This is a genomic window from Hyphomonas sp. GM-8P (assembly GCF_003263315.1).
GTDB lineage: Bacteria > Pseudomonadota > Alphaproteobacteria > Caulobacterales > Hyphomonadaceae > Hyphomonas.
Map to the genome: position 1 here is coordinate 1 of NZ_AWFE01000083.1, position 56,447 is coordinate 56,447.

At 62.8% G+C, this 56,447-nt stretch carries 52 protein-coding genes (1 of these 52 running past the window's edge); 16 read left to right on the forward strand and 36 right to left on the reverse strand.

Translation table 11 applies throughout. From position 1 onward, the window contains the following. Nucleotides 1-110 precede the first annotated feature (110 nt). From HY26_RS12680 to HY26_RS12690, 3 genes are read left to right on the forward strand one after another with little or no spacing between them, the layout of a single operon-like run. On the forward strand, nt 111-428 hold the full coding sequence (locus HY26_RS12680; protein ID WP_034766625.1) for a hypothetical protein: 318 nt from the start codon (nt 111-113) through the stop codon (nt 426-428). 32 nt (nt 429-460) lie between these two features. After that, the gene (locus HY26_RS12685; RefSeq protein WP_034766626.1) at nt 461-946 is read left to right on the forward strand and encodes an MmcB family DNA repair protein; all 486 of its coding nucleotides are present in this window, start codon (nt 461-463) and stop codon (nt 944-946) included. Continuing rightward, nucleotides 943-1,404: a hypothetical protein gene (locus HY26_RS12690; protein ID WP_034766627.1), complete on the forward strand. Its 462-nt coding sequence runs from the start codon at nt 943-945 to the stop codon at nt 1,402-1,404. Before HY26_RS12685 ends, HY26_RS12690 begins: the two co-directional genes overlap by 4 nt. Here HY26_RS12690 and HY26_RS19265 read toward each other — a convergent pair. After that, nucleotides 1,401-2,165 carry an ABA4-like family protein gene (locus HY26_RS19265; protein ID WP_233350871.1) on the reverse strand — a complete coding sequence of 255 codons (765 nt, stop codon included), beginning with the start codon at nt 2,163-2,165 and terminating at the stop codon, nt 1,401-1,403. The genes HY26_RS12690 and HY26_RS19265 overlap by 4 nt on opposite strands. 391 nt (nt 2,166-2,556) lie before the next feature. Between HY26_RS19265 and HY26_RS12700 the strand changes: the two genes are divergently transcribed. Further along, nucleotides 2,557-2,991, forward strand: a complete 435-nt coding sequence (locus tag HY26_RS12700) for a hypothetical protein (RefSeq protein ID WP_065382715.1) — start codon at nt 2,557-2,559, stop codon at nt 2,989-2,991. Nucleotides 2,992-2,993: 2 nt separating this feature from the next. Here HY26_RS12700 and HY26_RS12705 read toward each other — a convergent pair whose 3' ends face one another. Beyond that, entirely contained in the window at nt 2,994-4,061 is a 1,068-nt protein-coding gene (locus HY26_RS12705) for a citrate synthase/methylcitrate synthase (RefSeq protein ID WP_065382714.1), read from the reverse strand. Between the two features lie 80 nt (nt 4,062-4,141). Between HY26_RS12705 and HY26_RS12710 the strand changes: the two genes are divergently transcribed. Continuing rightward, nucleotides 4,142-5,275 (forward strand): citrate synthase, encoded by a 1,134-nt coding sequence (locus HY26_RS12710; protein WP_034766633.1) that lies wholly within the window; start codon nt 4,142-4,144, stop codon nt 5,273-5,275. A 6-nt stretch (nt 5,276-5,281) separates the two neighbouring features. On the opposite strand, the gene tkt is transcribed toward HY26_RS12710, so the two are convergent. Further along, nucleotides 5,282-7,270 (reverse strand): transketolase, encoded by a 1,989-nt coding sequence (tkt, locus tag HY26_RS12715; RefSeq protein WP_081813129.1) that lies wholly within the window; start codon nt 7,268-7,270, stop codon nt 5,282-5,284. A gap of 86 nt (nt 7,271-7,356) precedes the next feature. Here tkt and HY26_RS12720 point away from each other — a divergent pair, with 86 nt between their 5' ends. From HY26_RS12720 to HY26_RS12735, 4 genes are all read left to right on the forward strand, one after another. Further along, complete coding sequence (locus HY26_RS12720; RefSeq protein WP_034766635.1) at nt 7,357-7,626, forward strand: DUF4164 family protein; 270 nt, start codon at nt 7,357-7,359, stop codon at nt 7,624-7,626. A 3-nt stretch (nt 7,627-7,629) separates the two neighbouring features. Continuing rightward, entirely contained in the window at nt 7,630-7,938 is a 309-nt protein-coding gene (locus HY26_RS12725) for a cell division protein ZapA (RefSeq protein ID WP_034766636.1), read from the forward strand. A 94-nt stretch (nt 7,939-8,032) separates the two neighbouring features. Continuing rightward, a complete protein-coding gene (locus HY26_RS12730; protein WP_034766637.1) occupies nt 8,033-8,239 on the forward strand; it encodes a twin transmembrane helix small protein in 207 nt (68 codons plus the stop codon). Nucleotides 8,240-8,257: 18 nt separating this feature from the next. Continuing rightward, nucleotides 8,258-8,830 carry a cob(I)yrinic acid a,c-diamide adenosyltransferase gene (locus tag HY26_RS12735; RefSeq protein ID WP_034766638.1) on the forward strand — a complete coding sequence of 191 codons (573 nt, stop codon included), beginning with the start codon at nt 8,258-8,260 and terminating at the stop codon, nt 8,828-8,830. 3 nt (nt 8,831-8,833) lie between these two features. Here the strand turns inward: HY26_RS12735 and HY26_RS12740 are convergent, their stop codons facing one another. The 7 genes from HY26_RS12740 to argH are packed head-to-tail and all read right to left on the reverse strand — an operon-like array spanning nt 8,834 to nt 18,328. Continuing rightward, nucleotides 8,834-9,793, reverse strand: coding sequence for an MBL fold metallo-hydrolase (locus HY26_RS12740; protein ID WP_051600007.1), 960 nt, complete (start codon nt 9,791-9,793; stop codon nt 8,834-8,836). Between the two features lie 57 nt (nt 9,794-9,850). Next, entirely contained in the window at nt 9,851-12,397 is a 2,547-nt protein-coding gene (mprF, locus tag HY26_RS12745) for a bifunctional lysylphosphatidylglycerol flippase/synthetase MprF (protein WP_051600009.1), read from the reverse strand. An 11-nt stretch (nt 12,398-12,408) separates the two neighbouring features. Then, the gene (locus HY26_RS12750; protein WP_034766639.1) at nt 12,409-15,171 is read right to left on the reverse strand and encodes a DUF4175 domain-containing protein; all 2,763 of its coding nucleotides are present in this window, start codon (nt 15,169-15,171) and stop codon (nt 12,409-12,411) included. Beyond that, on the reverse strand, nt 15,150-16,424 hold the full coding sequence (lysA, locus tag HY26_RS12755; RefSeq protein ID WP_034766640.1) for a diaminopimelate decarboxylase: 1,275 nt from the start codon (nt 16,422-16,424) through the stop codon (nt 15,150-15,152). Before lysA ends, HY26_RS12750 begins: the two co-directional genes overlap by 22 nt. Nucleotides 16,425-16,433: 9 nt before the next feature. Beyond that, complete coding sequence (locus HY26_RS12760; protein ID WP_034766641.1) at nt 16,434-16,685, reverse strand: hypothetical protein; 252 nt, start codon at nt 16,683-16,685, stop codon at nt 16,434-16,436. A 4-nt stretch (nt 16,686-16,689) separates the two neighbouring features. Continuing rightward, on the reverse strand, nt 16,690-16,923 hold the full coding sequence (locus HY26_RS12765) for a hypothetical protein (RefSeq protein ID WP_034766642.1): 234 nt from the start codon (nt 16,921-16,923) through the stop codon (nt 16,690-16,692). Between the two features lie 7 nt (nt 16,924-16,930). After that, the gene (argH, locus tag HY26_RS12770) at nt 16,931-18,328 is read right to left on the reverse strand and encodes an argininosuccinate lyase (RefSeq protein ID WP_034766643.1); all 1,398 of its coding nucleotides are present in this window, start codon (nt 18,326-18,328) and stop codon (nt 16,931-16,933) included. A 38-nt stretch (nt 18,329-18,366) separates the two neighbouring features. Here argH and HY26_RS12775 point away from each other — a divergent pair, with 38 nt between their 5' ends. Beyond that, a complete protein-coding gene (locus HY26_RS12775) occupies nt 18,367-18,951 on the forward strand; it encodes a TlpA disulfide reductase family protein (protein WP_051600011.1) in 585 nt (194 codons plus the stop codon). On the opposite strand, the gene HY26_RS12780 is transcribed toward HY26_RS12775, so the two are convergent. From HY26_RS12780 to rpmE, 3 genes are all read right to left on the reverse strand, one after another. Next, nucleotides 18,937-19,743 carry a hypothetical protein gene (locus HY26_RS12780; RefSeq protein ID WP_051600013.1) on the reverse strand — a complete coding sequence of 269 codons (807 nt, stop codon included), beginning with the start codon at nt 19,741-19,743 and terminating at the stop codon, nt 18,937-18,939. The genes HY26_RS12775 and HY26_RS12780 overlap by 15 nt on opposite strands. A 95-nt stretch (nt 19,744-19,838) precedes the next feature. Continuing rightward, nucleotides 19,839-20,339 (reverse strand): thermonuclease family protein, encoded by a 501-nt coding sequence (locus tag HY26_RS12785; protein WP_034766644.1) that lies wholly within the window; start codon nt 20,337-20,339, stop codon nt 19,839-19,841. Between the two features lie 143 nt (nt 20,340-20,482). Then, complete coding sequence (rpmE, locus tag HY26_RS12790; protein WP_034766646.1) at nt 20,483-20,701, reverse strand: 50S ribosomal protein L31; 219 nt, start codon at nt 20,699-20,701, stop codon at nt 20,483-20,485. A gap of 177 nt (nt 20,702-20,878) precedes the next feature. Here rpmE and HY26_RS12795 point away from each other — a divergent pair, with 177 nt between their 5' ends. After that, nucleotides 20,879-22,726 carry an ABC transporter ATP-binding protein gene (locus HY26_RS12795; RefSeq protein WP_034766647.1) on the forward strand — a complete coding sequence of 616 codons (1,848 nt, stop codon included), beginning with the start codon at nt 20,879-20,881 and terminating at the stop codon, nt 22,724-22,726. 4 nt (nt 22,727-22,730) lie between these two features. Here HY26_RS12795 and HY26_RS12800 read toward each other — a convergent pair whose 3' ends face one another. The 11 genes from HY26_RS12800 to gap all read right to left on the reverse strand — a co-directional run bounded on the left by HY26_RS12800 (nt 22,731) and on the right by gap (nt 33,535). Then, the gene (locus tag HY26_RS12800) at nt 22,731-23,483 is read right to left on the reverse strand and encodes an SDR family oxidoreductase (RefSeq protein WP_034766648.1); all 753 of its coding nucleotides are present in this window, start codon (nt 23,481-23,483) and stop codon (nt 22,731-22,733) included. A gap of 84 nt (nt 23,484-23,567) precedes the next feature. Continuing rightward, nucleotides 23,568-23,726 (reverse strand): hypothetical protein, encoded by a 159-nt coding sequence (locus tag HY26_RS19150; protein ID WP_175354482.1) that lies wholly within the window; start codon nt 23,724-23,726, stop codon nt 23,568-23,570. A gap of 74 nt (nt 23,727-23,800) precedes the next feature. Further along, nucleotides 23,801-25,300, reverse strand: a complete 1,500-nt coding sequence (locus tag HY26_RS12805) for an NAD(P)/FAD-dependent oxidoreductase (RefSeq protein ID WP_034766649.1) — start codon at nt 25,298-25,300, stop codon at nt 23,801-23,803. Between the two features lie 89 nt (nt 25,301-25,389). Further along, nucleotides 25,390-26,211, reverse strand: coding sequence for an inositol monophosphatase family protein (locus tag HY26_RS12810; RefSeq protein ID WP_034766650.1), 822 nt, complete (start codon nt 26,209-26,211; stop codon nt 25,390-25,392). An 82-nt stretch (nt 26,212-26,293) separates the two neighbouring features. Next, nucleotides 26,294-26,965, reverse strand: a complete 672-nt coding sequence (gene thiE, locus HY26_RS12815) for a thiamine phosphate synthase (protein WP_034766652.1) — start codon at nt 26,963-26,965, stop codon at nt 26,294-26,296. A gap of 55 nt (nt 26,966-27,020) precedes the next feature. Then, on the reverse strand, nt 27,021-27,242 hold the full coding sequence (locus tag HY26_RS12820; protein ID WP_034766653.1) for a DUF2798 domain-containing protein: 222 nt from the start codon (nt 27,240-27,242) through the stop codon (nt 27,021-27,023). Between the two features lie 8 nt (nt 27,243-27,250). After that, a complete protein-coding gene (locus tag HY26_RS12825) occupies nt 27,251-29,350 on the reverse strand; it encodes a M3 family metallopeptidase (RefSeq protein ID WP_051600015.1) in 2,100 nt (699 codons plus the stop codon). Between the two features lie 105 nt (nt 29,351-29,455). Continuing rightward, complete coding sequence (locus HY26_RS12830; RefSeq protein WP_034766654.1) at nt 29,456-30,349, reverse strand: fructose bisphosphate aldolase; 894 nt, start codon at nt 30,347-30,349, stop codon at nt 29,456-29,458. 318 nt (nt 30,350-30,667) lie between these two features. Next, nucleotides 30,668-31,867, reverse strand: coding sequence for a phosphoglycerate kinase (pgk, locus tag HY26_RS12835; RefSeq protein ID WP_034766655.1), 1,200 nt, complete (start codon nt 31,865-31,867; stop codon nt 30,668-30,670). Nucleotides 31,868-31,872: 5 nt separating this feature from the next. Then, a complete protein-coding gene (locus tag HY26_RS12840; protein ID WP_051600017.1) occupies nt 31,873-32,505 on the reverse strand; it encodes a cyclopropane-fatty-acyl-phospholipid synthase family protein in 633 nt (210 codons plus the stop codon). A 22-nt stretch (nt 32,506-32,527) separates the two neighbouring features. Next, a complete protein-coding gene (gene gap / locus HY26_RS12845; RefSeq protein WP_034766656.1) occupies nt 32,528-33,535 on the reverse strand; it encodes a type I glyceraldehyde-3-phosphate dehydrogenase in 1,008 nt (335 codons plus the stop codon). A 250-nt stretch (nt 33,536-33,785) separates the two neighbouring features. Between gap and HY26_RS12850 the strand changes: the two genes are divergently transcribed. Next, nucleotides 33,786-34,721, forward strand: coding sequence for a DMT family transporter (locus HY26_RS12850; RefSeq protein WP_034766658.1), 936 nt, complete (start codon nt 33,786-33,788; stop codon nt 34,719-34,721). 10 nt (nt 34,722-34,731) lie between these two features. Here the strand turns inward: HY26_RS12850 and HY26_RS12855 are convergent, their stop codons facing one another. After that, nucleotides 34,732-35,904: a CaiB/BaiF CoA-transferase family protein gene (locus HY26_RS12855; protein WP_034766659.1), complete on the reverse strand. Its 1,173-nt coding sequence runs from the start codon at nt 35,902-35,904 to the stop codon at nt 34,732-34,734. Between the two features lie 116 nt (nt 35,905-36,020). On the opposite strand from HY26_RS12855, the gene HY26_RS12860 reads away from it, so the two are divergent. Next, entirely contained in the window at nt 36,021-37,100 is a 1,080-nt protein-coding gene (locus HY26_RS12860) for a fatty acid desaturase (protein ID WP_158531495.1), read from the forward strand. 1 nt (nt 37,101) lies between these two features. Here HY26_RS12860 and HY26_RS12865 read toward each other — a convergent pair whose 3' ends face one another. Beyond that, the gene (locus HY26_RS12865) at nt 37,102-38,505 is read right to left on the reverse strand and encodes a protein adenylyltransferase SelO family protein (protein ID WP_034767014.1); all 1,404 of its coding nucleotides are present in this window, start codon (nt 38,503-38,505) and stop codon (nt 37,102-37,104) included. Between the two features lie 122 nt (nt 38,506-38,627). Continuing rightward, nucleotides 38,628-40,955, reverse strand: a complete 2,328-nt coding sequence (locus tag HY26_RS12870; RefSeq protein WP_034766660.1) for a TonB-dependent receptor — start codon at nt 40,953-40,955, stop codon at nt 38,628-38,630. A gap of 381 nt (nt 40,956-41,336) precedes the next feature. On the opposite strand from HY26_RS12870, the gene HY26_RS12875 reads away from it, so the two are divergent. Then, entirely contained in the window at nt 41,337-44,231 is a 2,895-nt protein-coding gene (locus tag HY26_RS12875; RefSeq protein ID WP_034766661.1) for a TonB-dependent receptor domain-containing protein, read from the forward strand. A gap of 73 nt (nt 44,232-44,304) precedes the next feature. Here HY26_RS12875 and HY26_RS12880 read toward each other — a convergent pair whose 3' ends face one another. Further along, nucleotides 44,305-45,261 (reverse strand): alpha/beta hydrolase, encoded by a 957-nt coding sequence (locus tag HY26_RS12880; protein WP_034767016.1) that lies wholly within the window; start codon nt 45,259-45,261, stop codon nt 44,305-44,307. A gap of 64 nt (nt 45,262-45,325) precedes the next feature. Between HY26_RS12880 and HY26_RS12885 the strand changes: the two genes are divergently transcribed. Then, complete coding sequence (locus HY26_RS12885) at nt 45,326-45,973, forward strand: 2-hydroxychromene-2-carboxylate isomerase (RefSeq protein WP_034766662.1); 648 nt, start codon at nt 45,326-45,328, stop codon at nt 45,971-45,973. Nucleotides 45,974-45,977: 4 nt separating this feature from the next. Here the strand turns inward: HY26_RS12885 and HY26_RS12890 are convergent, their stop codons facing one another. The 4 genes from HY26_RS12890 to cysQ all read right to left on the reverse strand — a co-directional run bounded on the left by HY26_RS12890 (nt 45,978) and on the right by cysQ (nt 51,159). After that, complete coding sequence (locus HY26_RS12890; RefSeq protein WP_034766663.1) at nt 45,978-46,868, reverse strand: hypothetical protein; 891 nt, start codon at nt 46,866-46,868, stop codon at nt 45,978-45,980. Nucleotides 46,869-46,950: 82 nt separating this feature from the next. Continuing rightward, nucleotides 46,951-48,810 (reverse strand): AMP-binding protein, encoded by a 1,860-nt coding sequence (locus HY26_RS12895; RefSeq protein WP_034766664.1) that lies wholly within the window; start codon nt 48,808-48,810, stop codon nt 46,951-46,953. A gap of 147 nt (nt 48,811-48,957) precedes the next feature. Continuing rightward, on the reverse strand, nt 48,958-50,298 hold the full coding sequence (gene glmM / locus HY26_RS12900) for a phosphoglucosamine mutase (RefSeq protein ID WP_034766666.1): 1,341 nt from the start codon (nt 50,296-50,298) through the stop codon (nt 48,958-48,960). Nucleotides 50,299-50,370: 72 nt separating this feature from the next. Further along, the gene (gene cysQ / locus HY26_RS12905) at nt 50,371-51,159 is read right to left on the reverse strand and encodes a 3'(2'),5'-bisphosphate nucleotidase CysQ (protein WP_034766667.1); all 789 of its coding nucleotides are present in this window, start codon (nt 51,157-51,159) and stop codon (nt 50,371-50,373) included. A 134-nt stretch (nt 51,160-51,293) separates the two neighbouring features. Between cysQ and HY26_RS12910 the strand changes: the two genes are divergently transcribed. Next, nucleotides 51,294-52,916: a caspase domain-containing protein gene (locus HY26_RS12910; protein ID WP_081813111.1), complete on the forward strand. Its 1,623-nt coding sequence runs from the start codon at nt 51,294-51,296 to the stop codon at nt 52,914-52,916. Nucleotides 52,917-52,919: 3 nt separating this feature from the next. Here HY26_RS12910 and HY26_RS12915 read toward each other — a convergent pair whose 3' ends face one another. The 4 genes from HY26_RS12915 to HY26_RS12930 all read right to left on the reverse strand — a co-directional run. Next, nucleotides 52,920-53,804 (reverse strand): FKBP-type peptidyl-prolyl cis-trans isomerase, encoded by an 885-nt coding sequence (locus HY26_RS12915; RefSeq protein ID WP_051600021.1) that lies wholly within the window; start codon nt 53,802-53,804, stop codon nt 52,920-52,922. A gap of 95 nt (nt 53,805-53,899) precedes the next feature. Next, entirely contained in the window at nt 53,900-55,126 is a 1,227-nt protein-coding gene (locus tag HY26_RS12920) for a threonine ammonia-lyase (RefSeq protein WP_034766670.1), read from the reverse strand. A gap of 132 nt (nt 55,127-55,258) precedes the next feature. Next, nucleotides 55,259-55,660, reverse strand: a complete 402-nt coding sequence (locus HY26_RS12925) for a VOC family protein (RefSeq protein ID WP_034766671.1) — start codon at nt 55,658-55,660, stop codon at nt 55,259-55,261. A 65-nt stretch (nt 55,661-55,725) separates the two neighbouring features. Further along, nucleotides 55,726-56,447: the 3' portion of an SO2930 family diheme c-type cytochrome gene (locus HY26_RS12930; RefSeq protein WP_034766673.1), read on the reverse strand. It continues 325 nt past the right edge of the window; the window shows 722 of its 1,047 coding nt (coding positions 326-1,047); the start codon falls outside the window, past its right edge; the stop codon is at nt 55,726-55,728.

Sequence of the window (56,447 nt, forward strand, 5' to 3'; positions counted from 1 at the left end):
ATTCGAACTCACGACCTACAGATTAGGAATCTGTTGCTCTATCCTGCTGAGCTACGGGACCGTCGGGAGGGACCTATAAGCCAATTGGCCGAAGGGTTGAACCCGGTTTGATGGCTGGCGGCAGTCGCCCGGCATGCCAGGATATTCCGGACAGGCACCGGTTTCTCCTCCTCTTCGTCTGGCTCTTCCACCTGGACCTGCTTGCCGCCTGCGCCAAGCCGCATCCGCTGGATGCTCTACTGCCGGGTGAGCATGGCCGCGAGGCGCGAGTCATCGATGGCGACGCGCTGGTGCTCGCGCGGGGCTATATGAAGGACGGCCGGATGGAAGTGACCCACCGGCTGAACTTTCAGGTGCTGCCGCCTTCGCCGCCCCCCCTCTCCGGCCTGAACGCCACCCGCTTGACCCTGCCGCCGGGGCGGGACTAGTGTGGCCAGAACAATACCGGAACACGACTCGCATGCCCGACGGCGCCGACACGACCGAAGACCTTGCCCGCGCGGCCGCGATTGCCCGCGGATCGCTGCGTCTGCTGGCGGATCTGAGCCTCTGCGGCATCCAGGAAATGACCCTCGCCAACAATCGTCGGGCGGACATTGCCGCCATTGGCCCGGGCGGCGAGATCTGGATCGTGGAGATCAAATCCGGCGTGCCGGATTTCCAGTCCGATGCTAAATGGCCGGAATACATGCCCTTCTGCGACCGGTTCTGGTTCGCCGTCGATCATGACTTTCCCCAGGCGCTGATCCCCGAAGAGGCGGGCCTGATCGTAGCCGATGCCTTCGGGGCGGCGGTCATTCGGGAGGCCCCGACGGACAAGCTCTCCCCTGCCCGGCGCAAGGCTGTGACCCTTCGCCTTGCCCGCCTTGCGGCGATGCGGCTTTCTGCAGCGGCGGATGCAGGCTGGACGGCGAGCGAAGCAGCGCTTACTTCCAGCGGCCTATGAGCCACGCTTATCCCCTTGGAAAAACCCTCGACGCCGCCTTGTCCAAGGTGGCCCCGGCCGCGCGCACGCTGGCCGAAGCTGAAGCGCTGGCGAAAACGCTGGACGGCGAGCTGATCGTCGCTGAACTCGCGACCGACTGGCTAACGGTTTCCAACGAAGCCGCCGAGGCGATGTTCGCGCCCTCCGATGCGCTCGCCCATGGTCATTTGCAGCGCTATGAGGACGACAAGGGCAACCCGGTCGTTGCCGTCACCTGGTGGAAACTGGCCGCGCCCGGCCAGGCGAAGGAGGCGCCGGCCAAGCCCTCCAAAAAAGAAGAGACCAAGGCCGCCGAACCGGCAGACCATACCGACGATCTCTATTTCCGCCGCGGCCGCACCAAGCCGTCGCGCCGGCGCTATGTCGATCCGCGGCAGCTGGACCTGTTCCGGCAGGCCAACAAGGACAACAAAGCCTAGTCTTCGGCAAGGCTCCAGACGCCCTTGCCGCTGACCCGCCGCAGGATGAGATAGAGCAACAGGCCGACCGGCCCGAACATCAGCGTGAAGAACAGGCTGGGCACGACCATCCAGTGCGGCACGCCCCGGCGCCGTGCATCGCGCGCTTCCCAAGCCCCGACGAACAAGTCGAAGACCAGATAATGCGACCAGCCGACAAGAATGCCGAGCGGATGGGAAAACAGCTGAGAGACGCCCGCCGCCGTGTTGAAGCTGCCACCTTCGGCGCCCATGCCGAGAAACATGTTCATTGTCAGGGTCACAATATAGAAAATGCCGAGCACCAACGGATAGAGCCCCGAATGCACGACAAGGCGCGTGACGGCGGCGCCCGGTGCCAGTGCGAGCAAAAGCCAGGCCGGCAAGACCGCGAGATTGATGATCGTGTAGACCGTTTCATAGGTCATGGTGTCCTCCCTTTTTTTGAACACTGCGCCGGGATGGCTCATGCGGCAAGGTTTCTCCCAGCACATTTGCCCGGCATGGCGGAGGCCCTCCGGTGCGAGGAACTGAATTCGGAAGAGGGCTCGGCCAGGGCGGACCACGCACGCGCAGCCCATGATCATGCCGGACTGCGCGCCCACGCAGGCGGGCACATCACTGCGAAGGGCAGGATGCTCCCACGCCGCAAGGCGCGGGGCTTTATATGTGTAGGGAGTATCGGGCGGCGGGGCATCGGCCACATAGGTGAGCTCGATATTGCCAAAACAGTCGGTCGCCATCAGCGCATCCCGCCAAGTGCGCATGTGCCAGCGGACCACACGCAGCAGGTTCCAGACCAGCTATGACCAGAACACCGGCCAGACATGATTGAAGAAGCATTGGCAATCAGGATGCATGGGCGGGAGGATGGCCCCCGCGTGAGCCTGTGGGATAGAGCGCCTTCTCCACGAGTTATCCCGGCAAACGCGCAGGGCTTATCAGGGGTCCGGTCCTGCAACGGCCACACCGCATCTGGCTCCCGGATATTTGCGCCTCAAGGTCCGGGATGACACCGGAGCGGTGTGGGAGAGCGGGCCTTCATTCCAACGTCCCGGCCAGCCGCCCGTCCAATTGTCAGCCCCCACCCGGCTGTATAGATTGAGCGCAGAGAATCTGTTCGAGGGGGAAAACATGACCATGCAAAAATTCATCCTGGCCGCAGCCACCGCTGCCCTTCTGGCCGCTTGTGCCAGCGAGCCGGCGCCCCCGCCGGCAACCACACCTGAACCTACTTATCTTCCTTACGAACAGTTCAAGCAACTGGTGAACAGCGCCTACAAGGCGGATGAATACAGCACGCGTGAGGCGGCATTCGCCGAACTTCTTGCGCGGGACGATCTGAGGCAGGACGACCGCGCCGAGACCTATCTGATGCGCGGCCTGATCCGCGGTATCTATGTCAATGATGGCCCTTTTGCGAGCCCCTATTGCGCCGTTGAGGACTACGTCAGATTTGAAGCCCTGGCGTCCCCCGATCACCCCCGCATGAAGCAGATGCTGGATGACCGGGCTTACCAGACGTCCCGATACCAGTACTTCGACGAACCGGCCTCCTGTGGAGACTGATCCTACGCCATTTCGGGTACCGGCCCGGTATAGACGGAGCGAGGGCGCACGAGGCGGCCTTCGGCGATCTGTTCGCGGGCGTGGGCCGTCCAGCCAAGGATGCGGCCGCAGGCGAAAGTGGCCGTGAACGCTTCGCGCGGAATCTGGAGCGCCTCAAGCAGGAGCGCGGTCGAGAACTCCACATTCGTCTCCAGCGTCCGGTTCGGATATTTCTTCGCCAACCGTCCGAGGACTGCCTTTTCGATATGGTCGGCAAAGGCGATCCGGCCCGATGTGCCCGGCAGGCGCGCAACGGCGGCCTTCAGGGCACCGGCGCGGGGATCGCGCACACGGTAGACCCGGTGCCCGAAGCCCATGAGCCGGTCACCCCGGGCAAGCGCGGCGTCGATCCAGCTTTCCGCATTCTCCGGAATGCCGATCTCGTCCAGCATGTCGAGCACCGGCCCCGGCGCGCCCCCATGCAGCGGGCCTTTCAGGGCAGAGATGCCGCCCATCGCGGCAGAGCCCAGCCCGGCCCGCGTGGAGGCCACGACGCGCGCCGCAAAAGTGGAGGCGTTGAGGCCATGGTCGCAAACGGTGACCAGATAGGCATCGAGCGCGCGGGCCTCGGATTCATCCGGCAGCTTGCCGGTGATCATCTTCAGGAAGTCAGCCGATTGGGACAGGTCCGCATCCGGCGCAATCGGCGCCTGCCCGCGTTCGCGGCGCACGGCAGCGGCGGTGAAAACCGGCCCGGCAGCGGCGAGGCGGATGGCGGAATCCAGGCTTTCGTCGTCTTCCAGCAATGACCAGCCGGTGCGCAGGAAGCGGATGATGTCGAGCCCGTCCGGGATCTTCGCAACAAGGTCGAAGGCTTCCACGCGGGCCGCCCCAAGCCGGGCGCCCAGTTCCGGCACACCCGGCAGGTCCTCGAAGAAGTCTTGCCACAGGAGGTGGGCGGCATCTTCATACGCCATCGAGGCGGCAAGCAGCTGCACCGGCCAGCCGCGAATGACGAGGCGGCCATTCTGACCGTCCACATCCGACAGGATGGTTTCAGCGGCGACAACATTTTCCAATCCGGAATCCATCAGAGATCTCCTTCTACAAATTTGACGTTCATGTCGCGCCGGGGCTAGCGTTCGTCAATCTTGATCAATATAATCAATATATGAGCTGGATTGGACGCGAAGACGCACTCGAAGCCCTGGGGGTGAAACCCCAGACGCTGTACGCCTATGTGAGCCGGGGGCTGATTGCCTCCAGGCCGTACGAGAACGACCCGCGCGCAAGCGTCTACTCCGCCGCAGATATTGCAGGCCTGGTGAAGCGCCGGCGTAGCGGACGGGGCCGGCAAGCCATCGCCAGCGCCGCCATTTCCTGGGGCGACCCGGTGATGGAAACCGCGATCACCACAGTGCGGGACGGCAAGCTGATTTATCGCGGTAAAGATGCCGTGAGGCTCGCCGCGGACGCCACGCTGGAAGAGGTCGCAGCCCTTCTTTGGCAGGCAAGTGCCCCCTCCCCCAGCCGTTCGGGCACCGGGAATATGGCACCGGGCGAGACCGGCAAGGCGCGCCTGCTTGCCTATCTGGCCGACCGGGCCGCGCAGGATCCGCCAAGCTTCGGGCGCGGCAGTGCGGCGCTGTCAGAGGATGGCGCACAATTGCTGGCAGGCGTCTGCACGGCCGTGACGGGCACAGGCGGACGCGGCTTCTATCATCAGCGGCTTGGCCGGCACTGGGGCCTCACACCCGGCGGGACGGATTTGTTGCGGCGTGCGCTGGTCCTGGTGGCAGATCATGAACTGAACCCGTCGACCTTCGCGGCGCGGGTGGCCGCCTCGACCGGGGCGCCGCTGGCCGCGTGTGCGCTGGCGGGCTGCGCAACGCTGACCGGGCCGCTGCATGGCGAAGCATCCGCCCGGGCGCTCGCCTATCTGAAGCTTGCGATGGAGGACAGGCCGCAGACAGCGCTTTCCGGCATTGCGGCTCGGGGGGAGCGTATCCCGGCGGTGGGGCATACGCTTTACCCCGCAGGCGACCCGCGCGCCGCCGCATTGATCCGCTGGATGAAACCGGCCCCTGCCCTGAAGCGCGCCATCAAGGCCGCTGAAGCCGCGAGCGGCTATGCGGCAAATGTCGACATGGCATTGGCAGCGCTATCGGTACAGCTGGACCTGCCGGAAGATGCGCCCTTCCTGATCTTCGCCAGCGGGCGCATGGCGGGCTGGATCGCGCATGCAATCGAACAACAGGCAAGCGGCCGGCTCATCCGTCCGAGGGCGAATTATACCGGCCGCTAAAACTGTTTAGGCGATCCGTTTCTTCACTTCGGCCACAACCGCCTGCGGTGTGATGCCGAACTTCTTGTAGAGATCGGTGTAAGGCGCGGAGGCGCCGAAGCCGGTCATGCCGACAAAGCCGCCATCCTCGCCGATCCAGCGGTCCCAGCCGAAGCGGACGCCGGCTTCGACGGCCACGCGTGGCGCGGTGCCGAGGACGGACTTCCTGTAATTGCCGTGCTGCTGCTCGAAGAGCTCAAAGCACGGACAGGACACGACGCGCGTCGCGATACCTTCTTCGGCCAGCTGAGCCTGGGCCGCAAGCGCGATCTCGACTTCAGAGCCCGTCGCCAGGATCGTTGCCTGTGCCTTGCCCTTGCAGTCGGACAGGACGTAAGCGCCCTTGGCGGAGAGGTTTTCGTCCGTATGCGTGGTACGGGCCGGGGCAACGCCCTGACGCGTCAGCGCCATGGTGGACGGGCCGGTCTCATTGGCGATGGCCAGTTCCCAGCACTCGGCCGTTTCCACGCCGTCGGCCGGACGAAAGACCAGCATGTTCGGCATCGCGCGGAGGGAGGCGACATGCTCCACCGGCTGGTGGGTCGGGCCGTCTTCACCGAGGCCGATGGAATCGTGCGTCATGACATGCACAACGCGCGTACCCATCAGGGCGCCGAGGCGGATCGCGCCGCGCGAATAGTCCGCGAACACCAGGAAGGTGCCGGAATAAGGCAGGATGCCGCCATGCAGCGCCATCCCGTTCATCGCCGCGGCCATGCCATGCTCGCGCACACCATAATGGACGTAACGGCCAGCCCAGTTCTTCGGCGTCATCGGCTCGGTATGGCTGGTTTTGGTGTTGTTGGAGCCGGTGAGGTCCGCAGACCCGCCGACCATTTCCGGAACGAGGTGCGTCAGCACTTCCAGCGCCGCGCCGCTCCACTGGCGGGTGGCTTTCTTCTCGCCGCCCTCGGCGACAGCCTTCTTGTGCTTGATGATCGCCTTGGCGATGTTCTTCGGCAGGCGGCCGGTCATCGCGGCGTTGAACTCGCCTTTGTGCTCAGACCCGGCGAGGCGCTTTTTCCAGGCTTCGTGTTCCTTCTTCGAGCGCTCGCCAGCTTTCAGCCAGGCCTTCTCTATGGACGCCGGCACTTCGAAGGGCGGGTACTTCCAGCCAATGTTTTCGCGGATGCCGGCGATCTCTTCAGCGCCGTAAGGGCCGCCATGGGCCTTGCCGGTGCCGGCGATTTTCGGGGCGCCGTAGCCGATGATCGTCTTTACGGCGAGCATGACCGGCTTCTTCTGTTTCTTCGCCCAGGTCAGCGCGGCCTCGACCGACTTCTCGTCATGGCCGTCGACTTTCTTCGTGACCCAGCCGGAGGCTTCGAAACGGGCGCACTGGTCTGTATTGTCGGAAAGATCCGTGCCGCCATCGATGGTGACCGAATTGTCATCGAAGAGAACGATCAACTTGTTCAACTTCAGATGCCCGGCCAGCGTGATCGCTTCCTGGCTGACGCCTTCCATGAGGCAGCCGTCGCCGGCGATGACATAAGTATGGTGATCAACGAGATCGTCACCGAAGCGGGCGTTCAGGTGACGCTCTGCCATGGCCATGCCGACGGCGGTGGCGATGCCCTGCCCCAGCGGGCCGGTCGTGGTCTCGACGCCGGCCGTGTGGAAGTTCTCAGGGTGGCCGGGGGTCGTCGCGCCGAGCTGGCGGAAGTTGCGGATATCGTCACGCGAAACAGACTTGTAGCCCGTCAGGTGCAGCAGCGAATAGATCAGCATAGAGCCGTGGCCAGCCGACAGGACGAACCGGTCGCGGTCTGCCCAGGCTGGGTCTGCCGGGTCGAATTTCAGGAATTTACGGAACAGCACTGTGGCTGCATCCGCCATGCCCAGCGGCAGGCCGACATGGCCCGATTTCGCGGCTTCCACCGCATCCATGGATAGGGCACGAACGGCATTTGCCATGTCCCGGTTGGTTACAGCCATTCTGCTGATCTCCCTCAGTCGCTCCGGAAGTGTGCTAGGCCAGACTCCCGAAGCTACGTCAAGCCGCTTGGCGTAGCTTCGTATTGAGTTTAAGCCTTTGAAACATGAGCGACATCGACCGCGAATCACGCCGCCTCGATGCGGCCATCCGGCGCCTGGAGGGGGCCGTGGACAGCCTGCTGGCACGCGCTGGCGATCCCGACGTGGTCGCCGCAGAGATGGCAGCCCTCGTCTCGGACCGGGAAAGGCTGGCCGAAGAACTGGACGCGTCCCTCGCCCGTGAGACCGAATTGCAGGCGCTGGCCGACGAGGCAAGTACCGCGCTCGGCGCCGCCATCGAGGAAGTGCGCGCCGCCCTCGGCAAGGAGGCCTGAGACATGGCCAAAGCCGACATCACCCTGCGCGGCCGGAACTATTCCATCGCCTGTGCACCCGGCCAGGAAGCGCGAATTGTCGCGCTCTCCCAGCAGCTGGATGCACGGGTGAAGCATATTGCGAGCGCGGTCGGCGACATTGGCGAAGACCGTCTGCTGCTCATTACAGCGCTGGCCCTGCTGGACGAGCTGGATGCCGCCCGTCAGGCGGGCGGGTCCTCCCCTGCCGCAGAACAGAAGGCGGCCGAGGCGATGGCTGCCGTGTCCGAGCGGATCGAGGCGCTGGCCGCCCGGCTGGAATCTGGCGGCTGACATCGATCAAGCAGGCCGCGACGCTTTCGCGCCTGTCACCGCTGCCTCGCCAGCCTATGTTAGAAGGGATACAAGGCCGGAAAGGCGACACGACATGCAAATGCTGATTACCATTCTCTTCTACGGCGCGATGGCCGCCCTTCTGGTCGTACTGGGCCTTGGCATCGCAAACCTTGCGCGCACCGACGAGAACCAGCCAAGCCGCTCCAACAAGCTGATGCGGATGCGTATCTTCATTCAGGCCGTCGTTATCGCCCTTCTGGTGGTCATTGGCTTCATGGCCGGCGCCATTCATTTCTGACATTCCTGAGGAGACCCCATGGTCAAACTCGACAAGATCTACACACGCACCGGCGACAAGGGGCAGACTCGTCTATCGACCGGCGAACAGGTGGACAAATGGCATCCCCGCGTTGCCTCCTATGGCAGCGTTGACGAGGTGAATTCCGCGCTCGGCGTTGCTGCCCTGCATGCCGACGACGAAATGCTGACCGCCATTCGCCGTATACAGAATGATCTTTTCGACCTTGGCGCAGACCTCGCCACGCCTGACCGAGGCCGTGTGCTGGAATGGACGCCGCTGCGGATCGTGGAATCGCAGGTGAAGCGGCTGGAGCAAGAGATCGACGCGATGAATGCGCGCATCCCTCCGCTCGACAGCTTCATCCTGCCGGGCGGTTCACCACTGGCCGCGCAGTTGCATGTGGCCCGCACGCTCTGCCGGACGGCGGAGCGGAAGATCGCGGAACTCTCCGGCATGGAGAACGAGCCGGTGAGCCCCGAGGCGCTCGCCTTCATCAACCGCCTGTCCGACTGGCTGTTCGTCGCCGCCCGCGCCGCTAATTCGAACGGTGCCGACGACATCAAATGGGTGCCCGGCGCCAACAGGTAAGGTCTATTTCCGCATCGCGTCCCGGGCTTCCGCCATCAGGGCGAACAGTTCGATCACCGGTGTGACCTGCCCGTCGCCGCGATATTCGCGGTAGAGACTGTCGACATTGACCGCGATCCGTTCGGCATCACCCCAATTGGCATAATCGCCGAGCGCAATGTCGAGCGCGGCCTCCCGCACGCTGAGGCCTGCATCGTAGCGCTTGCGTGCCTCGGTATCGATATAGGCAAGGTAGTCGGCAACGCGCCGGACGCCTGCCTTGTCCGTGACCGGACCATGCCCCGGCACGATGACGTCGGCTTCCATACCGATGATCTTGTCGCAGGCATTGATCCAGTTCTTCACCGGCCCGGCCCACATGAGGGGCGTGCCATCGATGAAGAGGATATCGCCGGTAAAGACCGTCCGGTCTTGCGGCACATGGACGATCACATCGCCGCCGGTATGCGCCGGGCCGACCTCGATCAGCTCGACGGCCTTGTCACCGATGGTCAGGTCCATCCGGCCGGTGAATGTCTGGGTTGGCAGGCGTTCTTCCACAGCGTCAAAATCGAAAGGCGCAAAGATATCGGCGAAATAAGCGCCACCCGGGCCGAGCTGGCCACCCATTTTCTTGAACGTAGCCAGGGCATCCGGCGGGATTTCAGACATTTCCTTTGCGCTGGCCTCAGAGGCGATGATCTCCGCATGCGGACAACAGCCATTGCCGTGACAGTGATCGCCATTGGCATGCGTGTTCACAATCGTGCCGATCTCTTCGGCACGGACCCCCGACGCATCCGCCATGGCGTCCAGCATGTCGCGGGTCAGGTGCATGTCGAACAGCGTGTCGACCAGCAGCGACTGGTCTCCGTCCACAATCAGGCCGGCATTCGACCAGCCCCATCCGCCGTCCGGCTGAAGCCATGCGTAAAGCCCGTTGCCGATATCCTTCAGCCCTTTGGTGTATTCCCAGCGTGGCATGAATGTCTCCCTGTTTTGCGCGCATCAAGGCAGACACGCGGCCGGCGTGCAAGGGTGTTACTTGTGGAATATCCGGGTCAGGCCGCCGCTCGTCAGGATGCCGACATCGGCGAGCGCGCCCGGCAGGGCCCGCGCATTCGGGGCTGCGAGGTAAAGCGGCTCCCAGACAGGATGGAATTTGTCCTTGTAGGCCCTCAAGCCCTCGAAGCCGTAGACGGCATTGGCGTGCTCGAACAGGAAAGCGCCGAGGCGCGTCATCGCCGGGGCCAGCCGGTGCGCCTCCAGCCCCGCCAGCGGCGCCATGCCGAGGTCGAAACGCTGATACCCCGCCTCCTTTGCCCAGAGCATGGTGGAGACGAAGAGATAGTCCATCACCGCGCGTGGCGCATCAGTTGAGAACCGCATCAGGTCGATCGCGATCTCCTGCTTGCCGGCCCCCGGCCAGAGATTGGCGAAGGCCACGATCTCTCCATTCAGGCGCGCCACAGCAATGGGAAATTTTGCGATATAGTCCGGATCGAACCGGCCGAGCGAAAAGCCCTTCTCCGCGCCGCCATGGACATCCAGCCAGTCATCAGAAATCTTGTGCAGGCGGTCCAGCTGCGCAGGCACGTCTTCCGGGCCGAGGACCTCGAAGCTCAACCCGTCGCGGCCTGCGCGATTGTAGACCTGCCGCATCCGCGACCTGTCAGACCCTTCCAGAGAGAATTCCGTGAGCGGCACAATCGCCGTCTCCCCGATCTTCTGGACCGACAGGCCAAGTTCGACCGCGAGCGGCAGGAAGTCCCGCCCCACGCCATAAAACACAATGCCAGCCCCGGCGGCATCGGCGGCTTCCCGGAAGGACCAGACAAGTGACGGGATTTCTTCAGCCAGCCCAACAGGCTGTCCCATCGCAATCCAGCTCGACCCGCGCAAGCCGAACATGATGAAAGACCGCCGCGAAGGGCTGAAGTGGAACCGTTTGTCGCCGCTGAGGGCGAGCGCTGCATCAGGCCGAGCCGTGTCGGCGGCGGCGATGATCTCGCGGATCTCGCTGAGCGGCGGCGCCTCCTCCGCCGGGGCGTGCAGCGGACGCAGCCAGTTCCAGGCGAGGAACAGGAAGGTGAGCACGCTGACGCCCGCAGCGGCGCGCAGGAAGCGCGACGTGCCGCCCTGCAGCGCCACCTGCCACCAGAGTTCGTTCCGGTAATCGACATGTTCGTAGGAGAAAAAGCCCAGCCAGATCACCGCGCCCAATGTTGCGAGAATAGCGAGCGCCATGACGGGCGTCAGCCGCGTCGCCATCAGCGGCGTCGCCCGGTAGAAGGCCGGGCGCGACACACCGAGCACAGCCAGCACGACGAACAGCGGCGCAGCTTCGCCAAGGCCTGCGCCTTTGGTCAGGGTCAGCGTGATCCCGGCGGCCAGTAACCCCATCGCCACCATCCAGGCATGGCTGAGCCGCCGCGCCAGGCCATTCGCCACAATCAGCAGGAACAGCCCGACAATCGACGCGAGGAAATGCGACAGCTCTATCAGCGGCAAAGGCAGGAAATGCGCTGCCGCCCTCAGCGGCGCCGGCAGTGCGGGTGTCATCGCGGCGATCAGCATGTAGGCGCCGCTCGCGAACGCAAGCAGGCCGAACACGACCGGCGCAAACAGGGTCGCGACATCCCCTGCCCCCCGGCCAACCCCCTGAAGGGCGGCTCCGTGGCGTCGCAGCAGGCGGCGGCTCATCCCTGCGGCAGCGATCACCAGCGGTGCGAGGTAATAGATCGCCCGGAACGCAATCAGGCTTGCAACAAGGCCTTCGACAGGGCTCGCCGGGACGAGCAACAGGATTACCGCCTCGAAGACGCCGATTCCGCCCGGCAGGCCGCTCATCCCGCCCACCAGGCAGGCGAGCGCGAAGACCGGCACGAAAGCGGCAAAACCTATGGCCGTCTCCGCCGGCAGAAGGGCAAAGAGGACAAGGCTCGCAGCCATCCAGTCAACAAGGCTGACCCCGACACGCGCCGACACGCCAGACATCCCACCCGGTACCAACAGGCTGGCATTGCCGATATGCCAGACAACCAGCGCCAGCAGCATACATCCAATGGCAATGGCAGCCCGGTCCGGAATACCGAAATGGACCGGAAAAGCAGCCGACTCGAACACAAGGCCGAACCCGCTGAGCAGGAGCGCGCCGACGGTCAGGCTGATCCGCGTCATGCGGGACACCGCCTGGCTCTCATCGTCCGACAGGCCAAGCCCGCCATAGATCCGGGAACGGACGGTCCCGCCGGTCAGTTCCACCTCACCGAGGGAGTTGCCGACAGCCTGCGCCGTAAAGGAGATAAACGCCATGTCGCGCCATGGCCGCGCAAGGCCCAGATGGCGAAGCGTCAGACTATCGCGCAGTGTAGCGGCGGCATAACTCGCCAGCATGCCACCCAGTGCAACAAACACGGCCAACGGCGACAGCGCGGAGAACCGGGCATAGATCAGATGCATCGACAGATGATCGAGCCGCGCATGGATGGCAAAGATCGCCGCCGCGAATGCCGCCAGCACGAGCATGAGTGGCAGAAAGTTTGCCCGGCGGCGCCGTTTTTGAGGCTTGTGTTTTTCCGCCTCCATCCCGAGCTCCCCTAGAAGCGATCTAGCAGGCGGCGGAGATATTCGCGTTCTTCTTCGTCGTCGCTTTCATTGTACCGGCGGCGCAGTTCTTCCAGGATGTCCTTGGCACGCTGGCGCTCGGCCTCTTCCGGCACGCGGACATTTTCGCCGCTATTGCCCATGCCGCCTGTCTGGCGCCCGAACGGGTCATTGGTGGCCTGCCCCTGATTTGTCCGCTCGCGCTGCATTTCGTCCAGCATGGCAGCGAGATTGCGGTTCAGCTCCGACAGGCCTTGCGTCGCGCGCTCCTGGTCATTCGACGCGGCACTTTCATTGCCGCGGGCAAGATTGCCTTCTGCGCCGCGCAGGGCTTCACGGATATCGGCGAGGGCTTGCGGATCGATCGCGCCGCTCAGCGCATCTTCCTGACCCGCCCCCTCCCCGAGGCCGCGTTCGCGAGCGAATTGCTCCACCAATTCTCCGAGGCGGGCCTGGCGTTCAGCCAGCGTGCCGCCGCCCTGCGGGGGCGCGCCTTCATCCGTGCCGGCAAAACTGTTCGTGCCCGGACGCTCGCCACCGGGGCGGTCACCACCCTGCGCGCCATCTCCTTCGGACGGATTCCCGGCTTCGCCCTGGCCGCCCTGCCCGGGTTGTTGGCCGGGTTGCTGACCTTGTTGGCCGCCTTGCTGCTGGCCGGAGTCCTGTCCGGACTCCTGCCCTGACTGGCCCTGCTGCCCTGACGGCATTTCGCCGCGCTGCTGGGCCAGCGTGTCATCATTCAGCTGGCGTTGTTCGCGCAGGATCTCGGACAGGCGCCGCATGGCATCTGTCATCTCCTGCTCTTCCGGCGGCAAGTCTTCCTGTTCTTCGCCTTCCGACTGAGACCCCGGCATGCCGGCCATGCCGCTGCCGCCCTGTCCGCGCTGGAACTCAAGGTTCTGCAGCATGTTGGTGATGTCGGACAGCAATTGCCGCGCCTGTTCGGTCGCGCCGGTATCGGTCAGGTCCTGCAAGGCGTTCAGCATGTCCTCGAAATCCTGCCCGCCAAGACTCTGACCACCGCCCATGGCCATGCCATCCTGATTTGCGTCCGGCATCTCACCGCCATTGGCGATGGCCTCTGCCATCTTTGCGGCGAGGTATTCATTGGCTGCGTCGCGGAAAGCTTCCATGCGGCGGCGGATTTCTTCCTCGGAGGCGCCATCCCGCAAGGCCTGCTCCAGCGCCCGGCGAGCCGCTTCCAGCCGGCGCAGCGCATCGGCAGCGCTGCCATATTCCGCCTTCAGCGCCAGCGACCAGAGCAGCGGGTCAACCGCCCCGGCTTCTTCCTTTGAGCCTGCAGTTTCCAGCATGCCTTCGGCTGTCTTGAAGGTCAGGTAATAGGCCTGATTCGGAATATAGCGTTCGCCCATCATCGTGATGGAATCGAGCATCAGGGCCGCTTTCTGGATGTCCGGCGGAGCCATGTTCAGCCGGTTGGCGGCCTCGGTATTGATCGCGTCCTGTTTGAGAGCGAGCAGGTTCTTCTTCTGTGCCTGATAATCCCTCGGTTCCCGGAGCACGGTGACGCGCACTTCCTGTGCCACACGGGCGAAGGGATCGAGGAACAGCTTTTCCGGCAGAATGAAAGACACGGTCTCGCTCACCCCTTCCTGTCCGGAGGCATCCGTCACGACGAGATGGACCTCCACCGGAAGCCCGGCCCAGCGGTGGCGAGTCAGATCGATCTGGGTCGTATCCTTGATTTCCTGCATGCTTGGCGCGGCCAGCGGGATCGCCACACGATCTTCTTCGTCGGGGGCAGCCGGATGCGGATCCTTAAGGCGGATCGCGAGCTCCGCTTTCACGACGCCGTAATCGTCGTTCGCGATCCAGGCAAACTCCGTCCGGTCGAGACGGCCATAGGTGGGAATGGACACAAATTCTACCGTGGGCGGATCGTCCGGCGATGCCAGCAGGCGCCAGGCGGCCCGCTCGCCCCACCAACGCACGGAGACGCGGGCGTCTTCCTGCAGCGTTGCCTTGGCTTCCCATGCCCCGTCCGGCGTGGCGGCAAATTTCTTCGAACTTTTATGGCGTCCCTTCAAGATGAGACGCGGCGCGGTCGGTGCTTCGGTGCGCAGCGTGATCTCTGACCCGCGCGGGACACGGACATCGTTGAGGCCCGGCTTCAGAAACACCGGTGCGCGGCCCGTATGGTCCGGCGGGATGACCCAGGCTTCCACGATCATGTCGTCTGCCCCGACGAGCGCGCCATAATCCGGGTTCAGCGCTCTCAACAGGCGGCCCGGGCCCTCCCCCGCCGCCAGGACGGCAATGCCGACCAGCGCGGCCGGCAGCAGATAGCGCAGGCGGAACGGGTCGAGCGCGCGCCACTCGGCCGACAGGTTTGGCAGTTTCAGCTCTTGCGCAGCCTTCAGCACCCGGTTGCGGTGACGTACCCAGAGCGCCTGCGCGCCGCGGGACGGGTCTGCCGGCCTGTCTGTGAGAGATGAGACCGGGCGCAGCGGCGATTGCCGGTCCAGCAGGTGAACCGCCTCGGCTTCCGTCGGCGGCCTGTACCGACGAACCCCGCGGAGCAGGAAGATCGCGCCGCCAATAAGGAACAGCAACGCCAGTACCGCGCCCATGGCGGCGGGCAGTTGGTCGAACGCACCGGCCTGCGCCATGGACAGGAACAGGATGAGGAAAACGAACAGCGGCCAGAAGGCCCGGCTGAACGCGAGCAGGCCCAGTCGGCGGCGCGTGGCCGCGACTTTTGCCCCGATCGTCTTCAGTCCGTCCTTTTCAGCCAATCCGGCACCTGTTCCAGTTGCAGCATTTCCTCAAGATCCGGCCTGCGGCGGACAATGTCGAACCGGTCGCCATTGACCAGAACTTCCGGCACGAGGGGCCGTGTATTGTAGGCCGAAGACAGCACAGCGCCATAGGCCCCGGCTGACATGAAGGCGAGCCGGTCGCCCGGTGCCACGGCAGGCATTTCGCGCCCGGCGGCAAACTTGTCGGTCGACTCGCAGATCGGGCCGACCACGTCATAGGTCTTTTCCGGGGCATCCGTCGCGGCCTGTTTCAGCGGCAGGATATCGTGATGGGCGCCATAGAGCGCCGGACGCATCAGATCGTTCATACCGGCATCGACGATCAGGAAGGACCGGTCCGGCGCGGTTTTCTCATAGAGCGCCGTGGTCAGCATGACGCCAGCATTGCCCGCGATGACCCGGCCGGGCTCCAGAATCACCTGTACGCCCAGACCCTCGCTGACCTCCGCGATCATGGCGGCATAGGCCGATGGCGGGGGCGGTTCGTCGCCCTGCTTGTAGGGAATGCCAAGGCCGCCGCCGACATCGATGCGGGCAATGTCATGCCTGGCGGCGCGCAGGCGCTGGGCAAGGCCCACCACCTTCTCGAACGCGGCCCGCATGGGGACAAGGTCGCCGATCTGGCTGCCGATATGAACATCGACGCCAACGACCTTGATGCCGGGGAGCGTCGCCGCTTCGGCGTAAAGGTCTTCGGCTTCGGTCCACGGCACGCCGAACTTGTCGCCCTTCTTGCCGGTAGAGATGTTCGGGTGGCCGCCCGCAGCAACATCCGGATTCACACGGATGGCGATGGGTGCCTCAATGCCGATGCCGTCCGCGACATAGGACAGAAGGCGAAGTTCTGCCGCGCTTTCAACATTGAACTGGTGGATGCCTTCGCGCAGGCCCAGTTCCATCTCGCGCGCCGTCTTGCCGACGCCGGAAAATACGATCTTCGACGCCGGGATGCCCGCCCGCAGGGCGCGCTGCAGCTCGCCGCCGCTGACCACATCGGCCCCGCAGCCTTCCGCCGCCAGCGTTGCCAGGACGGCGAGGTTCGAATTGGCCTTCACCGAAAAGGCGATCAGGCAGTCCTGCCCCTCGAAGGCCGAGGCGATCACCCGGGCATGCCGCTGAAGCGTGGCGGTCGAGTAAACATAGCAAGGCGTGCCCACCTCGTCGGCCAGCTTCGCCAGATCGACGTCTTCGCAGTGCAGCCGTCCGTCCCGGTAATCGAAGTGGTGCATCGACGCCGCCTAGCTGCCGACTTCGGCGAGCGCGCCGTCATCGACGGGCGTCACGGGCTTCGCGTCCGGCACGATACCGCCCCACTGGTTCACTTGCGGGCCGTCTTCCGGCTCGACCACGGCAGCCACGGCAAGCGGCTCGTAAGCGCCAGGCGCATTCACCGCACGGATCCCATCAGCCGCGACACAGGCACCCAGCGCACCAAGAAGGGCAAGACCGGTGAGCAATTGCCCGGCCGGCCGCAAAACACGTTTGTTCATGAAATCAGTCCTCCGGGCCGCCCAGAAGTTCATCATCGCCGCTGGTCTCGGCCTCCTCCGCATCCGCGCGGGGTGGCAGCTTCGGCAGCGTCGACGTGTTCCCTTCGGGGAGTTCGGCCTCGACATCGTTCGGATCGCCCCATAGCGGGCCCGGGCGCTTCAGATCACCTGTCAGGCCGCAGGCCGGCAGGGTCAGGGTCCCGAGGATCAGGGCGGCAATGGCCAGGGGGCGTTTCATGCGGCGGTTACTCCAGTCCAAGTCTCTGCTTCCACTGTGCCACCTGTTCGGCGACACGAACAGGGCTTGTGCCACCATAAGATGTCCGAGATGAGGCAGATGCTTCAACCGTCAGCACGTCGAAAACGGCTTCGGTAATGTCCTTGTGAACGCTTTGCATGTCGGCAAGCGTCAGGTCGGCGAGATCAACGCCCTTTCCTTCTGCGATGGCAACCAACGATCCCGTGACGTGGTGCGCCTCGCGGAACGGCAGGCCGAGCTCCCGCACCAGCCAATCGGCAAGGTCAGTCGCCGTCGAAAAGCCCTTGGCGGCGGCAGCTCGCATGTTGTCCGGCTTGAAGGTCATCGTCTCGATCATACCCGTCATGGCGCGCACGCAGAGATCAAACGTGTCAAAGGCTTCGAACGTCAGGCGCTTGTCGTCCTGCAGGTCCTTGGCATAGGCGAGCGGCAGCGCTTTCACGGCGCCCTGCAGGCCGGCATAGAAGCCGGTGATCAGCGCCGCCTTGGCCCGCACGAGCTCAGCCGCATCAGGGTTGCGCTTCTGAGGCATGATGGAGGAACCGGTCGACCATTCGTCGGTCAGTTGCGCAAAGGCGAACTGGGCGCTGGTCCAAAGCACGATCTCTTCCGCCAGGCGCGACAGATGCGTTGCTGCGATGGAAAGCGCTGCCAGCGCTTCCAGCGCGAAGTCACGCGCAGACACGGCATCGAGGGAATTTGCCATCGGGCGGGCGAAGCCAAGCGCCTCGGCAGTCATGTCCCGGTCGATCTGGAACCCCGTTCCAGCAAGCGCCGCGGCGCCCAGCGGGCATTCATTGAGGCGGTTGGCGCAGTCCGACAGGCGGGTCCAGTCGCGCGACGTCATCTCGACATAGGCCAGCAGGTGATGGCCAAGCGTCACCGGCTGCGCGGTCTGAAGATGGGTGAAACCCGGCATGATGGTTCCCGCATGCTCTTCCGCGCGAAGGATCAGCGCGCCCTGAAGGCCGCCGATCAGGCGGGCGGAATGATCCAGCGCCCGGCGCGTCCAGAGGCGGAAATCGGTCACCACCTGGTCGTTCCGGGACCGGGCCGTGTGCAGGCGGCCCGCCGGTTCGCCGACGATTTCCTTCAGCCGCGCCTCGACATTCATGTGGATGTCTTCCAGCTCGCGCCGGAACGGGAACGTCCCGTCGCGCAGCTCGTCCAGCACCTGATCCAGCCCGGCCTGAATGGCTTCATTGTCATCGAACGAAATAATGCCCATCTCCGCCAGCATGTCGGCATGGGCCCGGCTGCCGGCGATGTCTTCCTCAGCCATGCGCCGGTCAATATCGAGGGAGGCGTTGATTTCTTCCATGATGTCGGACGGGGTCGCGGCAAACCGTCCTCCCCACATCGTCTGGCCTTTGCCGCTGGTCATTGGCATACCCCTTCAACAAACCTACGGAAGGCGCAAACATGAGGCGCTACGCCATTCCCGGCCTCTTCTTGGTCGGAGTGATCGCAATTGTCTACGTGCTGATCAGCGCAGGCATCGGAAAAACTGATGAAAACCCGCTTGCGAAGTACGCAACAGGTTCGCTCGAAAAGCTCGATTTCACCAGTTCGGGAGAGCCGGCTGGCACCGCACCCTTCTACCTGGCGGATGGGTCAGCCCACACGCTGGACGAGTTCAAGGGCAAGCTCATTCTCGTGAATTTCTGGGCAACCTGGTGTGCGCCCTGCGAAAAGGAAATGCCGTCGCTCGGCGCCCTGCAGAAGGCGCGTGGCGGGGATGATTTCGAGGTTGTGGCCATCAGCGTCGATGCCGCCGAAGACAAGGACTATGCCGAAAAACGCCTCGGCCAGCTCGGCGCGCCGAACATTCCGTTCCGCATCGTGACGCCGGAACAGTACGAACTCGTCTATGACAGCGGCGTCCAGGGCTTCCCGACCAGCATCCTCTACAGCCCCGACGGCACGGAAATCGCCCGTCTCGCCGGCGAAGCGGACTGGGCATCCTTCGAAGCGGTCGGCTTTATCGACGCCCTACTCGAACGTTGAAAGCTCCAGCCCGATCCGGCTGACCTGTGACAGGAAAGTGGAAGGCGGGGCCGGAAGGTCACCTGCGATCGGCCCTGCAGACGGCCACATGAGGACCAGCATTTTCAGTTCCAGCTGAAGGCTGCTGGCATCGGCAGACTCAATCCGGCCCGCCGCTTCCTGCGCGGCGACGGCATAGCCATAGGATTTCTGGTAAAGGATCGGATCGTCGATCTCATTCGAAAAGGACACACCGGCCCGGTAGGCATTCTCGCAGCGCTTCATCAGGAAAACGACCAGTTCGACCGGGTCACCCCCGGCATTGGCCTGCAGTTCCGCAACATTCGCCTGAACTGCCCCAAGTTTTGCTTCGATGACTTCCGGCGCCGCGCCACTGGAAAGCGCGGTTTCAGCCGTTTCGATCAGGTCCGGATCGAAGCCCTGCTCGACGAGACGGGTCAGGCCGCCTGGCTTGATCTCGTCCAAGGCAATGCGGAGGTGTTCGGCAGCATCTTCCAGCTGCCCTGCCCGGGCGAGCGCTGTGGCCACAGTGACCTCGCTGGAGATCATCGCAGCGCGCTGGTCGACCGGCAGCAACAGGGCCGGATCAAGCGCCGCAACGCCTTCCCCGCCTTCACCCCCCTCACCTTCGCCCATTTCACCGCCTTCTCCATAGGATCCGGCCTCACCCGGCGCGGTCATGGCGGTTTCACCGGTTTCGCCCCCTTCTCCGCCGCAGGCGGCGAGGCCTGCCGTGCCAATCAGGGCGGCGCCCAGTCCAAGCCGGATCCAGCGCTTCGGCGTGTAATTCATCGGGAAAGCTCCGTCATATCTGTTCCGGGCCGCAGCCTAGGTGCCCTGATGCCGGCCGGGCAAGCCATTTGGCCCTTTCAGGGGTGCAATCAGGTTCAGGATCCGGTGACCGGGCCTTGTGTACGCCCCGTACACCATTCCGGCTTGGCATCGCCGCCGTCATAATCCCAGGTCTTGTGGGTGCCACCGGCGACCAGGAGGGCGGCAAGATCCTGTCCGTCCAGCGACAGGTCGACCACCAACCGGCCATAACGGTCCGGCCCGTAATCATGGGAAACGGTGAGCACCTGGTCGCGGGTCAGCTCGCGCACCGCGGCCTTTGCCTGATAGCCGAGCTCGCGTTCCCGCTCGCATTTTGCCCCGGATAACCAGTCCAGCGGACCGGTCTCAGGCGCGTCTACACCGTGCAGACGGAATTTGGTGCCATCCGCAAGCCGTCCGGATTCGCCATCAGACCAGTAAACGGATGAAGTATCGAACAGGGCCTCGCCGGCCGGTTCGACGGGTTCCCGTGCAACGACCGCCACGCCGAACGCGATGCCGGCAAGCACCACGAATGTGATCAACCATTCCTTGAGCCGGCCGCTCCGTCCCATGGGCCTCTCCCTGTGCGTTTGGGGAGAGGCTCTGCGCGACCGTTTAAAGGAGGGTTAAGCCCGGCAGGTACCGGTCAAAACAAAAACCCCGGCCTTGCAGGCCGGGGCTATTCGGGTTGCATCCGTGAAACGGAGCGTCGGGCTTAGACGAAGCCTTTGAACTTGTCCTTGAAGCGGGACACGCGGCCACCGCGGTCCATCAGCTTGCCGTCGCCGCCGGTCCAGGCCGGGTGCGATTTGGAGTCGATGTCCAGCACCAGGCGGTCACCTTCAGCGCCGTAGGTCGAGCGCGTCTGGTACTCAGTGCCGTCCGTCATCACCACGGTGATGAAGTGATAGTCGGGATGACCTTCTTTTTTCATGGCTCGCGCCCTTCTGTGATCCGTTACCTGCGGGCCTTGTGGCCGCCGCGCTTCACCAGTAGGGGTGCGCGGGCGTGGCTGCTGCCCGTTTTCAGAAGTGGCGCGTGTAACTGAAGATAGCCCCTTTCGCAAGAGGGCCTAGCACCCGATTTCCACAGTGCTGCAAAGGTATTCCCCATGGCCGACACGGAATCCCAGGAAACCATAGACCGGCGCGCCACGGAACCGGGCGGCGGACAGGCCATCAACCGCCCCAAAGGGCGCAGCCTGAAGCCGCTGGGACTGCTGCTGCCCTATGCCGGTCGGCACTGGCGCACCGTGGCGATCGCGCTCGTCTTTCTTGTCGGTGCAGCTGCCCTCAGCCTGACCCTGCCGATCCTGCTGGGCAAGGCAGCCGACAGCGGCCGGCAGGCTGGCGGCGACCCGCAGAAACTGCTGGAACTGGTCGACAGGTCCTTCTTCTGGGTGGCGGCAGCGGCCATCGCTTCAGGTGTGCTGGGCGCGGTGCGCTTCTATTTCGTCTCCCGTTTCGGAGAGCGGATCGCGGCGGACCTGCGACGGGACCTCTACGCCCACCTGCTGACCCTCGGCCCGCGCTACCATTCGAAAATGCGCTCCGGTGAAGCGGTCTCGCGCCTCACGGCAGACATCACGCTGATCGAGCAGTTCCTCGGCACATCCGCCTCGATGGCGACACGGACGCTGATCACGACCTTTGGCGCGCTGACCATGATGCTGGTGGTAAACTGGCAGCTGGGCCTGACCCTGCTGGCCATGCTGCCGGTCGCCATGCTGCCCGTTGTCGGCGTTGGCCGGGTCATCCGCACCATGTCGAACCGGGCCCAGTCCCGTCTTGCAGACGCCGGCGCCGAAGCCGCCGAGGCGCTGGACGCCATCGAACTGGTGCAGGCCTACAGCCGCGAAGACAGCCGCCTCGCCAATTTCACCGAGGCGGTCGAAGCGACCTTCGCCGCCGCCATGCGCCGGATCACGGCGCGCAGCCTGATGATCGTCATGGTATCCGTCCTGCTGTTCGGCGGCTTTGTCTGCGTGCTGTGGCTGGGCGCCCGGGCCGTTGCCAAGGGCGAGATGAGCTTCGGGGACCTGTCCGCCATGGTCCTCTATGCCCTCTATGCCGGGTCCGGCTTCGGCATGCTGGCGGAAGTCTATGGCGAAGTGATGCGGGCCGCCGGCGCCGCAGACCGCGCGGCCGAAGTGCTGAACGCGGAGCCTGAGATCGCGCCGCCCGCCCTGCCCCGCCCGATGCCGGAAAAGGTGACTGGCGCACTTGCCTTTGATCACGTGACCTTCGCCTATGACGAAGCCACCAATGACGGAAAGCCCGTCTCCGCGCTGACAGATTTCTCCCTGTCGGTGAAGCCCGGCGAATTCGTCGCTCTGGTCGGTCCGAGCGGGGCAGGCAAGACGACGGTGTTCCGCCTCGCCCTGCGCCTGTTCGATCCACAATCCGGTCAGGTGACGCTGGATGGCTTCTCCTCGGCAGAGGTCACCCCGCGCGACTGGCGGCGCAATTTTGCTTATGCGCCGCAGGAATCAGCGCTGTTCACCGGCACAGCCGCCGAGAATATCGGTTTCGGTACGGACAACCCGGACGAAAAACTGTTCGAACATGCCGCCCGCATGGCAGAGGCGATGGACTTCCTGTCGGAGAAGGAAGGCCTTGCCACACCGCTCGGCCAGAAGGGCCGCAGCCTTTCCGGCGGCCAGCGCCAGCGGATCGCGCTTGCCCGCGCGCTGGTACGCGATGCGCCGGTCCTCCTGCTGGACGAAGCCACCTCCGCGCTCGACTCCGAGAGCGAGGCCGCTGTCCGCCGGGCCATCGAGAATGCTTCCGAAGGCCGCACGACGCTTGTCATCGCGCACCGCCTGTCAACCGTGCGCCGCGCCGACCGGATCGTCGTCATGGAACACGGGCGAATCGTCGAGGAGGGCAGCCACGAGGAACTGGTGGCCAAAGGCGGGCTCTATGCCCGCCTCGCCGAACTACAGTTTGCGGAAGGCTGATCCTTCAGGCCTTGCAAATGGAGTTGCCGCCGTCGACCAGCATGGCAGACCCGGTGATGAAGCGGGCCTCGTCTGAAGCGAGGAACAAAGCTGCATTGGCGATCTCTTCCGGCTCGGCGATCCGCTTCAGCGCATGGAGACCGGCAATCGCAGCCTCCACCTCTGGCCCGCCAGACAACATGCCCGTGCGTGTCCCACCGGGCAGCAACGCATTGGCGCGAATACCCGCCTCCCCCAATTCGACGGCCAGCACCTGCACCAGCCCGATCAGCCCGGCCTTGCTGGCCGCATAAGCGCCCATGCCCGGCAGGCCGATCGTGTGACCGACAAAGCTGGACGTGAAGATCAGCGCACCGTCGCCAGCCGCGCGCATCAATGGGATCTGCGCCTGCGCAGCGTGGAAGGCGCTGGTCAGATTGGTCACGATCACGCTGTTCCAATTGGCCAGGCTCATAGACTCAACCGGTGCACCATCGCCCGTGATGCCAGCATTGTTGAAAGCAATATCCAATCGCCCGGTCGTGCGGATGGCGGCGTCACTCAAAGCGGCAAAATGGTCTGGAGACGTTACATCCCCAACCACATAGCTAGTCTGCCCGCCATTTAAGGAAATCTCGTCGGCGAGTGCCGCCAGTTCACTTTCCCGGCGGCCGCCGAGGATGACGACAGCCCCCTCTTCCGCAAACCGCAGCGCAGCGGCTTTGCCAATACCGGAACTTGCTCCGGTGATGATCGCTGTTTTACCTGCCAGTCGCATGTCCGCCTCCGGATCCTGAATTCAGGCCCTGTCTGGCGAATCGTAAATGAGTGAACCACCCGCTGCTTGCTGTCGGTCAGTGCATCAGCTGCGCTTCCACTTTTTCACTTTGCCATCTACCGTGAAGGCGAAGGCAAGCGACAGGATCAGCGGCACCCAGATCGGCAATTCGCCAAGGCCCGGCGCACCGACCGCTTCGGCGATGTGATCATCCACGCACCACCACAATAGCCACAACCACATACAGACACTCCTTTAGCTGTACGCCCCATACAGGAATACAGATAGGAAGCCTGCAGGCCTTTGTTTAGAGGCGGTTATTCCGCCGCCTGGAGGGCTGGTTTGTCGGAAGCGGTGTCAGCAGGCGTCGTGAACTGCAGCACGCCATCCTCGATCGGCAGCTCGCGCAAATTCTTCCGGTCCGTGAAATAGCTCATATGCAGCTTCCACGGCGCCTCGGTATGCTGGCGCGGGAACTGGTCCATCACCCGCTGGAAATAGCCGGATGAGAAGTCCACAAAAGGCTCGGTCTCGTTCGGGAAAGCCGAAAGGTAAGGCATCGCGGAAGTCGCCCCCTTCTGGTCCATCAGCGTGATCAGACGGCAGACATATTCGCTGGTCAGGTCCGCCTTGAGCGTCCAGGACGCGTTGGTGTAGCCGAAGGTGACAGCCAGGTTCGGCACATTCGACAGCATGACGCCCTTGTAGTTGAGCAGCTTGCCAGGATCGACCTTCGTGCCGTCCAGGGAGACGTCGACACCGTTCATGAAGATGAGGTTCAGGCCCGTCGCGGTCACCACGATGTCGGCCTCCAGCTCCTTGCCGGACTTCAGTTTGATCCCCTTCCCGGTGAAGGTCTCGATATGGTCGGTCTCGACACTCGCCTTGCCGGACTTCAGCGCATTGAACAGATCCGAATCCGGCACGAGGCAGAGGCGCTGCTCCCACGGATTGTAATGCGGCGTGAAATGCTTCTCGACGTCATAGTCGGGGCCCAGCTCCTCGCGCACCATTTTCAACAGGCGCTCTTTGGCCTGTTCCGGATTTTCCCGGGTCTTGCGGAAGAAGTATTGCTGGAAGGCAACATTCCGCCAGCGGATCAGTGTGTAGGCCCAGCTGTCCGGCAGGATCGCACGCAGGAAGTTTGCAAACTTGTCCACGGCTGGGCGCGAGACGACATAGGTCGGCGAGCGCTGCAGCATGGTGACGTGTTCGGCCTTGTCGGTCATGGCAGGCACCAGCGTCATTGCCGTTGCGCCGGACCCGATAATGACGACCTTCTTGCCGGAATAGTCGAGATCTTCCGGCCAGTGCTGGGGATGGACGAACTGGCCCTTGTAGTTTTCCTCACCCGGGAATTCCGGACGGTAGCCCTCATCATAGTTGTAGTAGCCGCCGCACATGAACAGGAAGCGCGTGGTCAGCTCGGTCCGCTTGCCGGTTTTGGTGTCTTTCGCCGTGATGTGCCAGACTTGGTCTGGGCTGGACCAGTCCGCCGCCACGATCTTCGTGTCGAACTGGATATGCCGGGTGATGTCGTGCTCATCCGCTGTTTCGCGGATATAGTTCCGGATCGACGGACCGTCGGCGATCGCCTTGGCCTCGGTCCAGGGCTTGAAGTTGAAGCCCAGTGTGTGCATGTCCGAATCCGAGCGGATGCCGGGATAGCGGAACAGGTCCCAGGTCCCGCCCATGGCGCTTCGCTGTTCGAAGATTCGATAGGTCTTGCCGGGGCATTGCTTGCCGAGGTGAACGGCAGCGCCGATGCCCGAAAGGCCCGCACCGATGATGAGAACGTCTGTATCTGGCTGTGTCATGAGACACAGACTACGTATTTTTACGGAGAATGAAATAGGTGACGCGAGCGTCATCTATTAATTCTGGTTTTACCCACTGGTAAGAGCGCTCAGACGGAAGCCGCTTTTCCGAAGGATGCCGCGTGGCGGATCTGCTTTTCGAGCTTCGGATGCAGGTCGCTATTGGCCGCCAGAATCGAGCCTGTCTGCAGCACGTCCCCACCATCGATCTCGCTGATCATGCCGCCGGCTTCACGCACCAGCACGATGCCAGCTGCGATGTCCCAGGGCTTCAAGCCACGCTCCCAGAAGCCATCAAACCGCCCGGCAGCAACCCACGCAAGGTCCAGTGACGCCGAGCCGTAACGGCGAATGCCAGCGGTAGCGGGCGTCATCGCGGCGATCTCGCGCGCAAAGCTGATATGGGTTTCGCCGGGAATTCCGTGCCAGGGTGTGCCGGTGGCAATCACGGTCTCGTGCAGGTCACGCCGGGCGGCCACACGCAGCTTGCGATTGTCCAGCCAGGCCCCGCGGCCAGTCTCGGCCCAGAAAATCTCGTTCTTGGCGACATCAAAGATGACACCGGTCAGAAGCTCGCCGTCACGCTCAAGCGCGATGGAGACGGCAAAATGCGGCTGACCGTGCAGAAAGTTCAGCGTGCCATCCAGCGGATCGACAATGAAGCGGTTGGACTTGTCCGTGCCCTCGACAATGCCGCGCTCTTCCATCACGAAACCATAGCCGGGGCGTGCCTTGGAGAGGTGCGTGAAGATGATCTCTTCAGCCCGGTGGTCTGCGTTGGAGACAAAGTCTGCCGGGCCTTTCTTGGAGACCTGGAGGTTTTCGACTTCACCGAAATCACGCGCCAGGGAACGCCCGGCGGCGCGGGCGGCAGCGATCATTACGGATCCAACGGGAGAAGGCTTTGACATGTGAAACAGCGTCCGGTCGCAATTCTTGCGGAAGAGCGGGCGGCGTAAGCCTTTGTCGCCGAAGGGTCAAGGCGCCGGAGTGTTAATCCGCTGCCAAGGAATCGAAGAGGGCATTGAAGGCTGCCACGGCCGCTGGTGCGCCGTCCGGATGGTCCCACACACCGGCCGAGACAGCGATGAAATCAGCACCGGCCGTCACCAGCGGCGCGGCATTCTCCACCGTAATGCCGCCAATCGCGACGCAGGGGATTTCCATGCTCTCCTGCCAGATTTCCAGCAGGTCGGTGCTGGCAGGCACCGTGCCGGCCTTGGTCCCGGTCGGGTAGAACGCACCGAAAGCAACATAGTCGGCGCCCGCCTCCCCTGCCTGCATGGCGACGTGGCGCGAGTTCTTCGCCGTCGCGCCAACGATCATGTCCTTGCCGACAATCGCGCGGGCTTCTTTCACCGGAACATCATCCCAGCCGACATGCACGCCATCGGCGCCAAGCTCGACGGCCAGTTGTGGGCTGTCATTGATCAGGACGGCGGCGCCATAAGCCTGGGCCATCTCGGTCATCGCAGCGCTCACGTCCCGCGTGGCCGCTTCATCGATGCTACCATCCGCCTGCTTCAGGCGCAGCTGGAGGCAGGCGATGTCCCCGGCTGAAAAAGCTGTTTCCAGCAGCGCAGCAAACGCGTCGACATCATCGATACGCGGCGGCGTGATCAGGTAGAGGCGTGTGCGAGGGCGGGTGTATTCAGGTTCCGACATGGCGCCTAGATGCGACGGTTCCGGGCTGGCGGCAAGCGGCCCGCTGCGGCATGGCTCATTCCACCGGCGGCCGGACGAACAAGCGGGCGATCCGGCGGGCGAACGGGCCCCAGAATATCGCGGCGAACCAGGCAGCCGGGAAAGCGAGTGCCCATGCACTCAGCCACCGCGCCGCCAGGCCCGCATCGATACCGGTATTGATGGCCGTCACGATCAGGGCGACCAGGCCGCTCATCCCGGCCGACAGAATACCGGAATAGACGACCTGCCACTTCATCCTGGACCTTATTCGTCCGTTTCGGCTTCTGCCGCGTTCAGCAGGTAGGCTTCATAAGCTTCCGGCGACCAGTCGCGACCGAGGAAGTCATGCACCAGCTTGGCGGCCGGCTTGGACGAGCCTGGCGCGAGGACAAGATCGCGATAGCGCTTGGCCGTCGCTCCATCCCGCAGTCCGTTTGCCTCGAACTCCGAGAACAGATCCGTCGAAATGGCGAGCGACCATTGGTAGGTGTAGTAGATCGCCGAATAGCCATCGAGATGCCCGAAGCTGGCATATGGGTGAGCTTCCGGCAGCGTTTCGAACGGGCTCAGCTTCGACTGGTTCTCGTTCCAGATCTCATTGAAATCAACCTCTGAAGGCGGACGATTGTAATAGTCGAGCGAAACATTGGCGTAGAGCAGCTGGCGCAGCGTGCCGACACCGATGCCGAAGTCGCGCGCGGCGACCATCTTTTCCACCAGTTCCGGCGGGATCACATTCCCGTCCGCGTCCTTCGCGAACTTGGCCAGCGTGTCATAATCCCAGACCCAGTTCTCCAGCATCTGCGATGGCGCCTCGATGAAGTCCCACTCCAGATTGGCCATGGACAGGTTCGCATAGTCCGGCTGGCCGGAGAACATGTCATGGATCAGGTGGCCGAACTCATGCAGGAAAGTCTCAACCTGCCCGTGCTCCATCAATCCAGTCGTGTGATCACCGGCCGGGAAGTTACACATCAGTGCGGCCACCGGCACACCATCCGAGGTCGGACCAAAGCGGATCGGGAACGCCGCAGCGTGCTTGAACTTGCCATCGCGCGGATGCATGTCGAGGAAGAAACGGCCGATCAGCTTTCCGTCCTGGTACATTTCGTGGGCGCTGACGCTTTCCTGCCAGACCGGCGCGCCGTCCCAGGGCTTGATCTCGACGTCGAAAAGATCCTGCACCAGCGCAAAAATACCGTCACGCACATCATTGAAGGCGAAGTATTTCCGCACTTCCTGTGAGTCGAGCTCATAGTCGGATTGACGGATCAGCTCTGCCAGATAGCTCCGACTCCAGTCGTTCACATTGGCCGCGTCCGGGGCCAGTTCCTGCTGCTTTGCCAGCAGCCGGTCATATTCCAGTTCGGCGGCGTTGCGGGCAGCGCCCTCTACTGCTTCCAGGAAGTCGCTCGCAACCTCAGGCGAGCCGGTCATCTTGTCTTCGGTGATCAGGGACGCCCAATTGTCATAGCCGAGCGTGGTCGCCAGTTCGTAGCGCTTTTCGAGGATACCGCGTAGCGACGCCACGTTCTCCGGATAGGCCCGGTTCTGTGCTTCAGAAGCGATCGCTTTGCGCAGATCTTCATTCGGCGAATACGTAAAAACAGGAAAGAGGTCGGGATAATCCGTCGTGATCGTGACCAAGCCATCATCGCCCGGCGGGTGAGCGCTGATGTAGTCTTCCGGCAAACCGATAAGGTCTTCCGGCGTCACCTTCACGCTGCCCTGAATCTCGCGGAGGTTCTTGTTGAACTCCGTCGACAGTTCGGCCAGTTCGGCATTGAGGCTGCGAACCTTTTCCCGGGTCGGTTCATCCTTGTCGATCCCGGCACGGCGGTATTCACCGAGCGTCCGGTCGAGCAGATAGGCGGACCGGTCGTCCAGCCTCGTGGCATCGATCGTGGAGAGCCGGTCATAGACCGGACGGGACAGCGAAATCCGGGTCGTCATGTCGGATGTTTTCTGCTGGCAGGTGTCGCCGGTTTCCCGGATCGCCGGATCCGGATTGGCCTCGGCAATGATCGACGCTTCGCCATAACCGACCGCAAAAGCGACGTTCAGCAGGGCATCATAGTCTTTCAGGTCCCCTGCCCCGGCAGGTCCGTCCCGGGTCTCGAGGTCTGTCAGCATTTTCTCGACCTGCGCGAGGGCTGCATCGCAACGCGCCGTGAAGGCCTCTGCGGAGTCCGGCGCCAGCACCAGTTCGTCCAGCATGGCCAGGCCTTGGTCAGACAGGGCGCTGCGGTCCGGATTGGCGGGCACTTCGGGCGGCGCGCCGCACCCTGAAAGCAGCAGGAGTCCGGCAACGGATACGGCAGCGAGCAGGCCAGGCTTGAACGGCATGATTTCCCCTTTGGTCATGAGATACGCGAACGAAAATGCCCGCCATCGGAATGGCGGGCAATATGGCGTTGCGTTGACCGGGAAGTCCAGAGGCAGGAACCCCGCCTCTGCCTGGCCCCGTTATCAGCCGGCCATCGAGGCAGCGCAGATGCTGTCGATGGATGCGGCAAGCGCCGCGTCGAACTCGGCGTCGCTCTGCTGGGCCGAGAGGCCTTCGGTCAGGGCGCGCGAGAAAGAGGCGATCATGCCGGTGTTTTCGGCCAGGCGGCGGCACGCTTCGTCGCGCGAATATCCGCCCGACAGCGCAACCACGCGCATCACGCGCGGATGGTCGACCAGCGGCTTGTAGAGGTTTGCCGTCTCCGGCAGCGTCAGCTTCAGCATGATCTGCTTGTCAGCGCCGAGGGCGTCCAGCTGCTTCAGGATTTCGGCGAGCAGGATGTCTTCCGCTGCTGCCTTGTCGGCGATGGAAATCGTGACTTCCGGCTCGATGATCGGAACCAGGCCGTGGCCCAGGATCTGACGACCGACATCGAATTGCTGTGCAACGACGGCGGCGATGCCTTCCCGATTCGCGGCATTGATGACCGAACGCATCTTGGTGCCGAAAATACCCTTGGCGACGGCGCGCTCCAGCAGGGCGTCAAGGTCCGGCATCGGTTTCATGACCTGAACGCCGTTTTCTTCTTCGGCGAGGCCCTTGTCGACTTTCAGGAACGGCACGACGCTGCGCTCTTTCCAGAGATATTCAGCGGTCGGCACGCCATCGATTTCGCCGTCCATGGTGCGCTCGAACAGGATGGCGCCCATCACCTTGTCGCCATTGAACGCCGGAGACTTGATGATGCGGGCCCGCATGTCGTGGATGAGGCCAAACATCTCTTCGTCGTTCGAGTACGCGTCTTCTTCGATGCCGTAGAGGCGCAGCGCCTTCGGGGTGGAACCGCCAGACTGGTCGAGCGCGGCAATAAAACCCGCCTTCTCTGCTGCCTGCTTCGTCATGGTCTCGTTTGCCATTTCAACTACCGTCATTCTGAATGGATCCTGTGAACAGTGCTAGTTTGCAAAGTTTGGGTTCAAGTACCGTGCCGGTTGGCCGCGTCAACCGCTGGAAAATTCCTGCCGGTTTACCGTGAAATTCGTTCGATTCCGCACCTTATGCCAGTCGATGGCGAGAAATAGGGTGCCTGCTGGTGACAGGGCTGACCCAAAATTGGATTCCGGCTGTGCGCTGGAAATCACAAAAACTGCCCGATCCGTTCGAATCCTGCGCGATTTGCCGCAGGCAGTCCTCAGCCTCAAGAGGACCGCCATGCGAAATTTCGCCGGAAAGGATCAGGCTTTCAGCGCTTCCACCCCCGGCAGCGGCTTGCCTTCCATCCATTCCAGGAAGGCCCCGCCTGCCGTGGAGACGAAGGTGAAGTCCGCCGCCACGCCGGCATGGTTCAGTGCGGCGACGGTGTCACCACCGCCTGCAACAGCGATCAGCTGACCTTCCTTCGCCCGGAGCGCAGCAGCCTTCGCAGCATCGACCGTCGCCTTGTCGAACGGCGTCAGTTCGAACGCGCCGAGCGGCCCGTTCCACACGAGCGTCTTCGCCCGGCCCATGGCGGCAACGAGATGCATGACCGTCATCATGCCAGCATCGAGGATCATCTCATCAGCGGCAACCTCATCGGGCCGGCAGGCGCGGTGCTCGGCATTCGCCTTGAATTCCTTCGCCACGACCACATCGCGCGGTAGCAGGATCTCGCACCCGGCTTCTTCGGCATTCTTCATGATGGTCAGCGCCGTATCGGCCAGGTCATGCTCGCAGAGCGACTTGCCGACATCTACGCCCTGGGCAGCCAGGAACGTGTTCGCCATGCCGCCACCGATGGCCAGCATGTCGACCTTGGAAACGAGGTTCTTGAGGAGGTCGATCTTGGTCGAGACTTTCGCCCCGCCGACCACGGCCATCACCGGGCGTTCCGGCGTGCCGAGCGCTTTCTCCAGCGCGTCGAGTTCGGTTTCCATCGCCTTGCCGGCATAGGCCGGAATAAAGTGCGTTACGCCTTCCGTGGACGCATGGGCGCGGTGCGCGGCCGAGAATGCATCGTTCACGAACAGGTCGCCCAACGCCGCCATGGATTCGGCCAGCGCCGGGTCGTTCTTTTCCTCGCCAGCCTCGAAGCGTGTGTTCTCCATCAGGATCACGTCACGCGGGGCTCGGCTGGTGACGAAGGCCTTCGCCTTCGGGCCGAAGCCGCAGTTTTCAGCAAAATGAACCGGCGCGCCCAGCACGTCGGCAAAGGCTGCCGCGATCGGCTTCAGGCTCATCTCTGGAACGATCTGACCTTTCGGGCGGCCGAAGTGCGCCAGCAGGACAACCTTCGCCCCCTTCCCGCGCAGGGCCTCAACCGTCGGCAGCGCAGAGCGCAGGCGCGTGTCGTCAGTGACCTTGCCGTCCGCCATCGGAACATTGAAATCGACGCGGACAAGGGCGGTCTTGCCGGTCAGGTCTCCGGCATCTTCGATACGGCGGAAGTCGGACATGGGTGTTACTCCGGTTTGCGGAACACGGCGCGCAACAGCGCCGCCGGTCCGGAATGGTAAGGGCCTTCGGAAAGGGTTTCGATACCGGTCATGAACGACACGGCTTCGGCGTCCTTGAAATCGAGGCTGATGTCGGCAGGTGCAAACAACATGTCGAGCACGGGCGGACCGCCGGAATTGTGGGATTTCTGGTAATCGAGCTGTTCCGGAAGGAAACCTTCCAGGAAGACGTGCCCGCCGGGCTTCAGCGATTCCAGCATGAAAGCGTGCAGCGTCGGCCGGAACGGCGATGGTACGTGCAGGAACATGGATGCGATCACGTCATATTCCGTTTTCGGCCAGCTCCATTCGCTGAGGTCGGCTTCGATGCAGGTAACAGAGACGCCGCGGGCGGCGGCGAGGTCTGCGGTCTTGGCGAGACCGGCGGCAGACATGTCCACCGCCGTCACGTCCAGCCCGCATTCGGCCAGGAACACGGCGTCGCGCCCTTCCCCGCAGGCGGGGACAAGCGCGCGCTGGCCTGGCTGCAACAGGTCGCGGAAAGCCAGCAGCAGCCGGCTCGCCCTCTCGCCATAGGCAAAGCCCTGTTCACTGAAGCGAGTGTTCCAGAAATCCTTCGGAATACCCGGCGTCGACACGAACAGGGCTCCTTTGCCTTGCTTAGATGAGTTTCGCCATGGCGAGCGCGGTGTCCGCCATACGGGTCGAGAAGCCCCACTCATTATCGTACCAGGTCAGGATCGAGCAGAAATTGCCGTCCATCACCTTGGTCTGATCGAGGTGGAAGATCGAGGAGTGCGGATCGTGCACGAAGTCGATCGAGACGTTCGGCTGGTCGGTGTAGCCGAGGACGCCCTTCATCGGGCCGTCAGCAGCCGCCTTGATCGCCGCATTGATTTCTTCCGGGGTCGTCTTCTTCTTGGACACGAACTTCAGGTCGACGACGGACACGTTCGGCGTCGGCACGCGGACCGAGATGCCGTCCAACTTGCCGTTCAGTTCCGGCAGGACCAGGCCGACAGCCTTGGCGGCGCCGGTAGAGGTCGGGATCATCGACACGGCAGCTGCGCGGCCGCGATAGAGGTCCTTGTGCATCTGGTCCAGCGACGGCTGGTCGTTCGTGTAAGAGTGGATCGTCGTCATCATGCCCTTCTCGATGCCGACCAGGTCATGCAGGACCTTGGCGACCGGGGAGAGGCAGTTCGTGGTGCACGATGCGTTGGAAACGACGAGGTCGTCCTTGGTCAGCAGGTCGTGGTTTACGCCGAACACGATGGTCTTGTCAGCGTTCGTGGCCGGAGCCGAGACGAGCACGCGCTTGGCGCCTGCTTCAAGGTGGGCCGAAGCCTTTTCCTTGTCGGCGAAGATGCCGGTACATTCCATCGCGATATCGATGTCGAGTTCGCGGTGCGGCAGGTCTTTCGGGTCGCGAATTGCGGTGCAGAGGATTGGCTTGCCATTGATGACGATCTTGTCGCCATCGACCTGGACGTCAGCCGGGAAACGGCCATGAACGGAGTCGAAGCGCAGCAGGTGCGCATTAGTCGCGACCGGGCCAAGGTCGTTGATCGCGGCAACTTCGATGTCCTTGCGGTCGTTTTCGATGATGGAGCGCAGGACCAGGCGGCCAATACGGCCAAAACCATTGATTGCAACGCGAACGGTCATAGAGATTCTCCTCTTGAGGGATGAAAACCGGAAACTTTGGGCGCCCTTTACGACGCCGCGGGCCAGTCGTCCACCCGAAGACGATGCGGCAGGGCGCCGCCAACGCTTCTGTGATCGGACCTCACGGTGAGTAAGGGCAATTGTGCCCACATGTGTGCAAGTTTCGTGCAATATTTGCGTGGACTTCCCCGCCCTGCCCGCCTATCCGGGCCAGCCCGGGGTCCCTCCCCGGATGGAGGACCGTCGGCACATGACGCAGCAGGCAGCTCAGAGCGGCAGGAGGACGGCCAGCGACTGGGCCTTGTTCGTGCTCCTCAGCCTGATGTGGGCGGGCGCCTACCAGTTAACGCGCATCGCCGTCGACAAGGGAAACCCTGATGCCGGATTGCCGGCCGCCTGGGTGCTGGCCGGACGCCTGACCATTGGCGCGGCCGTGCTCTGGGTCATCATGCTGGCCATGGGCCGGCGCCTGCCGCCGCTGAGGGACATTCCACGCTGGCGCACCATCGTGCTGATGGGCCTGACCAGCTCGACCTTTCCCTTTTTCCTGATCACGACGGCCCAGAAGACCGTCAATTCGAGCCTGGCGGCCCTTTATACCGCTGCTGTTCCTCTCTTCGTGGCCATCGGTGCGCACGTCCTGTTCCGGGACGAACGCCTGACCCTCGGCTCGGCGCTGGGCGTGATCACGGGGTTTGCCGGTGTCGCCGTCCTGTTTGGGCCGGATGCGCTGCAGAGCCTCGATTCGGCGAGCACGATTGCCCAGCTCATGCTGATCGGGGCAACCGTCTTCTATGCCCTGTCCAGCCTGCTGGCCCGCGGCGCACCGCCCATGCCGTCGATCAGCTTCGCCACGGGCTTTGTGACCGTCGCGGCCATTGTGACCTGGCCATTCGCTCTCACGGTGGACCCGGCCACGGTCAATGCCGAATGGACCCACTGGGCCGGCGTGGTCGGCCTAGGCATCGTGCCCTCCGCCATCGCGCAGGCACTCTACATGCTGCTGATCGCGCGGACCTCAGCGACCTTTCTGTCGCTGACCGGCTATTCCATCCCGGTCATGGCCGCCGTGCTCGGCTTCTTCCTGTTCGGTGAAACCCAGACCTGGCATGCCATGGTCGCCTTCGCGCTGATCCTGTCCGGCGTCTGGCTTGCCCGTCACGGCGGCGGGGACAAGACCGCCTAGAACCCACTGCCTAAAGCCCAAGGCTCTGCAGCACGGTCTCCGTATCCTCACCAAGGCGCCGCGGCTCCGTGCGTACCGAGGCCGGCGTTTCCGAGAACCGCACCGGATGGCGCATGCTGCGATAGATGCCGGCATCCGGATGGGTGCGCTTTGCGAAGAAGTCGACCGCTTTCATGTGCGGATCGTCCAGAACGTCTTCGACCGTGTTGTAGCGCATGGCCGGGATGTTTGCCGCATCCAGCAGGTCCAGCCACTCCCCCGTCGTCTTGGTCGCCGCGACCTGTTCGATCAGGGCGTAAAGCTCTGTGACGTTCTCCGTCCGGGCCTGATAGGTCGCAAAGCGCGGATCCTCGAACACGCCAGACATGCCGCCAATCTCGAAGAACTGCGCCCATTGCGTGTCGGAGTACGGCACAAGTCCGATATAGCCGTCCCTGGTCGGGTAAGGCTTACGGTTGGGATTGATGGAGCGTGTATAGGCCATGCCATAGGATGGCGGCACGAACGTCTCGCCGTAGAGATTCTCGACCATGTTGAAGAAGGTGAAGGCCTCCAGCATCGGCACCTGCACGAACTGCCCCTGCCCCGTCTTCTCCCGATGATAGAGCGCGGCCAGCGTCGCATAGGCCGCGAACAGGCCAACGGTCTTGTCGGCCACCAGGGACGGTGCATATTCCGGCGCCCCGCCGGAGCGCATGGCGTTCAGCGCAGCAAACCCTGACGCACCCTGGATCAGGTCGTCATAGGCCTGGCGCTTCTCGTACGGCCCGCCTTCGCCAAAGCCGGCGCAGTGGACATAGACGATGTCCGGCTTGATCGCCTTCACATCCTCATAGCCAAAACCCAGCCGCCCCATGCCGGCCATACGCACATTGTGGAAGAAGACATCGGCATCCTTCAACAAGGCCGTCAGCGCCGCCTTGCCCTCGTCGGTCTTGGCGTCCAACTGAACCGAAGCCTTGTTGCGGTTCAGCGCCATGAACAGCGGGCCGAGGTCTCCGGTCGGAGACTTGCCGGCATAGCGCATCATGTCGCCGCCCTTGCCGGCCTGCCCGCTTTCGATTTTCACGACATCTGCGCCAAGGTCCCCGAAGATCAGGGTCGCAAACGGCCCGAGGACGACCGAACTCATGTCAACGACTTTGACGCCAGCCAACGGGCCGGATGCCTTCTCAACGCTCATGTCTCACCTTTGCTTCAGTCTCAGGCTGTCTTTTCTGCGTGATCGGGATGGAAGGTCTCTTCATTACCTGTCAAGCAAATCGAGGTCTTCTTGCAGAGATTGACGGAGGCTTCGCCTTGGACCCGACCTTCACCCGACAGAACCTGAAAAACGCGATTCCGGATCGCTGTTTCCGGCCGGACACGGCCCGGTCCTTTGCCTACCTCTTCTTCGATGTTGCCCTGATTACGCTATGCTACTGGGCGCTGGCCCACACAACCGCATGGTATTTCGAAGTGCCGCTGATCTTCATGCTGGGCACGCTGTTCTGGTCGATCTTCGTGATCGGGCACGAAGCGGGACACGGCGCCTTTTCCCGTTCGCGGCTGGTGAACACAATCGTCGGCCTCGCCACACACGGGCCGATCCTCGTCCCCTATCGCGGCTGGCAGCGCAGCCATGCCATGCACCACATGAAGACCGGGCACCTGCAGGAAGAGGAAGTCTTCCGCGCCTGCCGCGCCGAGCAGGACTGGTTCAGCCGCAAGGTCCTTTTCCGCTCGGGGATCTTCGTCCTGATCGGCTGGCCGATGTACAAGCTCGGCTTTCGCAACATCACCACCTATGACCCGGTCCATGGCAGCCATTACCTGCCCGTCAGCGACCTCTACGCGTCTCACGTGAAATGGTCCTGGTATGCGAGCCTCGCTGTGAACCTGGCTTTCCTTGCGCTCTATGTTTTCCTCGGCATCCAGTTCGGCTGGGTCTTCGCGCTGAAGTACATCATCGCGCCTTATTTCATCTACGCCGCCTGGCTCACTTTCGTGACCTACATGCAGCATGTCGCGCCGGAAGTGCCGGTCTACGACTCCGGTGACTGGTCAGGCCTGAAAGGCGCGCTGGCGACGGTCGACCGCAATTACGGCCCCTTCAACTGGCTGACCCACAATATCGGCAATCTGCACGTCATCCACCACATCTTCCCGACCATTCCGCACTATCGCCTGCAGGAGGCGACCGATGCCGTGCGCCCGGTCCTTGGCGACTGGTACCTGAAGTCAGACCGGTTCGTGCTGACCGATTTCATCCGAACTCTGATCGGTTGTCATTTTGTGGAGCATGAAGACGGCAAGGAAGTGTGGAAGTCTGCCTATCCCTTCGCGAAGAATTATTCCGGACCGAGGCAAGCCGGTCACACGGAACTGCCGGCAGAATAGGTCAGCCCCACCGCGCGATGCGCAGGGCCTCGATGTCGGCCAGTTTCTGCTCATAGGCGGACCAGTCATCCGCCTCCGCAATCAGCGCCCACAGCGCTTCAACCTCATCGATCAGCAATGACGGCGGCGCCGGACGCTGGAAGATGTCATGCGCGAGCCGCTCAGGCAGGACCGGATCGCGCGCAAGAACCTGCGCTTTCACCGGCGCAAACGCGTCTGCCTTATAAAGCGCCACCTGCGGTGACGCAGCAGCGCGGCCCTCGCTTGCCGACCCGCCGAACCAGTCATGAAAAACCTGCGGCCAGACCGCCTCGCTATCCGTCATCCACGCATAGAAGGCCTGAAGGAAGCCGACATCCTCCTCCGCCTCCCCTGCCGGGGCGATCCCAAGCAAGGCGTGCGTGTGTGCCACGAAACTATCCCGATAGGCCGGCTGATAAGGCGCGAGCGCCTTTGCGAGATCGTCGGCATCGGCGCCTGTTGCCAGCAAAGCCGAAGCGAGCTGCTGCAGCGCCCAGCCGCCCTGCACCGGCTGGCGCCCAAACCGATAGAGGCCCTGCTCATCGAAATAGGCCGCAGTGAAGTTCGGGTCCGACACAGGCAGAAAGCGCCACGGCCCGAAATCGAAGGTCTCGCCTGTAATATTGAAATTGTCCGTGTTCATCACCCCATGCACGAAACCGGCCGCCATCCACTGGCCGATCATCTTGCCCGTCGCGACGGCAATGCTCTCAAGCAAGTTGCAGGAACGGCGCGCGAGGTCGGGGTCCGCCGCCTGCGGATGAAACTGGTCCACGCAATAGTCAACCAGCCGGGCTATCTCGGCGCCTTGCTCCAGATAGGCGAGGCGCTGGAAACTGCCGAACCGGACATGGCTGTGCGACAGGCGTGTGAGCACAGCGGATCGCGTCGGGGATGGCTCATCATTACGGGTCAGCTGTTCGCCCGTCTCGATCAGCGCGAAAGATTTGGACGTGTTGACGCCGAGTGCCTCCAGATAGGACGAGGCGAGCACTTCCCGTACGCCGCCCTTCAGGGTCAGCCGGCCGTCACCCTGCCGGCTCCACGGTGTCTGGCCGGAGCCTTTGGTGCCAAGGTCCAACAGCCTGCCCGCCTTGTCGCGAACCTGCGCGAAAAGGAAGCCACGCCCATCGCCAAGCTGGGGATTGTAAACGCCGAACTGGTGGCCGTGATACCGAAGCGCCAATGGCTGGGGGAGGTTTCCGGGCAAGGGGTCGAACCGCCCGAAATGCGCCGCCTGTGCGGCGGCATCCAGATCGCCGAGGCCCACCTCCCCTGCCCAGCGGTCATTCCAGAAGCGGATCTCATGCTTCGGAAAATCAGCCGGATCGACAGGGTCAGACAGGAAATCGGACAGGGCGAGAATCGGGGGCGTGTCAGTCATGCCCTCACTCAGCATCCGCCTGCCCTGCCTGCAAGGGCACACACGCAATGGTGTTTGACGACCGAATGCAAAAGGGGCGGACGTTGCCGCCCGCCCCTCTCGAAAAAGCGTTTCCAGGAAGCCTAGTGCTTCATGGTGATTTCGAAGCCGATGCGGCGGCCCGGAATCAGCGGCGACAGCGTGCCGGCGCCCGGATAGTAGGCGTACGGCGTGTTCACACCCGTCGACAGGTTCGAGCTGCCCGGCACCAGAGCCGAGACGTTTCCGCCGAACGGCAGCTGCGTGTCGTTGCCAGCGGTGACTTCGTCCAGCAGGTTCTTGCCGAACAGAGCCACGGACAGGCCTTCATACGGCGTGTTCCAGGTCAGGTTCGCATCGACCATGTCAGCCGCGTTCATCCAGCCCCAGTTGTTGTCCGTGAAGGCGTTCTTGTCGCGATGCTGGAAGTTGGCGCGCGCAACGAGCGTACCTTTATCGCCCAGGTCGTGGTCATAGATGAACCCGAAGCCATAGGTGGTTTCCGGCACACGCGGCAGATCGAGGGCCAGGTCGCGACCGTTGATCAGGCCGTCGCTGGAGATGTCGTACCAGACGTCGGTATAGTCCGCATCGATCACGCCGACATTGGCGGTCAGCAGCAGGTTGTCGAGCACGGCATAGCGGCCTTCCGCTTCAAAGCCGAGGATCTCGGCATCTGCCGTGTTCAGGATGACCTGAGACACACCGGAAGACGGCGACGGTAGGTTCAGCTCGCGCTGCATGTCCGAGATGTCGTTGAAGAACACAGCCGCATTGAACTGGCCGCGGCCGTCTTCGGTCTGGTGCTTGAAGCCGATTTCATAGCTGTCGACGTTCTCTTCGTCGGTCGCAGCGTCGAGGTTCGGGTTCGGGAAGATCGACAGGAAGAGGGCCGGATCGGTGATACGGAAGTTGTAGCCGCCCGAACGCACACCGTTCGTGTAGTGGGCGTAGACTTGCGACGTATCGTCCAGCTCATACTTGAAGCCGATTTTCGGCGACCAGTTGCTCCAGTCATCCTTGTTGGAGAAGCCGTTCGGCTCACCCGGGACGAACGGGTTGGTGCCCGTCGTCGGACAGGTTGCATCCACAACCGAACACGCAGGACGCGGACGGATGTAGGTGATGTCCGCATCTTTTTCTTCATAGCCATAACGCAGGCCGAAGATGGCCGTCAGACGATCGGTGACAGCATAGTCCACCTGGCCGAAGAGACCGTAGACATTGTGGTCCTGGCCACCGCCACCATAGAAAGTCGCAGCGCTCAGCGTCGGCAGGGAGCGGATCTCGGTGTAGCGGACTTCCTGGGTGAAGTAGAAGCCGCCGACCGTCACTTCAGCCTTGCCGAAAGTACCGGCATAGCGAAGCTCTTCGGAGAACTGCTCCTGCGAGGATTCCGAACCGGAATGGAACAGTGTCAGCGGGGTCGAATCGATGTCGCCCGATGTTTCGCCGTTCACATCACGATAGCCGATGATGTTGGTGATGCGGCCATTGCCGAAGTCGACATCGATGTCGGTCCGCAGCGTGGCGAATGTGGCTTCGCTGTCCTGCAGGCCCGGATTGTTGATCGAGAAGTCGAACGAGTCGCGGTCGAACAGGCCGCGGTTCTGGGCCACAGGGCCGTCACCGCGGGTGTCGAAGCGCTCGACCTTGCCGAGGACAGTGATGTCGTCGGTCGGCATCCACTCCAGGGCACCGCGAACGATGGACGTCTGGGCTTCGCCCTGATTGTCGCCGTTATAAAGGTTCTCGAAGTAGCCGGCGTCGGAGTTGTAGTAGACACCGAGCTTACCGTTGAGCTTGCCTTCGATCAGCGGGCCGGACACGGTCGCCTGAAGGGTGGAGTTTGGGCCGCCACGGCCGTCATCGATCGGCGTCTCAACGCTCGCGCGGGCTTTCCAGCGGAACTCGTCAGTCGGGTTGCCGGTGTTGATCAGGACAGCACCGCCCGTCGTGTTGCGGCCGAACAGGATGCCTTGCGGGCCACGCAGGATCTCAACGCTGTCGAGATCGAACAGGTCCAGCACGACGCCGCTGTTGGTGCCGAGATACACACCATCGACGAAGACGCCGACCGTCGGGTCAATGGACGGAATCGACGAGTTGATGCCGAGGCCGCGGATGGAGAAGTTGGCAACGCCGCGCGACGTGCCGACATCCGTCAGGTTCACGTTCGGGGTCGAGTAGCTGAGCGAGCCGAGGTCGCGCACGTTCAGCGCGTCCAGCGTATCGGAATTGAAGGCCGTCACGGCCACCGGAACGTCCTGGACGTTCTCGACATTGGCTTTCTTGGTTGCCGTGACAGTGACGGTGCCGAGCACCTTGTCGATCGCGGATTCGCGTTCGGTTGTGGTTTCCTGAGCGTGTGCTGCAGACGTCAGAAAAAAGACCGCAGAAGCGGTCGCAAGCAAGCTGTGCTTGAGCGCCATAGTTTCCTCGTTTTGAGTTCAAGTTGATCTGGGAGAAATATTCGGACCCGTTCTCGTGCGGGCTATTTCCAACGTAACAGCGACACCTGAAGCATTCACAGTAGTCTCACAGTCGCACCCGAATATTTTGGCCGAGTGTTACAATAGAGCCACAATTCCCAAATTTTGGGCACCGGAGTGCCCGTTAGTTGCGCAATACGGACACCAAATACGCGAGTGACAACGTTGTTTTAGGGCAATTATTTCGCGGCCGCCCGCTCTTCTGCTGCGCCGCACAATATTTTTTCCTGTTCGAGAGGTCTTAGGTCTGCCTATCCTGCCCCTGCGTGAGAGCAAATCCGGACGCTCAGATCCGGTGCCTCGCACAAACGGAGGAAACAAATGAGACAATCAATTCGGCTGCTGGCGGGTGCGTCAGCGGCATCATTGCTTCTAGCCCTGCCAGCCATCGCTCAGGAAGAAGACGGCTCGGAACTTCGCCAGTCCAAAGTGACGGTGACGGGTTCCCTTATTCAGGGCACCCCGGAAGACGCGGCCCTGCCCGTCGACGTTCTGACCGCGGGCGACCTGAAGCTGGAAGGCAACCCATCGATTACTGAGCTGATCCGGAACCTCGGCGTTTCGTCGGGTGTGGATGGCCAGACCAACCAGTTCTCGTCGAACGGCTTGGAAGGCACTTCGAACATCAACCTTCGCGGCCTTGGACCGGGCCGTACGCTCGTGCTACTCAACGGCCGGCGTCAGGTTTTCCACCCCTACTCCGTCGGTGAGCAGGCACAACTCTTCGTCGATACGAACATGATCCCATCCGCCGCAATCGGCCGGATCGAAGTGCTGAAAGACGGCGCTGCGGCTGTCTACGGTTCCGACGCCATTGCAGGTGTGGTTAACTTCATCACGCGTGATGATCTGGAAGGCTTGGAAGTCGGCGGCTCCTATTCACAGTTTGATGGGTCCGACGGCGACTATGAACTGTCTGCTGCCTATGGTCTCCAAGGCGGTGACTGGAACTGGGTGACTTCGATTGGTTACCAGAAGCGCTCCGAAGTGGCCCTAAACGAAAAAGACTGGGCGATCCGGACCTGGGAGGATAACCCGGTCGGTGGCTGGTCGTCTCTGTCCAATCCGGGCCGCTATGTTGCGCTCGGCGCCACTGGCGTCATCGGAGCACTGAATACAGAGGCTGGCTGCGACGATGTCGGCGGTTTCGTGAACCCCTATGTTCTGAATCGCTGCTACTTCCAGTTCACACAGTACGACAATCTTGTCGAGGAGGAAGAGCGCTACCAGGTCTATTCCGAATATAACCGGACCTTCGGCAATGGCGTGGATATGCACCTAGAGGGCATGTACGGCTATTCGGATGTTCCGACTTGGAAAACCTCCCCATCCTATCCGCCGCAGGAACTTGCTACGCAGGTTGTGCCTGTTACCAGCCCGGGCTTCCAGCAGTATATCGCTGACAATCCGACCGACTTCCCGTCGGGCACGCTTGCAGCGCTGTTCATCGGACGATCTTTCGGCTGGGGCGGCTTCCCTGGCACCGGCTACAGTTCCCAGGAAGGCTTCCGCACGTATGAGACCTACCGTCTCTCCGGTGACCTGTCCGGCCAGTTCAAGAATGGTGTAAACTGGGATACCGCGCTGACCTGGCACAAGACTGAGGGCGAGCGGATCACCAACGACACTTACATTCTCGGCTTCACCGCCGCGCTGAATGGCTATGGTGTCTGTACAGATCCTGCCACCGGCTACGATCCAGCGACCGGAACACAACCGTGGGCAGCTGGCTACACCGGCAGCCTGTCGGCGGGTGCAGGTGGGTGTGAATGGTACAATCCGTTCTCAAACGGCATTCCGGCGAACGGCGTAACCGGCGCCGCCAACCCGACCTATGTCCCGAGCCTGGAAAACAGCGCAACGCTGGCCAACTGGCTGACTGAAGGCGTTGGAACTGTCGTGACGTCCGACCTCATGGTCTTCGATGCGGCGCTCAGCGGCGAAAGCAACGTCCAGGCACAAGGCGGTGCAGTAGGTTACGCCCTTGGCGTCCAGGTCCGCCGCGAAGGCTTCAAGGTTGATCCGAACTCGTTCACTGACCTGACCGTCAGCCCCGGGCCTGGTGGCACTGGTCCGTTCTCTTTCCTTGCGGGTACTACGCCTGCGGATGAAGACCAGACCATCTATGCCGTCTTCGGCGAACTCCAGATTCCGCTATATGACGACGTGAACGTTCAGGTCGCCATGCGCTATGAGGATTATGGCGGCGATGTCGGCTCAACTTTCGACCCAAAAGTTGCTGCCAAATGGCAAGCCACCGACAACCTCGCCCTGCGCGGTTCGGCTCAGACCTCCTTCAAAGGTCCGACGCTCAACCAGCTGACCGGTGTCGGCACGACACTTCAGTTTGTTGCGCCAGCTTCAGCCTTCAAGGCGATTGACCAGTTCGGCAACGCTGCCCTGAAGCCGGAATCGGCCTTCTCCTTCAACCTCGGCGCCCTCTATGAACAGGGCGGCTTCAATGCATCGGTCGATTACTACAATTTCGACTTCTCCGATCCGATCATCGTTGAAGACCAGGCTTCGATCGTGAACGCAGCCATTGCGGCTGTTACAGCGAACGATACCGAAAACCCGATCCTGTCCCGCATCACGTTTGAAGGAGATGATCCGTTAGGTTACAGCACGGCACCCGGGGACAACATCGCCCGTGTCCGCACAAATGTGACCAACGGACCGGACATCAAGACATCCGGTGTCGATCTGCGGGCCCAGAATGAGTGGAACCTTTCCGACGGAATGGACTTCACCATCGGCGGCGAAGCCACTTATATCATTGAGTATGATGTGGCCGACTTCGATATCGAGGGTGTGAGCATCCCGGGCGGGGACCGTGTTGGCCAGTTTAACCGGTCGAACTTCTCCCGCTCCCTGCCGCAATGGAAAGGCAACCTGTTCGCTAATCTGGCAATGGGTGACCACAACTTCCGCGGCGTGATCCGTCACATCGACTCTTATGACGATGAGCGCGGGACACCAAATCTGCAGGGTGCCTTTACGGGTGGCCCGTCGAAGATCGACAGCATGACGACGCTGGACCTGTTCTATAACTGGGAAGCGCCTTATGGCTTCGATTTTGGCCTCAGCGTTGTGAACGTGACGGACGAAGACCCGCCGCTGGCCTATTTCGACGTCAGCTACGACCCGTACACCCACAACCCGTTCGGGCGGACGTTCAAGATCAGCTTGAAGAAAAAGTTCGGACCCGGAGAGTAATTCTCTCCTGAAAGCCGACACAACTGGGCGGTCCTTCGGGACTGCCCTTTTTCTTTGTTTGCGCGGAAAAGTGTCAGATGGCGCCGAGCGCCCGTCCGGTCACCTGCCCCGCATCGCGGATGGCGATCCGGATCGTATCCGACAGGGCTGTCAGGTTCATGAAGCCGTGCACCATGCCAGGATATTCCCGCACCGTCACCGGCACGCCGAAACTGGCCATCTTGTCGGCATAGGCGAGACCTTCATCGTGCAGCGGGTCCCAGCCGCACAGAACGAAATGCGCTGGCGGCAGGCCGCGGAAGCAGTCTTCCGGGGCAAACAATGGCGAGACGCGGATATCCATCCGGTCTTCCGGCGTGGCGAGATAGGCATCGCGGAAAAATTCGAACAGATTTGCTGAGATGAAAAAGCCGCTTTCATTGAACGGCATCTTCTTTGTACGGATATCTGCAAATTGGACCAGCGGATAGAGCAGCAGCTGGAAAGCCGGCGCAGGCCCGCCCGTCCGGTTCATCTCCTGGGCCAGAAAAGCAGAGAGATTGCCGCCCGCACTGTCGCCGGATACGGCCAGACGTTCCGGGTCGAGCCCCAGCATGTCGGCATGGTCCTGCACCCAGTGCCAGACGTTCAGCGCATCCTCATGCGCAGCGGGAAATTTGTGCTCCGGCGCCAGGCGGTAGTCGATGGAGACGACCCGGCACCGGGCCCCTTCCGCCAACCGCTTGCAGAGCATGTCATGGCTTTCCAGGTCTCCGATCACGAAGCCGCCGCCATGGAAGAAGAGAATGCCCGGCCTCGGCGCGATGCCCGCGCCGAGCGGAGTGTAGACACGGGCTTTCACCTTCCCTTCCCCGGACGGCACCATCATGTGGGATATGTCCGCCATTTCCGGGGCGTCTTTCTCGATCGCTTGGCTGGCCACGTAGAACTGGCGGCGCAGCCGGTCGGCCGTGACTTGCCAGTCCAGACCCTTGAGGTCGGGCATGGTGAACCGGTCGAGAAACTGGCGGAGGGTCTGGTCGAGTGTCATGGCGGGCAAGATGGTATCGAAATTGGTTCTTGTGAAGGCGGCACGAAGGCGGCAAACTATTGGCATGAGAACTGTCGATGTCTTCTGGTCGTTCCGCTCGCCATATTCCTATCTGGCAACGAAGCGCCTCCGCGCCCTCCCCTCAAAGTGGGATGTGCGTGTTCGCCCGCGTCCGGTCTATCCGATTGCGATTCGCACGCCCCATTTCTTCGAGGAAGTTCGTCCCCAATGGGTGCCTTACCTGCTGCGCGATTTCGTCAGGAACGCGCAGTATCTGGGCCTGCCCATCGGACCGTTGAACCCGGATCCCGTGGTCATGAACATGATGACACGCGAGATCTCGCCCGAGCAGCCCTATATCGGCCGGCTCACCCGGCTCGGCATCCTCGCCTGCGAGAAAGGCGACGAAGAAGGCTGGGCCTTCATGGACGAGGTCTCCACCCTGATCTGGTCCGGCGGCGCCTGGACCGAGGGCGCGGCCATGAAGGAGGCGGCCGCCCGCGCCGGCTTCGATCTCGATGAGATGGATGCCCGCCAGGAAGCCGAGAAAGACCGGCTGGAGGCCGTCATCGCCGAAAACCAGGCCGAACAGGACCCGCATCATTGGGGCGTGCCGCTCATGGTGTTCGAAGGCGAGGCCTTTTTCGGCCAGGACCGGATCGACCTGCTGGAATGGCGCCTCGGCGAAGCGGGCGTCGCCCGCAAGGACTGACGCCTCAGAAGCCGACGCCGGTCCGGAAGGCCGACGCGCCGTTTTCTTCCAATTGCCGGGCCCCTTCTGCAAGAAGGCGGCCTTTGGTTTCCTGCGGCAGGGTTTTCGCTGCCGTCACCGCCGTTGCGCCGAGATTGCAGACATTCACGCCCTTCAGGGCCTTCTTTGCATCCTCGCCGGATTGTAGCGACACTATGATGGGCAGCACATCCGGATCGGCCATGATGGACATGACCATGCCTTGCAGGGCGGCCTCGTCGGCGCGAGTCATCTCTCCGCGTGTCACCGGATGTTCGCGCGCATCCTCGATGGCAACCATCAGGCCAGTCATCACGTCATAGGAATAGTCCCTGAGCGGGGCCTTGAACGCCGCCATCGACTGCTCGAAGTCGGCCGGCTGCCTGAACTCCATGTCGGCAAGATCGGAATACCGGCTTGCATCGCACCATTTGCTGCGTTTGCGCGACGCGGTGCGCAGGCGGTCACGCGTCATGTCCAGAATGTCGTCGAGGTGTTTCGTATCAGCGTTCGCCAGGTCACCGGCATGGTCACGCAACACGGTCTCGGCATGGGCCATGACAAGCGTGGTGACCGCTTCGTCATCCAGCTTGCCCGCGCTGGAGATTTTGCCGGAAAGCGCCATCTGGGCCTCTGGGTCCACCTTGCCGAGGGCGATAAAATACGCCTCGGCTGCTTCACCTGGCAGGTTTGGCATGTTGATCGTGACCGACGATACCCGGTCACCAAGCGGCGTGTCCTTGCCCGCAGCCTTGTGCGGCAGGCTGAGCACGGCGAAGAACGCGCCGCACACGACAACGAGAGTTACTAATGCGAACAGCGCATTCTGCTGGCCGGACGCAGACGCAGTGTTTGCCTTGCGCGCGTCGAAGGTCATGATCTCTCCCCACGAAAATCCGAGAAGAGTGCTACCGAGAAAAGCCTTCCAACGACTTAAGCGTGCAGACTTTCTACCCTCCTCAGAGCGAGATGACGCCCTGCCCTGGCGGATTGGCGAACAATGCCGCGACCAGATCTGCCCGGCGGGCCTGCACGAGGCGCTGGTTCACATAGCCCTTGTCCGTGATTTCACCTGCATCGACGCTCGGCGGTTCGGTCATGATCATGACCCGGCGGATCCGGCGGGATGAGCCCGGCTCACCCGCATTGAAGGCAGCGGTTTTCTTCGCCAGCCGCTCGGTCAGTACACCGAAGGCCGCCATCAGGTCGCCATTGTTCTCCTTGACCAGCTGCTCCATCCCAGCCGGGGACGGCCAGACGAGCGCACCGATCACATCCTTGTCCTGCCCGCAGATCACGGCATCGAAGATCAGCGGTGAACAGGCCGCCACATAGTCCGGACGCAGCGTCCCGACGCTGACCCAGGTGCCCGAGGAAAGCTTGAAGTCCTCCCCGACCCGGCCGTCAAAGATCAGGCCCTTGTTCGGGTCTTCCTCGTCGACGAACTTCACCGCATCGCCGAGGCAGTAATAACCTTCCTCGTCGAACACTTCGGCATTCTTCTTCGGATCATTGTGATAGCCGGGCATGACCGACGGGCCTTTGACCCGCACTTCCAGCTTGTCGCCGTTCGGCACCAGCTTCAGTTCCGATCCTGGCAGCGGCAGGCCGATCAGACCCACGCGCTCAGCCTCCCAGTGCACCACGGTGATGCCCTGCGTTTCGGTCGCGCCATACATGGTAATGATCGGAATGCGTTTGCCGGTCGCCTTGATCGCCAGCGCCTGCAGGCGGTCGTAGAGATCGTCCGACAGGGTCGCCCCGCCATAGCCGATGGAGCGCATGTTCTTGAAGAACGCCATCAGCAGGTCATCATCGGCTTCCATCGCCTCGGCCAGCATGGCGAGCGCAATTGGCGCCGTGCCGAACACGGACGGCGAGCATTCGCGCACATTGCGGATCGTCTCATGGAACAGGGCCGGCGTCGGCTTGCCGCCATCGATCCAGAAAGTCGAGCCGTTCCACAGCGCGCCATTGAAGTTCACATTGGAGCCGGAGATGTGGTTCCAGGGCAGCCAGTCGAGAAGGTTTTCGACCGCGTCCGGATCATGGTCGGGATCACGGGACATATCGCGCAAGCCCTCTTGCCCCGCGATCATGGAGCACATCGCGCCCTGTGTCGTCGGCACCGGCTTCGGCATGCCGGTCGAACCGGAAGTGAAGAGATACTTTCCAATGCTGGCATCGGTCAGCTGGTCGCGGGCTTCGCGCACGGCCGCTGTCGGCTGGGTCGTCGCCAGTTCGTCATAGGACAGGACCGTATTGTCCCCGCCCGCATCAGCGGAGAAGACCTTGCAGTCATCGCACGCCAGCGCCGCAATCGCGTTCTTGAACGGCTCCAGCGTCTCGACGAAGATCACTCTGGGGTTCACGGCATTGAAGCAGTGCTTCAGCTTTTCGAAATCAGTGGACATGGTGGAGTATGGCACCGAGATCGGCGCGGCCGGTGCGCCAATTTTCTGTGCAGCAAGGATCACCATGGCCGACCGGATCGAGTTCCCGGACAGGATCATCACCGGCGCATCAGGCCCTGCCCCCATGTTGAGGAAAGCCTGCGCGAGGCCGTCCGTGATGCGGGCCGCCTCGCCATAGGTGACGGTCACCCATTCATCGGTTTCAGGGTCACGCTCTTTCAGGAACGGGCGGTCAGGATGTTCAGCGGCGCGCTCGTCCAGACAATGCGGAATGGTCCGCGGGCGCAGACCCGGTGCCTGGCGGGCGGAAATGTAACGGACCCCACCCGGCGCGGTGCGCATCTCGACATCGGGTGTCTTCTGCGGCAGCGGGCGGAAAGGCGGCAGCTCGGTCGCATCGGCCATGCGGTGTTTCTCCCAGAACCTGTTATCGTTTCGCCAGATGATAGGCGATCAGGTCGGAGAGGCAATTCGTTCCCCAACGAAAGGCGGGAGGGTGTGACCGAGGGGCAATCCCCCGCGTCAATGGAGGGGCGTCAATCAGTGCGTTAATCAGGCTTCGGCCTCGACGGCCTCCACCACATCGTCCAGCGCCCGTTTCATCATGGCTTCTTCCAGCGCTTCGGCCATGACCCGAATCAGCGGTTCAGTGCCTGATTTGCGGACAACCAGCCGCCCCTTCTCCCCCATCTCCGCTTCCGCCCGGGCGATGGCAGACTTCACCCGCTCGGTTTCCAGCGGGTTGGTCCCCGCATAGCGGATATTGACCAGTTCCTGCGGAGCAGGCTCGAATACCCGTCCGACTACGGATGCCTTCTTCCCGGTCCGTGCCAGAACTTTCAGCACCTGCAGCGCTGCCAGCAGACCGTCCCCCGTGGTCGAAACATCCGACAGAATAATGTGACCGGACTGTTCGCCGCCGAGATTGAAGCCGTGCGCGCGCATGTGCTCGCCGACATATCGGTCGCCCACCTTGGTGCGTGCGAGTGTCAGGCCAAGGCCTTTCAGATACTCCGCCAGCCCCATATTCGACATGACGGTCGCCACCATGCCGCCGCCCTTGAGGCGCCCGGTGTGGAACAATTCGGTCGCGATCAGCGCCATCACCTGGTCGCCATCGAGTTCCTCGCCCAGCTCGTCGATTACGATCAACCGGTCGGCATCGCCGTCGAAGGCGATCCCGATATCGGCCTTGCTGTCCAGCACGGCTTTCGTCAGGGCCTTTGTGTCCGTCGAACCGACCCCGGCATTGATGTTCACCCCATCGGGCGACACACCCATGACGGTGACGTTACAGCCGAGCTTCCGCAGCGCGTCGGGCCCTGCCCGGTAGGCCGCACCATTCGCACAATCCAGCACGACGTTCAGCTTTGAAAAGTCTGCTTCCGCCTCAACCGCTTCCAGGCATCGATCGACATAGCGGCGCACGCCCTCTTCCATCTGGCGGGGCTTTGCCACTTCCGTCGGAGCCGCATAGCTGCCTTCGAAGGCGTCGAACATCTCGGTCTCGAGCTTTTCCTCAACCTCGTCAGTGAACTTCACGCCCTCCGGCGAGAACAGCTTCAGGCCATTGTCCTGGAACTTGTTGTGCGAGGCGGTCACCATCACGCCGAAGGCCGCGCCGGTTTCCCGCGTCAGCAGGGCCACCGCCGGGGTCGGAACGACGCCGACGCAGACCGACGTCAGGCCCATGCTGCTGAGCCCAGCCACGATGGCCGCTTCGAGCATCTCGCCGGAACGGCGCGTGTCCCGGCCAATGATCACATCCCGTCCGCCGTCAGGCGCAAAGGTGCGCGCCGCAGCGATGGACAGGCGCAGCGCCGTCTCAACGGTCATGGGCTTCTGGTTTACGCGGCCGCGGATTCCATCCGTGCCGAAGAACTGACGTGCCATGGTGATACTCCCTGACAGAACAGGTCGCAGGAAAAGCTGGAGAAAACGATACCGGATCGTGGCAGGACTATGTCAGACCGGGGACACGCCGCCATACACAATAAAATACGGATTATCATAGCCGCGTTCGCGCTTGCCATAGAGGAGCGGCGCGCCTTCCTCCGTCAGCACGCGGCCGCCCGCCGCCTCCACGACTGCCTGCCCGGCCGCAGTGTCCCATTCCATCGTCCGACCCATGCGGGGATAGAGATCCGCCTCGCCCGCGGCGATCAGGCAGAATTTCAGGGACGAGCCTGCTCCCTTGATGTCAGCGACGGTGTATTTTTCCAGATAGGCATCGGTTTCCGGCGTGCGGTGGGATTTCGAAGCCACCGCGGTAACGCCCGCCTCCGGCACCTTTCTAATGCGCAGCGGGGTGCGCTCGGCCGGCACGTCTGCGCCCGGCGCCGCCTCGGCCTGCCAGGCGGAATTGTAGGCGTCCGCCACGAAGAGACGCGACAGGGCCGGCGCGTAAACAACGCCCATGACCGGTCGGCCGTGCTCGATAATGGCGATGTTCACCGTGAACTCGCCATTCTTGTTGATGAATTCCTTGGTCCCATCCAGCGGGTCGACCAGGGCGAACCGGGCCCCATGTTCCGGCATCTGTCCGGCGGCCATGGCCTCTTCGGCAATGACTTTCAGGTCCGGATCGGCCTCGGCCAGCGCCTTCAGGATCAGCGCCTCGGCTTTTTCGTCGGCCAGAGTGACCGGAGAGTCGTCGCCCTTCCGGTTGAAATCGAAATCCCCTTCATAGATCTCCATGATCAGTTTGCCCGCATCCAGTGCGATGCGCGCCAGCGTGTCACCCGTAATCGCCAAACCTGTTCTCCTGATAGAAATCCGGCGCCCTTCCTGTCAGCCCCGTCTGCGATAGGCAAGCCCGCAGCGGCGACATTGACTGGCGCGCGCCTCTACGAGACGATTAACCCTCGTGAGATGAGTGGAGTGGGAACATGATTTCACGCCGGCACATGCTCTTGCTTGGAGGCGCCGCCGCGATGCCCTGGCCCGGCCGGGCGCAAGGCACCCGCAAACCGCGCCACGCGCTGGTCATCGGCAACGCGGCCTATTCCGAGGGCATCGGGACGCTGGCCAATCCGGTCCGGGACGCTCACCTTGTGGCCGAAGGCATCATCGAGTGCGGTTTCTCGCTGGTGACGGGCGATGTGGTGAAGGATGCCGGCCGGTCGGAAATGATGTCGGCCTTCCGTGACTTTGTGGATGCGATGCAGGCCAGCGGGCCGGAGGCGACCGGCTTTGTCTACTATTCCGGCCATGGCGCCGCCCGTGAGGGCGAGGGCAATTTCCTGATCCCGGTCGAGGATGCCGCGGTGCTGGACGAAGCGCTGTGGGATGATTCCGTCTCGCTGGACTGGGTGATGGGCAAACTGACGGACTGCCCTGGCCCGACTGTCCTCTCCATCGATGCCTGCCGCAATGTACTGAAGCTGCCGGAAGCCGAACGCGCGCTTGGCGGCGGGGAATCCTTCCGGGGCCTGCGTCGCACTGCCGGCAGCGCGGAAGAACGCAACATGTTCATCTCCTTCGCCACATGGGAGGGCGAAACGGCCAGCGACGGGCGTGCCGATGACAATAACGGCCCCTATGCAAAGGCGCTCGGCACCCGGCTGCTGGAGCCCGCCGTGACCGTGCGCGACATGTTCGAGAATGTCCGCCTCGACGTGCTGGAAATGACCCTGCAGCGGCAGGAGCCGATGAATTTGTCGCGCCTGCAGCGCCGGTCCAGTGACATCAAGATTGGTTCGTGGAGCCGTGCGCCGGGCGCGCCCAGGTCGCCGGTCAGCCAGAACCCGCTGCGCGTCGCGCTCGTCTTCTCCAATGACTATGCCGGAAGCGGAGACTACACTCTGCCGAACACACATGCGGACGGTGTGAAAGTTGCCAGCGCTCTCGGCGAGAGCGGCTATGCGGTGCACCATATCCGGAATGCAGACCTTGAGGGCTTCCAGAACGGACTCACCATGCTGCAGAACGCGCTGAACGCTGCCGGCCCTGCCAGCGTCGGCGTTGTCTATTTCGCCGGATACGGAGCTTCCCTGTTTGGGGAAGACAATTACCTGATCCCGAACGGTCCCCTGCCCCGCAACGAAAGCGAAGTGGTCGAGCGGGGCGCAAAGCTGCAGGACGCGGTCGAATTCCTGGAAGCGTCGAAAGCGCAGGCCGTCATCCTGATGGTCGATTGCGGGCGCAAGTACGACTCGCCCATGGAAACCAAGGGGCTGGAGCCCGGCTTTGCAGACTATACCTCAGACGCCAATGTCGTGATCGCCTATGCCGACGAGCCCGGCACCACAAGGCCGGATGCAACCGGACCCTCCATCTTCGCCGACGCGTTCGCCAGCCGCATCCTGTCGCCCGACCGGATCGACATCAACAAGGTGATGCTGCAGGTCAGCGGCGACGTGATCGCCGCCACCGCCAGCCAGCAGCAGCCCTGGTTCCAGACTTCCGTCCGCCTGCCCATCTTCTTCCGGGCAGATGTGGAGGAGCCGGCGCCGTACCTGCCGCCGATGATGGTGGAAGACTCCCCACCAATCGACCCCGACCCTCTCTGAGGATCAGTTCAGCACGTCTGCCAGTTCAACCTCGAAGACGAGATCGGAATCCGGCGGGATCGGGCCGCCCGGCGTGCCTTTCTTGCCATAGGCGAGGTCTGACGGGATGTAGAGCAGCCAGCGGTCGCCGGGTTTCATCATGGAAAGCGCCTCGACCCAGCCGCGGATCAGGCGGTTGGACGGGAAGACTTCCGGCGCGCCGCGCTGGAAGGCGCTGTCGAACATTTCGCCTGTCTCGGCGAGACGGCCTTCATAATAGACGACGACTTCCTGCCCGTTCACCGGGCTGGCGCCGCCTTCGTCCCCGCTGGCCAGAACAACATATTCGAGGCCGGAGCCGGTCTTCTTCACGTCCGGTGCTTCATGGTCCCACGGCGTGTACTTTTCCCAGGCGGCGGTATCGACGGATTTCGGCTCCATCAGGTCCACCAGGTCGACCAGGAAGACGAGGTCGTCGCCGGCCTTGATCACCGCGCCCCGGTCCGAATTGCCATAAGCCAGCTTGTTCGGGACGTAGAACAGGTACTGGTCACCCTCGTGCATCTTCTGCAGGCCGATGGTCCAGCCGGGGATCACCTGGTTCAGGCGGAACATGGCCGGCTGGCCGCGATCGAAAGAGGAGTCGAACTTGTCGCCATTTGCCGTGCGGCCTTCATAGTTCACGCGTACCAGGTCGCTGACGCCGGGGCTCGCGCCCTTGCTGTCCCCTTCCCGGATCACGATCCATTGCAGGCCGGACTCGTCGGTCTGGACGCCCTTGGCATCGGGGTTCCATGGCAGGTGCTGTTCGAACACGGTGTCGACATCGGTCGGTGCCTTGCTGCCACCACTACAGGCAGCAATCAGGGCAAAGGCCGCACTGGCGGCAACAGCGAGGATGCGCTTCATCTGGAGGCTCCGTTCAGGCTTTCAGTTTGGATCCGGGTCTAGGCCGCTTCCGGGGCGAAGTCACCCGCCCCGGCCAGCCTCTAACATTACAGATGTCACATGCTGCGCGGCGGGTAGCCGGCCAGGGTTAACGCCTCGACCACTTCCTGCGTGTGCTGGCTGTCGCGGGTCTCGATCAGGATGTCGAACTCAGCGCCCTTGGCCGGCACGTCCAGCGCGATACGATTGTGCGCAACTTCCATGATATTGGCCCCGGCATCACCGATGATCTTGGAGACCAGCGCCAGGAGGCCAGGCCGGTCGTCGCCGATGATACGGATGCGGGCCAGCCGGTTCTCGCGCACCAGCGCCCGGGTCAGCACAGAAGCGAGCAGCCGTGTGTCGATATTGCCGCCGCACAGAACGACCCCGACCTTGTGGCCGCTGAAGCGTGCCGGATGGGCCAACAGCGCGGCAAGCCCTGCGGCGCCTGCGCCTTCGGCAATGGTCTTCTCGACCTCGACATAAAGCGTGATCGCACGCTCAAGGTGCGCTTCTTCAACGAGGACGATATCGTCCACCAGCTGGCGGGCGATCTCCAGCGGCATCCGGCCGACATCCTTGACGGCGATGCCCTCGGCGATGGTCGAGCCGCCGACATGAACAGGCTCACCGGCGAGTTCCTGCTTCATCGCCGGATACATCGCGGCCTCGACGCCAATGACGCTGATCTCCGGATTGAGCCCGCGGGCCGCCACGGCAGACCCGGCGACCAGGCCGCCGCCGCCGATCGGGATGACCAGCATGTCGAGGTCCGGCTTGTCCTCCAGCATTTCCAGCGCGACCGTGCCCTGCCCCGCGATGATGTGCGGGTCGTCGAACGGGTGGATGAAGGTCAGCCCTTCGCGCTGTTGCACATTATAGGCTTCGGCCTTGGCCTCATCGAAGTTCAGGCCCTTCAGCAGGACGCGGCAGCCGTGCGACCGGGTCTGCTCGACCTTCGTGAAGGGCGTGGTTTCCGGCATGACAATGGTTGCCGGGATGCCGAGGCGCTTGGCGTGATAGGCCACGCCCTGGCTGTGATTGCCGGCAGAGGCCGCGATGACGCCGACCTTCTTCTGCTCATCGGACAGGGACGACAGCCGGTTCAGCGCGCCACGCTCCTTGAAGGCGGCGGTATACTGGTGGTTCTCGAACTTCACCCACACTTCCGCGCCGGTGATATCCGACAGCGTGCGCGAATGCCGGAACGGCGTCCGTTCGACCTGGCCTGCAATAATCATTGCAGCGGCTTTCACATCATCCAGTGTGACGGGAAGGCTTGGGCGCTGCGTATCGGCCATGGTTTCAGGTCCTCGGGGTTAAAGCGCGCGCACCCTATGCCTGAGGGGGTAGAAGAGCAAGCGGGATGGGTAGTTCAGGGACATCGCGCCAGTTCGCCCGAGGGAGCGGTTATCAGGAAGCAGTCTTGCCGCTCAGGTCCCGAAAAAATTCAGTTCGATGAGCACGCCGTTCGGCTCCATGAAGAAAATCTGCTTCAGGTTCACCGATGGAATGTCATTCAGCTTGTAATCGACACCGTGCCTTTCCAGCCGCTCCCTGAACGCGTCATGGCCGCTGCAATTGAGCGCGATATGATGGATTGCACCCGTCGTAGGACCGGCCTGCGTTTCCCGAACATATGCCTGCGGTGCTTGCTTGGAGTTGATGTGGAAAATGGCGCGGTCATTGACATCGTAGAGCCACTGATAATGTTCAGGCGGTAGCGGCGGCGGTGCATCCCGCACATCGAGGTCGAACACATCGACCAGAAAGCCGATCGTGCCCTTCATGTCGTCCGTGATGATGTTGACGTGATCCAGCGCGTTGATCTGCATCGCTCATTCCTCCTCCGTGCCTCAGCCACTATGCACGAATTCTGCGGAATGTCCGCAGGCGATCCCTACTCCTCCATCCCCGCGATCCACTTGTTGATCAGGTCGATGCCCACCGGATCAGGCAAGGTCCGCCCTAGTTCGGGCATGGCGATGCCGGGTTCGGTGGAGGCCATGCGGAAGGCGAGGATCGATTCCTCAGGGTGCCCCGGATCGATGACATAGCGCCGGTCGCCGGAGCCTCGTCCCGCCGCCGTCGGATGCTTCTTCAGGCCAAGACGCGTCGGCGAGGTTTCTTCCAGCGTCAGCCACAGGCCGGAATTCGAGGCCGAGCCGTCGGGCTTGTGGCAATGGCCGCAATTGATGTCGAGATAGCCGCGCGCCCGCGCGTCCAGCGGCAGGCTCGCATCCACGGCTGAGGGCGACGCCTTCATGCCCAGCGGAACGCCGTCCAGAATGCCTGCCGCGACCCAGTCAGACAGCTGGTCCACACCGGCCGGGCCCGGATGATCCAAATTGCGCAGCTTTGGTCCGATGGGCCGGATCGCATCACCTGACTGGTGGCAGGTCTTGCACTGGTTCTTGTTCGGCACTTCGTAATGGATTTCCAGCGGCGCGCCCGCCGGACTGATCGTCTGAATCGTGCGCCGGGCGCCGATGGGCGCGTACTTCGCCTCCGTGCCGGCCTCGTTCCAGACATAGGGAAACGCCGCCCAGCCATCCGCCTTGTGGATGATCACCCGTGTCTCGACCTTGTAGGCGCCGTCTTCCGGGCTGCGCATGTCCGGCG

Excerpts from the sequence above, each read along its gene's own strand:
- HY26_RS12680 (WP_034766625.1), top strand. The coding sequence starts at position 111 with ATGGCTGGCGGCAGTCGCCCGGCATGCCAGGATATTCCGGACAGGCAC.
- HY26_RS12685 (WP_034766626.1), top strand. The coding sequence starts at position 461 with ATGCCCGACGGCGCCGACACGACCGAAGACCTTGCCCGCGCGGCCGCG.
- HY26_RS12690 (WP_034766627.1), top strand. The coding sequence starts at position 943 with ATGAGCCACGCTTATCCCCTTGGAAAAACCCTCGACGCCGCCTTGTCC.
- HY26_RS19265 (WP_233350871.1), bottom strand. The coding sequence starts at position 2,165 with ATGGCGACCGACTGTTTTGGCAATATCGAGCTCACCTATGTGGCCGAT.
- HY26_RS12700 (WP_065382715.1), top strand. The coding sequence starts at position 2,557 with ATGACCATGCAAAAATTCATCCTGGCCGCAGCCACCGCTGCCCTTCTG.
- HY26_RS12705 (WP_065382714.1), bottom strand. The coding sequence starts at position 4,061 with ATGGATTCCGGATTGGAAAATGTTGTCGCCGCTGAAACCATCCTGTCG.
- HY26_RS12710 (WP_034766633.1), top strand. The coding sequence starts at position 4,142 with ATGAGCTGGATTGGACGCGAAGACGCACTCGAAGCCCTGGGGGTGAAA.
- HY26_RS12720 (WP_034766635.1), top strand. The coding sequence starts at position 7,357 with ATGAGCGACATCGACCGCGAATCACGCCGCCTCGATGCGGCCATCCGG.
- HY26_RS12725 (WP_034766636.1), top strand. The coding sequence starts at position 7,630 with ATGGCCAAAGCCGACATCACCCTGCGCGGCCGGAACTATTCCATCGCC.
- HY26_RS12730 (WP_034766637.1), top strand. The coding sequence starts at position 8,033 with ATGCAAATGCTGATTACCATTCTCTTCTACGGCGCGATGGCCGCCCTT.
- HY26_RS12735 (WP_034766638.1), top strand. The coding sequence starts at position 8,258 with ATGGTCAAACTCGACAAGATCTACACACGCACCGGCGACAAGGGGCAG.
- HY26_RS12740 (WP_051600007.1), bottom strand. The coding sequence starts at position 9,793 with ATGCCACGCTGGGAATACACCAAAGGGCTGAAGGATATCGGCAACGGG.
- mprF (WP_051600009.1), bottom strand. The coding sequence starts at position 12,397 with ATGGAGGCGGAAAAACACAAGCCTCAAAAACGGCGCCGCCGGGCAAAC.
- lysA (WP_034766640.1), bottom strand. The coding sequence starts at position 16,424 with ATGCACCACTTCGATTACCGGGACGGACGGCTGCACTGCGAAGACGTC.
- HY26_RS12760 (WP_034766641.1), bottom strand. The coding sequence starts at position 16,685 with ATGAACAAACGTGTTTTGCGGCCGGCCGGGCAATTGCTCACCGGTCTT.
- HY26_RS12765 (WP_034766642.1), bottom strand. The coding sequence starts at position 16,923 with ATGAAACGCCCCCTGGCCATTGCCGCCCTGATCCTCGGGACCCTGACC.
- argH (WP_034766643.1), bottom strand. The coding sequence starts at position 18,328 with ATGACCAGCGGCAAAGGCCAGACGATGTGGGGAGGACGGTTTGCCGCG.
- HY26_RS12775 (WP_051600011.1), top strand. The coding sequence starts at position 18,367 with ATGAGGCGCTACGCCATTCCCGGCCTCTTCTTGGTCGGAGTGATCGCA.
- HY26_RS12780 (WP_051600013.1), bottom strand. The coding sequence starts at position 19,743 with ATGAATTACACGCCGAAGCGCTGGATCCGGCTTGGACTGGGCGCCGCC.
- HY26_RS12785 (WP_034766644.1), bottom strand. The coding sequence starts at position 20,339 with ATGGGACGGAGCGGCCGGCTCAAGGAATGGTTGATCACATTCGTGGTG.
- rpmE (WP_034766646.1), bottom strand. The coding sequence starts at position 20,701 with ATGAAAAAAGAAGGTCATCCCGACTATCACTTCATCACCGTGGTGATG.
- HY26_RS12795 (WP_034766647.1), top strand. The coding sequence starts at position 20,879 with ATGGCCGACACGGAATCCCAGGAAACCATAGACCGGCGCGCCACGGAA.
- HY26_RS12800 (WP_034766648.1), bottom strand. The coding sequence starts at position 23,483 with ATGCGACTGGCAGGTAAAACAGCGATCATCACCGGAGCAAGTTCCGGT.
- HY26_RS19150 (WP_175354482.1), bottom strand. The coding sequence starts at position 23,726 with ATGTGGTTGTGGCTATTGTGGTGGTGCGTGGATGATCACATCGCCGAA.
- HY26_RS12805 (WP_034766649.1), bottom strand. The coding sequence starts at position 25,300 with ATGACACAGCCAGATACAGACGTTCTCATCATCGGTGCGGGCCTTTCG.
- HY26_RS12810 (WP_034766650.1), bottom strand. The coding sequence starts at position 26,211 with ATGTCAAAGCCTTCTCCCGTTGGATCCGTAATGATCGCTGCCGCCCGC.
- thiE (WP_034766652.1), bottom strand. The coding sequence starts at position 26,965 with ATGTCGGAACCTGAATACACCCGCCCTCGCACACGCCTCTACCTGATC.
- HY26_RS12820 (WP_034766653.1), bottom strand. The coding sequence starts at position 27,242 with ATGAAGTGGCAGGTCGTCTATTCCGGTATTCTGTCGGCCGGGATGAGC.
- HY26_RS12825 (WP_051600015.1), bottom strand. The coding sequence starts at position 29,350 with ATGACCAAAGGGGAAATCATGCCGTTCAAGCCTGGCCTGCTCGCTGCC.
- HY26_RS12830 (WP_034766654.1), bottom strand. The coding sequence starts at position 30,349 with ATGGCAAACGAGACCATGACGAAGCAGGCAGCAGAGAAGGCGGGTTTT.
- pgk (WP_034766655.1), bottom strand. The coding sequence starts at position 31,867 with ATGTCCGACTTCCGCCGTATCGAAGATGCCGGAGACCTGACCGGCAAG.
- gap (WP_034766656.1), bottom strand. The coding sequence starts at position 33,535 with ATGACCGTTCGCGTTGCAATCAATGGTTTTGGCCGTATTGGCCGCCTG.
- HY26_RS12850 (WP_034766658.1), top strand. The coding sequence starts at position 33,786 with ATGACGCAGCAGGCAGCTCAGAGCGGCAGGAGGACGGCCAGCGACTGG.
- HY26_RS12855 (WP_034766659.1), bottom strand. The coding sequence starts at position 35,904 with ATGAGCGTTGAGAAGGCATCCGGCCCGTTGGCTGGCGTCAAAGTCGTT.
- HY26_RS12865 (WP_034767014.1), bottom strand. The coding sequence starts at position 38,505 with ATGACTGACACGCCCCCGATTCTCGCCCTGTCCGATTTCCTGTCTGAC.
- HY26_RS12870 (WP_034766660.1), bottom strand. The coding sequence starts at position 40,955 with ATGGCGCTCAAGCACAGCTTGCTTGCGACCGCTTCTGCGGTCTTTTTT.
- HY26_RS12875 (WP_034766661.1), top strand. The coding sequence starts at position 41,337 with ATGAGACAATCAATTCGGCTGCTGGCGGGTGCGTCAGCGGCATCATTG.
- HY26_RS12880 (WP_034767016.1), bottom strand. The coding sequence starts at position 45,261 with ATGACACTCGACCAGACCCTCCGCCAGTTTCTCGACCGGTTCACCATG.
- HY26_RS12885 (WP_034766662.1), top strand. The coding sequence starts at position 45,326 with ATGAGAACTGTCGATGTCTTCTGGTCGTTCCGCTCGCCATATTCCTAT.
- HY26_RS12890 (WP_034766663.1), bottom strand. The coding sequence starts at position 46,868 with ATGACCTTCGACGCGCGCAAGGCAAACACTGCGTCTGCGTCCGGCCAG.
- HY26_RS12895 (WP_034766664.1), bottom strand. The coding sequence starts at position 48,810 with ATGGCCGATGCGACCGAGCTGCCGCCTTTCCGCCCGCTGCCGCAGAAG.
- glmM (WP_034766666.1), bottom strand. The coding sequence starts at position 50,298 with ATGGCACGTCAGTTCTTCGGCACGGATGGAATCCGCGGCCGCGTAAAC.
- HY26_RS12910 (WP_081813111.1), top strand. The coding sequence starts at position 51,294 with ATGATTTCACGCCGGCACATGCTCTTGCTTGGAGGCGCCGCCGCGATG.
- HY26_RS12915 (WP_051600021.1), bottom strand. The coding sequence starts at position 53,804 with ATGAAGCGCATCCTCGCTGTTGCCGCCAGTGCGGCCTTTGCCCTGATT.
- HY26_RS12920 (WP_034766670.1), bottom strand. The coding sequence starts at position 55,126 with ATGGCCGATACGCAGCGCCCAAGCCTTCCCGTCACACTGGATGATGTG.
- HY26_RS12925 (WP_034766671.1), bottom strand. The coding sequence starts at position 55,660 with ATGCAGATCAACGCGCTGGATCACGTCAACATCATCACGGACGACATG.